The organism is Catenibacillus scindens (assembly GCF_014202115.1).
In the GTDB taxonomy this organism is placed as follows: domain Bacteria; phylum Bacillota; class Clostridia; order Lachnospirales; family Lachnospiraceae; genus Catenibacillus; species Catenibacillus scindens.
Genome location: NZ_JACHFW010000017.1, coordinates 1 through 57,671, shown reverse-complemented (window position 1 = coordinate 57,671; position 57,671 = coordinate 1). Strand labels below are relative to the sequence as shown.

General features: G+C 46.4%; 51 protein-coding genes and 2 tRNA genes (1 of these 53 running past the window's edge). 7 read left to right on the top strand and 46 right to left on the bottom strand.

The genetic code is table 11. The features are described 5' to 3' along the window. The 6 genes from HNP82_RS15650 to HNP82_RS15625 form a co-directional block, all read right to left on the bottom strand. Positions 1-1,160 carry the 5' portion of a zinc ribbon domain-containing protein gene (locus tag HNP82_RS15650; protein ID WP_183776232.1) on the bottom strand. It extends 1,042 nt beyond the left edge of the window, so the window shows 1,160 of its 2,202 coding nt (coding positions 1-1,160); it begins with the start codon at positions 1,158-1,160; its stop codon lies off the left edge, out of view. Next, positions 1,157-3,916, bottom strand: coding sequence for an NYN domain-containing protein (locus tag HNP82_RS15645; RefSeq protein ID WP_408609666.1), 2,760 nt, complete (start codon positions 3,914-3,916; stop codon positions 1,157-1,159). Before HNP82_RS15645 ends, HNP82_RS15650 begins: the two co-directional genes overlap by 4 nt. A gap of 62 nt (positions 3,917-3,978) precedes the next feature. Then, on the bottom strand, positions 3,979-5,199 hold the full coding sequence (locus tag HNP82_RS15640; RefSeq protein WP_183776229.1) for a YibE/F family protein: 1,221 nt from the start codon (positions 5,197-5,199) through the stop codon (positions 3,979-3,981). Positions 5,200-5,242: 43 nt separating this feature from the next. After that, positions 5,243-6,907 (bottom strand): alkaline phosphatase, encoded by a 1,665-nt coding sequence (locus HNP82_RS15635; protein ID WP_183776228.1) that lies wholly within the window; start codon positions 6,905-6,907, stop codon positions 5,243-5,245. Between the two features lie 129 nt (positions 6,908-7,036). Continuing rightward, a complete protein-coding gene (locus HNP82_RS15630) occupies positions 7,037-9,238 on the bottom strand; it encodes a glycoside hydrolase family 2 protein (protein ID WP_183776227.1) in 2,202 nt (733 codons plus the stop codon). 344 nt (positions 9,239-9,582) lie between these two features. Further along, entirely contained in the window at positions 9,583-9,741 is a 159-nt protein-coding gene (locus HNP82_RS15625; protein ID WP_183776226.1) for a FeoB-associated Cys-rich membrane protein, read from the bottom strand. Between the two features lie 196 nt (positions 9,742-9,937). On the opposite strand from HNP82_RS15625, the gene HNP82_RS15620 reads away from it, so the two are divergent. From HNP82_RS15620 to HNP82_RS15600, 5 genes are all read left to right on the top strand, one after another. Continuing rightward, entirely contained in the window at positions 9,938-10,318 is a 381-nt protein-coding gene (locus HNP82_RS15620; protein ID WP_183776225.1) for a metal-dependent transcriptional regulator, read from the top strand. Further along, positions 10,315-11,190, top strand: a complete 876-nt coding sequence (locus HNP82_RS15615; protein WP_183776224.1) for a methionyl aminopeptidase — start codon at positions 10,315-10,317, stop codon at positions 11,188-11,190. The genes HNP82_RS15620 and HNP82_RS15615 overlap by 4 nt, the downstream gene beginning before the upstream one ends. A gap of 361 nt (positions 11,191-11,551) precedes the next feature. Further along, a complete protein-coding gene (locus HNP82_RS15610) occupies positions 11,552-12,136 on the top strand; it encodes an AAA family ATPase (protein ID WP_183776223.1) in 585 nt (194 codons plus the stop codon). 161 nt (positions 12,137-12,297) lie between these two features. Beyond that, complete coding sequence (locus HNP82_RS15605) at positions 12,298-12,540, top strand: helix-turn-helix domain-containing protein (RefSeq protein ID WP_183776255.1); 243 nt, start codon at positions 12,298-12,300, stop codon at positions 12,538-12,540. 690 nt (positions 12,541-13,230) lie between these two features. Next, positions 13,231-13,545, top strand: a complete 315-nt coding sequence (locus HNP82_RS15600) for a DUF3784 domain-containing protein (protein WP_183776222.1) — start codon at positions 13,231-13,233, stop codon at positions 13,543-13,545. Between the two features lie 268 nt (positions 13,546-13,813). On the opposite strand, the gene HNP82_RS15595 is transcribed toward HNP82_RS15600, so the two are convergent. The 29 genes from HNP82_RS15595 to HNP82_RS15455 form a co-directional block, all read right to left on the bottom strand. Then, positions 13,814-13,885 (bottom strand) — tRNA-Gly (locus tag HNP82_RS15595). Between the two features lie 241 nt (positions 13,886-14,126). Continuing rightward, entirely contained in the window at positions 14,127-16,241 is a 2,115-nt protein-coding gene (locus HNP82_RS15590; protein WP_243164808.1) for an alpha-glycosidase, read from the bottom strand. 283 nt (positions 16,242-16,524) lie between these two features. Beyond that, entirely contained in the window at positions 16,525-18,345 is a 1,821-nt protein-coding gene (ftsH, locus tag HNP82_RS15585) for an ATP-dependent zinc metalloprotease FtsH (protein WP_183776221.1), read from the bottom strand. Between the two features lie 12 nt (positions 18,346-18,357). Next, positions 18,358-18,879 (bottom strand): hypoxanthine phosphoribosyltransferase, encoded by a 522-nt coding sequence (gene hpt, locus HNP82_RS15580; protein WP_183776219.1) that lies wholly within the window; start codon positions 18,877-18,879, stop codon positions 18,358-18,360. A 1-nt stretch (position 18,880) separates the two neighbouring features. Continuing rightward, positions 18,881-20,332 carry a tRNA lysidine(34) synthetase TilS gene (gene tilS, locus HNP82_RS15575; RefSeq protein ID WP_183776218.1) on the bottom strand — a complete coding sequence of 484 codons (1,452 nt, stop codon included), beginning with the start codon at positions 20,330-20,332 and terminating at the stop codon, positions 18,881-18,883. Between the two features lie 155 nt (positions 20,333-20,487). Further along, positions 20,488-22,791 carry a stage II sporulation protein E gene (spoIIE, locus tag HNP82_RS15570; protein ID WP_183776217.1) on the bottom strand — a complete coding sequence of 768 codons (2,304 nt, stop codon included), beginning with the start codon at positions 22,789-22,791 and terminating at the stop codon, positions 20,488-20,490. Between the two features lie 1,014 nt (positions 22,792-23,805). Further along, positions 23,806-23,879, bottom strand: a tRNA-Met gene (locus HNP82_RS15565). Between the two features lie 278 nt (positions 23,880-24,157). After that, positions 24,158-24,496 carry an FtsB family cell division protein gene (locus HNP82_RS15560; RefSeq protein WP_183776215.1) on the bottom strand — a complete coding sequence of 113 codons (339 nt, stop codon included), beginning with the start codon at positions 24,494-24,496 and terminating at the stop codon, positions 24,158-24,160. Positions 24,497-24,538: 42 nt separating this feature from the next. Then, positions 24,539-25,012 (bottom strand): spore cortex biosynthesis protein YabQ, encoded by a 474-nt coding sequence (gene yabQ, locus HNP82_RS15555; protein WP_183776213.1) that lies wholly within the window; start codon positions 25,010-25,012, stop codon positions 24,539-24,541. Continuing rightward, positions 25,013-25,297, bottom strand: coding sequence for a sporulation protein YabP (gene yabP, locus HNP82_RS15550; protein ID WP_183776212.1), 285 nt, complete (start codon positions 25,295-25,297; stop codon positions 25,013-25,015). It abuts the gene before it with no gap. Between the two features lie 76 nt (positions 25,298-25,373). Further along, complete coding sequence (locus HNP82_RS15545; protein ID WP_183776210.1) at positions 25,374-25,613, bottom strand: RNA-binding S4 domain-containing protein; 240 nt, start codon at positions 25,611-25,613, stop codon at positions 25,374-25,376. A gap of 138 nt (positions 25,614-25,751) precedes the next feature. Continuing rightward, complete coding sequence (locus tag HNP82_RS15540) at positions 25,752-26,027, bottom strand: HU family DNA-binding protein (RefSeq protein WP_183776209.1); 276 nt, start codon at positions 26,025-26,027, stop codon at positions 25,752-25,754. A gap of 56 nt (positions 26,028-26,083) precedes the next feature. Further along, the gene (mazG, locus tag HNP82_RS15535) at positions 26,084-26,860 is read right to left on the bottom strand and encodes a nucleoside triphosphate pyrophosphohydrolase (RefSeq protein WP_183776207.1); all 777 of its coding nucleotides are present in this window, start codon (positions 26,858-26,860) and stop codon (positions 26,084-26,086) included. A gap of 478 nt (positions 26,861-27,338) precedes the next feature. Then, on the bottom strand, positions 27,339-27,911 hold the full coding sequence (locus HNP82_RS15530; RefSeq protein WP_183776206.1) for a hypothetical protein: 573 nt from the start codon (positions 27,909-27,911) through the stop codon (positions 27,339-27,341). Between the two features lie 13 nt (positions 27,912-27,924). After that, positions 27,925-28,731 (bottom strand): hypothetical protein, encoded by an 807-nt coding sequence (locus HNP82_RS15525; RefSeq protein WP_183776205.1) that lies wholly within the window; start codon positions 28,729-28,731, stop codon positions 27,925-27,927. A gap of 624 nt (positions 28,732-29,355) precedes the next feature. Continuing rightward, positions 29,356-30,429, bottom strand: coding sequence for a GHKL domain-containing protein (locus tag HNP82_RS18505; RefSeq protein ID WP_183776204.1), 1,074 nt, complete (start codon positions 30,427-30,429; stop codon positions 29,356-29,358). 3 nt (positions 30,430-30,432) lie between these two features. Continuing rightward, entirely contained in the window at positions 30,433-31,161 is a 729-nt protein-coding gene (locus HNP82_RS15515; RefSeq protein WP_183776202.1) for a LytR/AlgR family response regulator transcription factor, read from the bottom strand. 340 nt (positions 31,162-31,501) lie between these two features. Further along, positions 31,502-32,050 (bottom strand): stage V sporulation protein T, encoded by a 549-nt coding sequence (spoVT, locus tag HNP82_RS15510; RefSeq protein ID WP_279288930.1) that lies wholly within the window; start codon positions 32,048-32,050, stop codon positions 31,502-31,504. Positions 32,051-32,134: 84 nt separating this feature from the next. Then, positions 32,135-32,773: a hypothetical protein gene (locus HNP82_RS15505; RefSeq protein ID WP_183776200.1), complete on the bottom strand. Its 639-nt coding sequence runs from the start codon at positions 32,771-32,773 to the stop codon at positions 32,135-32,137. A 13-nt stretch (positions 32,774-32,786) separates the two neighbouring features. Next, the gene (locus HNP82_RS15500) at positions 32,787-33,497 is read right to left on the bottom strand and encodes a toxic anion resistance protein (RefSeq protein WP_183776199.1); all 711 of its coding nucleotides are present in this window, start codon (positions 33,495-33,497) and stop codon (positions 32,787-32,789) included. An 11-nt stretch (positions 33,498-33,508) separates the two neighbouring features. Continuing rightward, positions 33,509-34,573, bottom strand: a complete 1,065-nt coding sequence (locus tag HNP82_RS15495) for a hypothetical protein (protein ID WP_183776198.1) — start codon at positions 34,571-34,573, stop codon at positions 33,509-33,511. Between the two features lie 4 nt (positions 34,574-34,577). Beyond that, positions 34,578-35,177, bottom strand: a complete 600-nt coding sequence (locus HNP82_RS15490; protein WP_183776197.1) for a 5-bromo-4-chloroindolyl phosphate hydrolysis family protein — start codon at positions 35,175-35,177, stop codon at positions 34,578-34,580. A 24-nt stretch (positions 35,178-35,201) separates the two neighbouring features. Continuing rightward, on the bottom strand, positions 35,202-36,806 hold the full coding sequence (locus HNP82_RS15485; RefSeq protein WP_183776196.1) for a substrate-binding and vWA domain-containing protein: 1,605 nt from the start codon (positions 36,804-36,806) through the stop codon (positions 35,202-35,204). Between the two features lie 123 nt (positions 36,807-36,929). Further along, a complete protein-coding gene (locus HNP82_RS15480; protein WP_183776195.1) occupies positions 36,930-37,451 on the bottom strand; it encodes a hypothetical protein in 522 nt (173 codons plus the stop codon). Between the two features lie 30 nt (positions 37,452-37,481). Then, a complete protein-coding gene (locus HNP82_RS15475) occupies positions 37,482-38,687 on the bottom strand; it encodes an ATP-grasp domain-containing protein (protein WP_183776194.1) in 1,206 nt (401 codons plus the stop codon). A 37-nt stretch (positions 38,688-38,724) separates the two neighbouring features. Continuing rightward, the gene (locus HNP82_RS15470) at positions 38,725-39,480 is read right to left on the bottom strand and encodes an esterase family protein (protein WP_183776193.1); all 756 of its coding nucleotides are present in this window, start codon (positions 39,478-39,480) and stop codon (positions 38,725-38,727) included. Continuing rightward, a complete protein-coding gene (locus HNP82_RS15465; RefSeq protein ID WP_207720649.1) occupies positions 39,470-40,246 on the bottom strand; it encodes an alpha/beta hydrolase in 777 nt (258 codons plus the stop codon). Before HNP82_RS15465 ends, HNP82_RS15470 begins: the two co-directional genes overlap by 11 nt. A gap of 23 nt (positions 40,247-40,269) precedes the next feature. After that, positions 40,270-41,307, bottom strand: a complete 1,038-nt coding sequence (locus tag HNP82_RS15460; protein ID WP_183776191.1) for an LCP family protein — start codon at positions 41,305-41,307, stop codon at positions 40,270-40,272. Between the two features lie 100 nt (positions 41,308-41,407). Then, complete coding sequence (locus HNP82_RS15455; protein ID WP_183776190.1) at positions 41,408-41,887, bottom strand: MarR family winged helix-turn-helix transcriptional regulator; 480 nt, start codon at positions 41,885-41,887, stop codon at positions 41,408-41,410. 249 nt (positions 41,888-42,136) lie between these two features. On the opposite strand from HNP82_RS15455, the gene HNP82_RS15450 reads away from it, so the two are divergent. Next, the gene (locus HNP82_RS15450; protein WP_183776189.1) at positions 42,137-42,466 is read left to right on the top strand and encodes a HEAT repeat domain-containing protein; all 330 of its coding nucleotides are present in this window, start codon (positions 42,137-42,139) and stop codon (positions 42,464-42,466) included. Between the two features lie 123 nt (positions 42,467-42,589). Here the strand turns inward: HNP82_RS15450 and HNP82_RS15445 are convergent, their stop codons facing one another. The 10 genes from HNP82_RS15445 to HNP82_RS15400 form a co-directional block, all read right to left on the bottom strand. Continuing rightward, entirely contained in the window at positions 42,590-45,751 is a 3,162-nt protein-coding gene (locus HNP82_RS15445) for a glycoside hydrolase family 2 TIM barrel-domain containing protein (protein ID WP_183776188.1), read from the bottom strand. A 23-nt stretch (positions 45,752-45,774) separates the two neighbouring features. Then, positions 45,775-47,793 carry an oxidoreductase gene (locus HNP82_RS15440; RefSeq protein ID WP_183776187.1) on the bottom strand — a complete coding sequence of 673 codons (2,019 nt, stop codon included), beginning with the start codon at positions 47,791-47,793 and terminating at the stop codon, positions 45,775-45,777. A gap of 581 nt (positions 47,794-48,374) precedes the next feature. Next, entirely contained in the window at positions 48,375-48,968 is a 594-nt protein-coding gene (locus HNP82_RS15435; RefSeq protein WP_183776185.1) for a TetR/AcrR family transcriptional regulator, read from the bottom strand. Between the two features lie 19 nt (positions 48,969-48,987). After that, positions 48,988-49,869, bottom strand: coding sequence for an aldose 1-epimerase family protein (locus tag HNP82_RS15430; protein WP_183776184.1), 882 nt, complete (start codon positions 49,867-49,869; stop codon positions 48,988-48,990). 18 nt (positions 49,870-49,887) lie between these two features. Continuing rightward, on the bottom strand, positions 49,888-50,373 hold the full coding sequence (locus HNP82_RS15425) for a deoxycytidylate deaminase (protein WP_183776183.1): 486 nt from the start codon (positions 50,371-50,373) through the stop codon (positions 49,888-49,890). Positions 50,374-50,390: 17 nt separating this feature from the next. After that, on the bottom strand, positions 50,391-50,843 hold the full coding sequence (rpiB, locus tag HNP82_RS15420) for a ribose 5-phosphate isomerase B (RefSeq protein WP_183776182.1): 453 nt from the start codon (positions 50,841-50,843) through the stop codon (positions 50,391-50,393). A gap of 32 nt (positions 50,844-50,875) precedes the next feature. Continuing rightward, entirely contained in the window at positions 50,876-51,943 is a 1,068-nt protein-coding gene (locus HNP82_RS15415) for an L-threonylcarbamoyladenylate synthase (RefSeq protein WP_183776180.1), read from the bottom strand. Between the two features lie 130 nt (positions 51,944-52,073). Then, positions 52,074-52,793 carry an N-acetylmuramoyl-L-alanine amidase CwlD gene (gene cwlD, locus HNP82_RS15410; protein ID WP_183776178.1) on the bottom strand — a complete coding sequence of 240 codons (720 nt, stop codon included), beginning with the start codon at positions 52,791-52,793 and terminating at the stop codon, positions 52,074-52,076. Positions 52,794-52,886: 93 nt separating this feature from the next. After that, on the bottom strand, positions 52,887-53,546 hold the full coding sequence (locus tag HNP82_RS15405) for an epoxyqueuosine reductase QueH (RefSeq protein ID WP_183776176.1): 660 nt from the start codon (positions 53,544-53,546) through the stop codon (positions 52,887-52,889). Between the two features lie 27 nt (positions 53,547-53,573). After that, complete coding sequence (locus HNP82_RS15400) at positions 53,574-55,361, bottom strand: glycosyl hydrolase family 18 protein (protein ID WP_183776175.1); 1,788 nt, start codon at positions 55,359-55,361, stop codon at positions 53,574-53,576. A 587-nt stretch (positions 55,362-55,948) separates the two neighbouring features. On the opposite strand from HNP82_RS15400, the gene HNP82_RS15395 reads away from it, so the two are divergent. After that, positions 55,949-56,743, top strand: a complete 795-nt coding sequence (locus HNP82_RS15395) for an adaptor protein MecA (protein ID WP_183776174.1) — start codon at positions 55,949-55,951, stop codon at positions 56,741-56,743. Between the two features lie 250 nt (positions 56,744-56,993). Here HNP82_RS15395 and HNP82_RS15390 read toward each other — a convergent pair whose 3' ends face one another. Then, positions 56,994-57,200, bottom strand: coding sequence for a DUF1858 domain-containing protein (locus HNP82_RS15390; protein WP_183776173.1), 207 nt, complete (start codon positions 57,198-57,200; stop codon positions 56,994-56,996). Positions 57,201-57,671: the final 471 nt, after the last annotated feature.

Below are 57,671 nucleotides of genomic sequence, written 5' to 3'. Positions count from 1 at the left end.
CGGATTTCTTCCATATGGCCATTGACGCCCATTCCCTGAAGCCTGTCAAACAGCGCTGTCAAATCCTGTCTTGCCTTTTGAGCCAAATCATTGTCTTCATAGGCCACACCGTCCACCACTCTTTGGCATTCCTCAAGCTTTTCAATAATCTGATCTATAGCACTGATATAATCCTTTGCCGGAATATGACTGTTTTCGCAAAATTCTCCAGTCTCTTTTTTCGCCGCTCTGAGTCCTTCAAGATCTGTGAAATCAATTTTGTCAAGCCGTTCCTCCACCGCCTGTATCTTATATGCTTCCATAAAATCTCCCAGGCCAAAATAAACGGTCATCTGGGAGAGTGACCCTTCCTTGTCCCCATAATGGTCAAACATATAGATATACAGCTCTTTATCAAAGGGATAGGTTTTCACAAGCAAGGCGGCCTGTGGCACTATGTCCTCCGGGCTGACGATCCCCTGGATAATGTTACTAAAAATAACAGGGTAATCTCTCAGCAGATCGTCATCCAGACCTTCCAAAGGCTGATCGGACTCTTCCATGAGAACACGGACAAGGCTCTGATGCATTCCCGCCACAGCGGTATATATGGCGTCCGCCAGGACATTCAGAGGCTTTTCACTGTTAAACATGGCGTTCAGGTTGGGGTACATGTCGGGAGCGATACTGTCCCCTGTGGAAACATACTCCCTGCCCGTGGACCAGTCCACAGGCATTCTCCCAACCACAGGGAGGGCAGAAAACGCGGTATCCAGCCATTTACTCCGATAGTTTTGCTGCCATTGTTTCACAGAAGCGCATAACTGTCCGTTGACAATAATAGACGTATAGGAGTTGGCAATACGGTCACAGGCATTAATCCATATTTCCATGGATAAAATCCCCCATTTTTTAATAAAACGCTGGGTATCATAATTGTAAATATGATTTTTTCCCATAAGATCTATACACCATGTGGCCGCCTGAAGTATATACCCTTCACCCATATTAAACACGTCGGCCACAACCTGATCCATACTGCGGTATTTATTTTTATATTGGCTGACAAACTGGTCTTTAAGCTCCGACGCAATTTTCTCCATCTCAAGGCGCAAACGGATATAATTCTCCTGTCCGTCGCTGACAACAATATTTTCCCCATAAAAATCAAAGGTTCTCATTGCTTATCGCTCCTTTCCTGCGAATCCGACAAACGGCTATAGCCCAGACGGACATCTTCCATCATCCTTGCCATATGTTCCGGAAGGTTTTCAAAAAGATTCTGTCCGCTCATTCCTCTCTTCTCCATGTAAATCTCCCGGATTTCTCTCTTTGCTTCCAGGATCTCCTCTAAAAGTCCCCGGGCAGACAGCCGTCTGGCGCCCTGTCCGAGAATAATAACCTGCTCTGTTCCGTCAGAGGTGGCCACAGTCACATGGTGCTTTTTCCCGATTTCATGTACAGTTTTCTCAATATACTGATCGGCGGTTTCCGCCTCTTTTGTATAAACAATATAGATATTTTTATATTGAAGGATCTCTCCGGGATGGCCTTCCACCCGGTAAGCGTCAAACACAAGAATGACTGTATTTTTCCGGCATCCCTGATAATCACATAAAATATCCGCAAGCTTTGTCCTGGCGCTGTCCATATTACCCTTGGACAGATCATTAAGGTCATCCCATGAAAAAATTATATTATACCCATCCACCAGAAGATATTCCTTTGGCTTGTCAGACATGACTTTTTCATTTTTCTTTTTCGGTGAGCCGCTCTTATCACCAAAGGTTCTGGTTTTCCCGCCACTGTTGGACATCCCCCGTGAAGTCCGGCGAATCGGCCCGTAGGTACGGACAAAAATTTCCTCCAGTTCTTTTTCATCCTCCCAGGAAATATCCGGCACATTTTTAGGGACAGGCTGCGCTTCCCTCTCTGCTTCTTTTCGCCTTTTTCCAAGGCAGCTTGGCAAATGCATATATCCGGTCACCTGATCCCAGGGCACATAAAATCCGGAGCCGTGAGAACAAAAAATCGACCCTGTAGGATTATCTGTATCCGCCTCGCTGTCATAACCTGAAGCTTCTATAACTTCCTGGGTGTTATGGCAGGATTCATAGCCTTTCACCCGGCAGGCAAGACGGCCTCTCCCTTTTGTATACACCGATACCTGAGAATGATACTCCCGCATAAGGGCTACCGGCGCCGTCCCTGTAATACGGGTCATTTCTCCCAAAGTCTCAGGCGGATCGAAACTCCCCTCCATTTTCTGTATATCCGCCAGCGCACGGCCGGTATTTTCTCCGGGTACCTCCAGGGTAAAGGCGTACACCGGCTCTAAAAGGACGCTCTGGGCACTTTTTAATCCCTGGCGGACTGCCCGGTAAGTAGCCTGACGAAAATCACCGCCCTCGGTGTGCTTTAAATGAGCCCGCCCGGACATGAGCGTGATCTTCATATCCGTGATTTCTGCACCTGTCAGCACTCCCACATGGCGTTTTTCTTCCAAGTGAGTCAGTATCAGGCGCTGCCAGTTTTTATCCAGAGTATCCTCTGAGCAGGCTGTGTCAAAGACAAGACCGCTCCCCTCCGGCATAGGTTCCAGGAGCAGATGGACTTCCGCGTAATGGCGCAGAGGCTCAAAATGGCCCACGCCCTCCGCCGGCGAGGCAATTGTTTCTTTATATACAATACTTCCTGAATCAAAATCCACCTCCACGTTATACCGCTGGCGGATCAGACTTTTTAAAATCTCAAGCTGAACCTGTCCCATGGCCTGGGCGTGGATCTCACGGGCAGACTCATTCCACACAATGTGAAGCTCAGGGATCTCTTCCTCCAGCTCCCTGAGACGGCCAAGCATTTCCGGCACGGGAACATTTTCCGGAATACGGATATGATAGGTGAGAGCCGGCTCCATGAGGGGATGGGCGTTCTCAGCCTCGATACCCAGTCCCTGTCCGGCTCTGGTGTGAACCGGACCCGCCACAGCACATATATCCCCGGCGCAGATCTGATTTTCCATTTTAAAGGACGCACCGGAATATACCCTCAGTTGATCGGCTTTTTCAGGCTCCTCGCCCCCGGTATCCATGGACATCTTCACCTTTAGCGTTCCCCCGGTGACTTTTAAATGGGTCAGCCGGGTACCTTTATCATCTCTGGAGATCTTGTAGATTCTGGCGCCAAATTCCTCCGGATAAGCGGGACACTGGGTCCATGCGCCAAGTCCCGTAATCAATTCCCTGACGCCTTCCTGTTTCAGGGCAGATCCAAAATAACATGGAAAAAGATGTCTCTGCTTTATGAGGCGAATCACATCCTCCATCTGTACCTGACCTGTCTCCAGATAGCTGTCCAACATATCCTCATCACATAAAGCCAGCACTTCCAGAAAATCCGCGCTGGAGAAGTCAGCGTCGGAAAAGTCTACACAATGGCTTCCAAACTTTTCACTGACCTGCCTGAAAAGAATGTCCCGGTCAGTACCTCTCTGATCCATTTTATTAATAAATAAAAAAGTAGGGATATGATACCGTTTCAAAAGATTCCAAAGAGTTTCATCATGTCCCCGGATGCCGTCAGCGCCGCTGATGACCAGTATGGCATAATCCAGTACCATAAGAGTGCGCTCCATCTCCGCTCCAAAGTCCTCGTGTCCCGGCGTATCCAGCAACGTCACCGCCTTGTCCTCCACATTCATTCTGGCCTGCTTGGAAAAGATAGTGATTCCCCGCTCTTTTTCCAGAGCCAGTGTATCCAAAAAGGCGTCCCCGTGGTCCACACGCCCCGCCTTGCGTATACTTCCCGTAAGATATAAAAGACTTTCAGCCAGAGTTGTCTTTCCCGCGTCCACATGGGCCAGCAGGCCAACGGTTAAATACTTCGACATTTTTTCTTTCTGTTTTTTATTTGTATGATTTTCGGACGTATTTCCCATAAAAATACCCCTTTCTGCCCTATAATCATAGCACAGAAAGGGGAATAAGTCGATAAATCATTCTAAACTTCCGTTGTCGCCACGCCTGTAGACACTTCTGTTTCTGTATCGTCAGCCTCCTGGACTTTCGACAGGATACGCCGTTTCACGTAATTTTTCCGGGTCAGCAAAATTCCTGCCACCAGAGCGGTAAAGGGGGCGACGGTTACAAGTCCGATACTTCCTACAATGGTGTCCAGAATTTCTGCTGAAACATACTTGTAATTAAGGATATGGTCAATGGGAGTTCCCTGGGCCATAAATACCATAAGCAGACTGATGTAGCCGCCGGAATAGGCCAGAAGAAGAGTTGCGGTCATAGTCCCCATGGCAGCCCGGCCCACGTTCATACCGGATCTGGCGGCTTCCTTCCATCCGATCTCCGGCTTTTTCTCAACAACCTCGTGGATCGCCGACGTGATATCCACAGAGAGATCCATCATTGCGCCGGAGGCACCGATAAAAATACTGCTCATAAAGATGGCTGTAAGATTCAGGTGCTGGAAGCCGCTGTACAATAAGGATTCAGAATCCTGCATCACAGCCCCGTTAATCTTAAACAGATCCGTAAAGATCATACCCAGGATACATGTTGTAAAAATTCCCAGCAATGCCCCAAGAGACGCAGTGACAGTCCGGCGGTCAAAACCGAACACAAAAAAGGTGATCACTGCCGTTAAAAAGACAGTAATACCAATACCGATCCAAACCGGGGAATAACCGTTTAAATAGGCCGGCACAAGGATTTTCCATATGGTCAGTATGGTAATGGCAAAAGAGAAAATGGCAAGGAAGCCGTTTTTCCCCGCTACAAGAATAAGGAGAACAGCAAAAACAACTAAAAGGATCGCTTCTTTATCCAGACGGTAATGGTCGGATATGATCACCGATGCAATCTCACCGTTGTCATGGCTGATCGCCACAAATGCTTTGTCCCCCTCCTTAAAAATCTTGTCTTTTTCCAGGGAACCGCTTAAAAAATTGACACCCTCAATTTCCTGCCCTTTAAATGTCCCATCCTGAATAAGGAGGGTACAGGACTGTTCTCCGGACTGGATCACCCCCGAACTTTTGATGGCTGAATTATCAACCGCTACAACCTCCCCAACAGCTCTTTCCATGCCCTGATAAATCAAAGCATCCTCATAGCCGGTAGGGATGGCTATGAGGATGGCGGTTAAAATCAAACCGATGGCGATAATCAGGAGCATGGATTTCTTTTTTAAGAAAGACATGCTTTTCATTTTTAAACACTCCTGAAATTTCTTTTGATCTGTGAAAGGGAAATTATTCCACTCCGGTTAAGGCTGCCAGTTTGTTGTAAATATCTGTGTTATCATAGTAACCACTGAAATTATCCTGGCCAACACCTTGAGCAAATACTTCTACAGGGAGACCTGTATGGGCGTAGGAACCAAAGTTGATACCGCTCTTATTATTGAGGATATGTGTGATGGTCACTGTCAGAGGTTCATAGCTGCCGTATTTGATATACTCATCCTGGGCAAACTCTTCTTCCTCGCCGGTACGGCTCATAGTTGTGTCATAAGCTTCTCTTAACAGATCATACTCATACTGAGTCATTTCCAGAGTTCCGTCGTTGTTGGACTCAGGATGCATATCCGCGCTGTCTTTCTGCTGAGTTGTGGAAGCGCCCTCCTCAGCCGGAGCCGCAAGGCCAAACAGCTCTGTCACATCCTGCATAACTGTTTCAAAATCTGTCTTATTTTCTTTATATCCGGAAACATAGTCGGAATCAAACTTCGCAAAGGACAGTTTCTGATTATTGAAGTTTGTCAGGAATGTGTCATAGTCTGTTCCCGCGTAACCAATAGTCAGACCGCCGGTCTCATGGTCGCCGGTTACAAGAATCAGTGTCTCATCAGGATGTTCCTCATAAAACTCCACAGCCTTTGCCACAGCGTTGTCAAAGGCGATGGTGTCAGAGATCGTTGCGGCCGCGTCATTGGCATGGCATGCCCAGTCAATCTTTCCGCCTTCAACCATCATGAAGAAACCATTGTCGTTGTCTAACATTTCAATGCCTTTTTCCACATAATCGGCAAGTCCCCACTGGCCTTCCTCAAGATCCATAGCGTAAGGCATGGAATCGCTGTCCGCGAGATGTTCTTCGATAACGATAGTCTTGCCTGTATCTGCTGTCAGAGCCTCTGCCTCTGCCTGTGTTCTCACAACAGTATATCCGGCTTCCTCAGCTAACTGATAAAGATCTGTCTGATCTTCCTCGCTGCCTGTCGGGCTTAAAAGACCGCCGCCGGCAAAATAATCAAAATTGCTCTCGATCAGCTCAAGGCCGATTTCATAGTAGCTGTTTCTGGATGCCTGATGAGCGTAAAAGGCTGCCGGTGTGGCGTGGTTGAGATTAACACTTGTCACTACGCCGATCTTGTAGTCTTTCTGTGCTTTCAGCTTTTCCGCGATGGTTTCATATTCCTGAGAAAAGTCTGTGCTTACATTAATACTTCCGCTCCATGTTTTGTAACCTGTAGCGATAGATGTGGCTGTTGACGCGGAGTCCGGAGCGAAAGAAGTGCTGTCGTATGTCTGAGCGGAACCTGCTACCGGGAACTGCATCATTGTCAGATTATTCTGACTGCTGAGTACCGTCTGATCCTCACCGTCCACATTCACGGTCTGAGCGCCGTCCTGATTGTTGGCGCTGACAAAATAGTTGGTCAACTGGATCTGCGGATAACTCATACCGTCACCGATAAATAAAAACACATATTTCGGCGTCTGCTGTCCCTCTGCAACAACCTCAGTCTCATTAGCGCTGACCTGGGCGGAAGCGTCCTGAACTGTTTCCTGTGTCTGGGCCTGTGTCTGAGCGTCTGTAGAAGCGGCGGTACTGGCCGGCGCTGAACATGCGCTTCCAAGCATACTTAATGACACAGCGGATGTAAGTAAAAGTGCTTTTGTTCTCGTTTTCATATACTCCTCCTGAAATCTTTGGATTCTGCTTCGTTGAAAGCAAAGTTAGTATAACGATTATTTTTATCCTTATCCATCGGATTTCAGTAAAGAATTTTCAAAATTGTGCAAAAAACAGTAAAAATTTTTTTACAGATGATCGTCCTTCCGTGTTCTCAAATATATCTGTGCCGGCTCCATATTTTCCGAAAAGACGGTAACTTTTACAAGTCCTTCACCGCCCAAAGAGCGAATCAACGCCCCGGCAAAACCGCCGCTCATTAAAACCATTTCCGGGCCCACAAGCCGGGCCGGTCCCCGGACTTTAATCCGCAAAGGCAGATTTACCCAGGGCATGTGTATTTCCTGGTCATCAACAGCCCAAATGCGCAGAAGCGCCATAGTATAGCCATGTCTTTCTGTCAGAGTCCGATGTGAACATTGTATCCTAAGCCGGGCTTTTTTCCCATTTTTTTCCACCAGGCTGTCCACCGGCTGCCCGTTCTTTATAAAATCAAAACGCAGCGTCTGATCTGCTTTCCGGATATCTCCCATATCATTGTAAATCTGTCTGGCATCAACGGCCACCGGCGGATGGGGAAGATGTCTAAACCGTTCCCTGTCCGGATAAAAAGCGCCCAGATCTGCGCCATTTTTATAAACCTCCACAAAATCACAGTTGGTAAACAGCCATATTTTTGACGGAAGGCCGCCTGGGTAATCTCTCAGGGACATTCCGGAAGCAATCTGAGCTACATGATATTCCCCCTGGCTGGCATAAAGCCACGCCGAAAGTTTGGGATTTCTGAAAGGGTCCATGACACCGCTGCCGCAGACAGTATCCTCTCCTCGCAAACCGCCGTCTCCTATCTCATCACACATACACCATCCAAAACTTCCGCAGATCTCATCCTTTGAAAAAGCCCCTTCCAAAACATGTCCGTGATACAGCGCCTGCTCAAGACGCACAGGCTCACAATCCCTGGTCTGGACCGGATACATATGTCCACTATGCTCTGTGACCACATAGGGATGACCAGCCGCCTCCGGAATCTTTTTAGGGGCGCGCAGCCCCGGTCCATACCCCTCAAAAGTATAGTCGGCTCTCCCGCAGACATCTGAATACCCTGTGGCAGAACTCATCTGACGTGTTGGGTCCATGCGTCGGATCAGTTGTCCGGCCCTTCTCACATCATCCACGCCGTCGCTGTCTGTTTCCCACAAAATAACTGACGGATGATTCCGGTACCTTTGGATCACCTGGGTCAACTCCGCCTTTGGAATCACAACCATAAGCCCAATCTCATCACACCGGTTCACAAACGCCTCTGATGGCACACCGTCGGGAGTGCGCACAGCATTTACAGCCAGTTCATTTTTTAAAATATCCGCGTCCGCCTGTTCCAGTGCCGGGGGTAATCCATAACCGATATAGGGATATCTTTGATGGCGGTTTAACCCGAAAATTTTTACTTTTCTGCCGTTGAGATAAAATCCATCCTGCCGAAAGCTTACATTCCGAAAACCAAAACAAGATCTTCGGCTGTCCAGAATATGCCCGGAGTCATCCCACAAAAGGGATTCCATGTAATAAAGTTCCGGCTGGTCCAGATCCCAGTAATATACATGTTCAAAAGCCATCCGCACTGTAACTGTCCAATTTTTTCCTTCCGCCGGTGAAAATTTTGACAAATCACAGAGCGCCGTCCCCAGGCAATTATCCTCTCTATCAAAAACATATGTTTCCAAATATCCTCCGCTGTAATCATATCCGAGATGATCCCTGTATTTTCCCGAAAAAGCTTTGATTGCCACTGGAGGGAGCATATAGGATACTGACAGCCTGGCTCTCCCGCCCCGACCCATTTCCCAGGATTTTTCCGGGATTTTTGTCCGTATTAATATATCTTCAATATGTACTGGATTCCTGACTTCGATATATACACTCCTGTAAATTCCCGGAGCCATCTTTTCCAAAACCCGATCCTCTCCGCCGCTCTCCAGCTTAATGGCGATTCGGTTTTCACTGCCAAAATGAATATATGGTGAAATATCTAAGGAAAATGCCCTGTCCCAGCCACAGTGGTGTCCGGCCAGGCTTCCGTTGACGAAAACCCACGCCTTGGGCCCTACTCCCTCAAAAGTCAGCCATAACTGCCTTCCGGAAAAAGATTCCGGCACTGTCAGCATATAAATATAACCGCAGCCATTTTCTCTCCCCTGACCGGCCCATTCCTCATCAACATGGGGGATACGGACTTTACGCCCCGCAAAGCCGCAGAGTGTGCGAATACATTCCGGTGTCCATAGAGGGAAGAAAATCCACCCGTCATTAATATAAATCCGTCTCACAGAATACCTCTTTTCTATAAATGCAGTCCATGATTTTGTCCATTTGTCGGCAACTCATTATGTTCAATAGTATATCGGATTCTCCGGGGAATTTCAACGGCAAAGAACCCCCATAAAGACGATCAGAAAATCTGAAATCTTTATGAGGGTTCGGTTTTATAGTTTATCCCTGCGGGCAGTGAGCCAAGCGGACGCGCTCGCGCGACCATTTGGCGGTGCTGTGTGCCAGTGGCACACGTTTAGCACCGACCGAAACGGAGTGTAGACCGCCGCAAGGGTCAAATTCCCCGCCCCTTGGGGCACTGCCCGCTTGATGCCACGTTACTTGCAGCGGGGGATTTGACTCATCGTTTATGAGAGGGCGCGCATCCGCCGCAGGAACCGCAGCTTCCGGAACATCCGCCGCAGGCGCCACCGTTCTTCCTGCTCTTGATCATATAACGGATCACCAGTAATACGACCACGATCAAAATAAGCAAAATAATTGCTGTTGCAGGAGTCATTATCATCACCCCTTTTCGCTATTGGTTAGTTTTATCTAACTATTTTTAGTTTACCACTTTTCTTTTTTGTTGTCAATATAAAAAATGAATCCGTCCACCGCTAATACCGCCAGCTCTGTCCGCGTCATATTTGAATTTTCCTCCGATTTATGATATGCTTGGAACATGAACTATGAAAAGACAGGGGGTATTATTATTGGCAATCCATGAATCTGCTGAAAATTATCTTGAAACCATACTAATGTTAAGTCAGCAAAAGTCCGAAGTCCGCTCCATTGACATTGCCAATGAGCTGAACTTTTCAAAACCCAGTGTCAGTGTTGCCATGAAAAATCTTCGCAATAGCGGCCATATTAAAATGGATGAAAATGGATTCATCACCTTGACAGAATCCGGATATCAGATTGCTTCAACAATTTACGAACGCCATACACTGATATCAAAAGCACTCATGAGCCTTGGCGTTGACGAGGAGACGGCTGTCGCCGATGCATGCCGTATTGAACATGTTATCAGCCCGGAAAGCTTTGAGGCCATAAAAAAACATTTAAAAGGAAAAGAGACGGGTAAATCATGAGCAAAAAACTAGAGAGAAACGATCCATGTTGGTGTGGAAGCGGACAGAAATACAAAAAATGCCATATGGCATTTGATGAACGTATCCAGGAATTTGCTGAACAGGGACATCTTGTGCCGGATCATTCTATGATCAAAAATCCGGCACAGATTGCCGGCATCAAGGAGAGCTGTAAAGTCAATAACGCGGTACTGGACTATGTCGCCGCCAACATCCGTCCCGGCATCACTACAGAAGATATTGACCGTATGGTCTATGAAAAGACAACCCAGCTTGGAGGCATTCCCGCCCCGCTGAATTTTGAAGGGTTTCCAAAAAGTGTGTGTACTTCTGTCAATGACCAGGTATGCCACGGAATCCCCTCCGTGGAAGATGTTCTTCAGGAGGGGGATATTATTAACGTAGATGTATCTACGATTTATAAAGGATATTTTTCAGACGCATCCCGGATGTTCTGCGTCGGTCAGGTATCGGAGGAAGCCCGGCGCCTTGTGGATGTTACCAGGGAATGTGTTGAGACAGGAATCTCCATGGTCCGCCCCTGGACATTTCTTGGCGACATGGGCGCCGCTGTTCACGCCCACGCCCTTAAAAATGGCTACAGTGTTGTGCGGGAGATCGGCGGCCATGGCGTTGGCATCCAGTTCCACGAAGAACCCTGGGTCAGCTATGTCTCCCAGCCTGGCACGGAAATGCTCATGGTTCCCGGCATGATCTTTACCATCGAGCCTATGGTTAATATGGGAGGCGAGGAAATTTTCTGCGATGAGGGCAACGGCTGGACCATCTACACAGAAGATGGAACTCTCTCCGCCCAATGGGAAGTTACTGTGCTTGTCACCGAAGATGGCTGTGAGGTTCTCGCTTGGTAAAATGAAGTGAAGGCCAAATACCCTGATGTTGGCATCAGGGTATTTGCCTTTTCCCTAGCGCACTCCTACATGGAGTGTTTTTTCATGCATAGGAAACCGAGTTTCCTACGCATGAAAAAACAGGCTTTAGTCGGCCGTGAAATTGTTAATTTTTTCTCAATAATGAAAAATCAACTGTATATTTAAACAGACCCTTTCCCTATGGTCCCCGGAAGAATTGTTAAATTTGTCCATGTATAAAATACCTGTTCCATGGTATAATATGTAAAGCGCAGCTATGGAAAAACTGGCGTTTTTGAAGGCAATCATTATAATTATTCGTTTTGTTTGTATATAAATCTACAGAAAAGAAGGCATTATCATGAAAAAATTAATTCTTGTTACTTCCCCTCCGGCCTGTGGAAAAACCTACGTGGCCAAGCAGATCGCAAAAGCATTAAATCATGTTGTTTATCTGGATAAAGACACTTTGATCGTTTTAAGCAAACAGATCTTTAAAGTGGCCAACCAGCCCTATAACCGCAGTTCCGACTTTTTTGAAAAAAATATCCGGGACTATGAATATGAAGCCATCCTGAATCTGGCTCTGGAGGCTCTGGAATACGATGATATTGTGCTGATCAACGCCCCATTTACAAGGGAAGTGCGCAATCCGGAATATATCCGTTCCCTCCGGGGAGCGCTGGCCAAAAGACATGTGCAGCTTTGCATTATCTGGGTTGTCACCGACCCCGAAGTCTGCCATCAGCGGATGATCGCCAGAAACAGCGACAGAGATACATGGAAGCTGGAACACTGGGACGAATACATCAGCAAGTGCGACTTCTCCATCCCCCAGGGCATCGGCGATCCTGCCGAGAAAAAGGATCTGATCCTTTTTTACAATTCCAACGACAAAGAATTTCAAAGTTCTTTGAAGGAAGTTGTTGAAATCCTGCAAAAATAATAAAGACATTCTGTCTGTCGTAAAATAGCTGTAAAATTACCACCCGATATCAAAGGAATTGTCCGTTTGATTTCGGGTGGTTTTCTATACTTAAATCTCTGCTTTATTATAATTTTTTACTTGCGTTATTAAAGTAATAGCAAGGAGCTGCCCACTAAGGAATTGGTGTACAACTCCTTCCTTGGACAATCAGAAAAAAATGTCAACTTACCCAAGACCAAGTTGTAGCCCAGTTAAATTTGTTAAATATTGATATAAGCAGATCATACTATTCACGATATGAAACAGGAGAATTAAATATTCCTGTTGAAACCATTGTTGCATTGCGTTCTATCTTTCACTGTTCCTATGACGAATTATTTCAAAATATACGCCCTGATATACAAAAAAATGAATATATGTAACTATTCAGCCATGCGGCTGGTTTAATAAAAATACGGCGCAAGTTTACTTGCAGAGGATTTTTTATTAAACCAGACATATGGCGTTTAGCTATAATCGAGGATTCCGCCGCGTAAGCGGCGGTAAAGCAGCGTTAGCTGCGGGAATCCTAGATGCATGGTTGAATAGTAACGAATATACAAAAAACGCACATAAAATTTCTTGAATCTCATCACTGGATGCGTTATAATGATAATAGAAAAAGGGAAAATAACCGCCCACAAAGTGGTTGACCTCACAAAAGGAAATTGATAGAAATTCCACCCTTGTACTCGGTCAAAGTTTTGGGGTGGTTTTTCTATGCTTAAAGCACTACTTGATAAACGTAAAAACGAATGTCAGCAATGCGAGAATGAACATAGCAAAGGCCATCAGGTCTTTAAAATCAAAAGACTTTTTGTCGTTCATCAGCACCACCCCCATTCTATGTAAGAATAGAGGTCAGCCACCCTGCAACACGGTTATTTCCCTTTCGTATATCTTACCATAGAGAGTTTTTTTCTTCAATTCTGATTAAAAAATTTTCATGACTTAAATCGAAATTCAAATCTATGGCTATTGAGGACGATTATACCAGTCTTATCTGAAAAGCAATCGTCCTGCCCAGTACAGCAAGTTAGGCAGCTAACAAATCCAAATTTGGGGGAATTGTTATGACGGAAACGATGGTGGCTACGATTGGAATAGGTGCATGTGCGCTTGTTTTTATATATCTTGGTTGTTTGATATGGAAAAAGGAAAAAATCACTTTGCTTCATAGTTATCATTATGACAAAGTGTCTCCAAGTGATAAAAAGATTTTTGGTAAAATATCAGGTTGGGGTGTTATCTTTATTGGAATTGGTCTTTTGGTGACTGCTATAATCATCTGTATAACAGATTCAGCATTAAGTTTTATTGCTTTTGCATTGGGATTTGTTGTGGGATTGGCGTTGCTGATTTATGCAGGAGCAAAATATAACCGCTAATAGAGAAGAAAAACTCCTGGACTGTGATGTAGAGCATTTAATGAATTTTTGACACAACAAACAATAATATAGGTCACTTCAAAATAGCCGCTTGCCCGGCCACCCCGCTACGATTCCGCCGCTGGTAATGCGCTAAGTGTTCCCTGCTTTTTCCTACAATTTTAATTTCAAAATTTTTCAAAATTTCAGTGCCATTTCAGGCCATTTTTAGAAACAAAAAAACAGCCGGAATCTTTAAGAAACCCGCTGTTTTACTGGAAAAAACAGAAGCGCGAGACGGGATTCGAACCCGCGACCTTCGCCTTGGCAAGGCGACACTCCACCACTGAGCCACTCGCGCATATTAACAAGATATTTTGTTGTTGTCCTGACGACGAAGTTTATTCTACTATAATTTTACATCCTTGTCAACTCTATTTTTCAAATTTTTTACAATATTTTTCGTAACAGGTTACTGTTCACTGGCAAGCCAGCGAACAGCAACTTTCGCGGGCTGATTTATGCTTACATAAGTATCAGCCCGCCCCATTTCTGATGAAGTGAACGCCCCATAATGAGCAACATAGGGACAATCACCGCTCTCAGGAACGGTGAACCAGGATAAATCCGCTCTCAGCCGGCAGTTCCATGTGGAGCATACCGCCGCACACCTGGCTGCTTCCCGTATTTAATCCGTAACCTCCCGCCGTTGTCTCCAGAAGGCAGTCCATGGAGGCGCCGTCGCCTACGCCAAGCTGCCACACGGGAATATCAATAATTTTTGCGTCGGTAGGGTGATTATTCAAAGCCACCAGAACCTGGGACTTGCTGTCAAAACGTCCGTAGGCCAGCACATTCCACTGGCCGCCCAAGAACTTGATCGAGCCGTATTTCAGAGCGTCCCACGACTTATGGATCTTTATAATATCTTTGTGGAACCGGATCATCTCCTGATCTTCATGTCCCCACGGATAGGTTCTGCGGCTGTCCGGATCAGTCCAGCCGCACACGCCGGCCTCGTCTCCATAATAAATCGTCGGCGCTCCGGGCCAGGTCATCTGAATCAGAACGGCAAGGCGCATTAAAGCTGTATCAATATCCTCCGAGGCCATCTGGGCCCCCACAGTGCCGATACGGCCCACTTTGTGGTTGGTCCGGGTCAGGAAACGGGAATGGTCATGGTTGGACAGTTCATTCATGGCCACAAAAAGAGACTCATAGTGAAAACGGGACATGTGGTGGCTCATAGCGCCGTAAAAGGATTCAAAGTTTCCCAGGAGGTCGCCGCAATACTCATCACTGTGCTTTTCCACACCCGCCAGAAACCATGTGACCGGCTCCATAAAAGCGTCGTAGTTCATCACTGTATCCCACTGGTCGCCCTGAAGCCACGCTGCAGGATCGCCATAATGCTCCGCCAGGATAATCGCCTGGGGATTGGCCTCTTTCACCGCTTTCCGGAACCGGCTCCAAAACTGATGATTATACTGGGAAGAATGCCCAAGGTCCGCCGCCACGTCCAGACGCCAGCCGTCCACATTATAGGGCGGCGATACCCATTTTCTGGCAATCCTAAAAATATACTCCTCAAGCTGCTGGGACTCCTCATAATTCAGCTTTGGCAGAGTATCATGTCCCCACCAGCCGTCATACTGTGTATTATAAGGCCACTGACTGTTCTCGCTAAATTTGAAAAATGTGTGATAGGGACTGTCCTGGGAAATAAACGCCCCTTTCTCATAGCCCTCCTGATTTTCATAAATACGTTCCCGATCCATCCATTTATTAAATGAACCACAGTGGTTAAACACCCCGTCCAGGATCACTTTCATCCCCCGGCGATGGATTTCCTCTACAAGACAGGCAAAAAAGGCGTTGCTGGCCTCAAGATTCTTCTTGTTGGTCACCCGGCAGATATACCGCGCCGCGCCGGTATTTTCCGTCTCCCAGTCCTCCAGGACACGGCCTTCATCCTCCACCAGCTTTCCAAAATGGGGATCAATATAGTCATAATCCTGAATATCATACTTATGATTAGATGGCGATACAAAAACAGGATTGAGATAAATGACATCAACCCCCAGATCTTGGAGATAATCCAGCTTATCCATAACGCCCTGAAGATCGCCGCCATAGAAACGCCCTACATCCATTGGCATGGGCAGACTATTCCAATCCCGAACCTGACAAACCTTCTGCTTGACATAAATATATTCATCGTTCACCACATCGTTGGATGGATCTCCGTTACAAAAACGATCCACAAAAATCTGATAAAAGACCGCGCCTTTGGCCCAGTCCGGCGTATGAAAATCCGGGACAAGATGAAAACTATAATAAGACTGAACCTCATCCATGGCGCCCCGCTTATTAAAGTAAACGGTCATATTTCCCGAAGTCACCTTGAAATAATACTCCTGTCCCCCGTTTCCGCAGGGAATAACCGCTTCATAATAATCAAACAGCTCATCCGATGAACATTTCTCCATATCAATGCTCATGCCGTCCATGATCACCTGGACAGCTTCCACATTACTTTTTCCGGTACGGAAGCGCAAAATTACCGAATATCCTTTGGATGTCTGAATAAAACTCCGGTAATTTTCTGTTCCGTCCGCAAATAAAGCATCCTTGTTGATCAGCGGATGCATATGATTTATATAAAACTGAACCTGCTGTCCATAAGGTATATCGCCTAAATTTATATTCAAGTTCATACGATCATGCTCCTTTAGTCTAAGGTTCTTCTCTGGCCTAAAGACTACTTATTATTATACCGTAAGACATATTTTTTTACCACCTTTTTTTCGCCCCAATCGGATAGTGAAGCTTCCTTGCTACTCTTCACGGGTAGCCGGAAACACTTCCTTTCCTATCCGATTATCGCGATACCCCGCTCATCTCGCGGCTTTGCCGCTCGATGATCTACGTTCCCTTCGGTCAGCGTAAAAAGTCCGGGGGATGATATTCCTCCGGACTTTTGTTTCATAATCACATAAATCACTGATCAAACAGAGCTTCAAATTCTTCCCGCGTGATCTTTTCCTTCTCCATAAGAAGGGCGGCACACCGGTGAAGCACATCAAGATTTTCATCAATAATCCGACGGGCCTCTTTGTGACAGTCATCGACGATCCGTTTAATCTCATGATCAATCACTGTCGCTACATTTTCACCGTAGCCCCTTGTATGGGCCAAATCACGGCCAATGAAAACTTCATCTTCATCGTTGCCGTAGCAGATCAGCCCAACTTCATCAGACATACCAAACTTGGTAACCATAGCTCTGGCTGTGGCTGTAGCCTGCTTAATATCCTGAGACGCCCCTGTGGTGATATCATCAAAAATAATCTCCTCAGCCACACGTCCGCCCAGGGCTACAGTAATATCCTGAAGCATCTTACCTTTTGTGTTAAAGATCTCATCCTTTTCAGGGAGAGGCATCGTATAACCGGCGGCTCCCATGCCTGTGGGAATGATGGATACGCTGTATACCGGCCCCACATCCGGCAGCACATGGAATAAAATAGCATGGCCGGATTCGTGGTAAGCTGTGATACGCTTTTCTTTCTCGGAAATAACACGGCTGTGTTTCTCTGTTCCGATGCCCACTTTCACAAAGGACTTACGGATATCATCCTGGACAATATAGGCCCGCCCCGCCTTAGCGGCGGTAATCGCAGATTCATTCATCAGATTCTCAAGGTCAGCCCCAGTAAAACCGGCAGTTGTCTGGGCGATCTGATCCAGATCTACATCATCGCCAAGGGGTTTGCCCTTTGTGTGTACATCCAGGATCTCCCTGCGCCCGCGGATATCTGGCCGTCCCACAGCGATCTTACGGTCAAAGCGGCCCGGACGCAGGATCGCCGGGTCAAGGATATCTACACGGTTAGTGGCCGCCATAACAATGATGCCCTCATTGACTCCAAAACCGTCCATCTCCACAAGAAGCTGGTTTAATGTCTGCTCCCGCTCATCATGGCCGCCGCCCATACCGGTACCTCTCCGGCGGGCAACAGCGTCAATCTCGTCAATAAAAACAATACATGGGGCGTTCTTCTTCGCGTCAGCAAATAAATCCCGGACACGGGAAGCGCCCACGCCTACAAACATTTCTACAAAGTCTGAACCGGAAATGCTGAAAAAAGGAACGCCCGCCTCCCCGGCCACCGCTTTTGCCATTAATGTCTTACCAGTTCCCGGAGGGCCCACAAGAATCACGCCCTTGGGAATCCGAGCGCCTACCTGGGTATACTTCTGAGGATTTTTAAGGAAATCTACGATCTCCGCCAGATCTTCCTTCTCTTCCTCCAGGCCGGCGACATTTTTAAAATTAATATGGTTGACCCCTTCTCTGGTCATCTTCGCCCGGCTCTTGCCGAAATTCATCATCTTATTGTTGGAACCTCCAGCACTCTGCTGGGCCGATATAAACGTAAAAAAGATGACGATAGCTACAACGCCTAAAACGATCAGGACAATGTTCTCTTCCAGCCATGTGGGCCGCTGCACATCCCGGAAGGAGTAGGCCGTAAAGCCCTGCTCATCCATCCAGTTCTGAACTTCGGTCACATCCGGCGTATAAAAGCTCCTCTGCTCGCCAGTGTCCGTCATGACATACACAACGCCGGTAGGTACTTCCTCATTCTGGGAAATCACTACCTGACTGATAGTTCCTTCTTCTGCCAGATCTGATTTAAACTGAGGATAGGAATAATTTCCCACATCGCTGGCGTTCATCTCAGACCACACTACATACAACAGCAGTATGATAATGACAGCAAAAGGCCATATACTGAATCTTCTCCTGCTATTCACTTTCTGTCCTCCTTACTGCTCCACAACTCCGATATACGGAAGATTTCTGTATTTCTGGGCATAATCCAGACCATATCCCACTACAAATTCATCGGGGATCTCAAAGCCTACGTAGTCCACATGAACGTCAGCCACGCGCCGCTGGGGCTTATCCAGAAGGGTGCAGATCTTAATACTCTCCGGCTTTCTCTTATAGAGGATCTCCACGAGATAGTGCAGAGTATTGCCGGAATCAATAATATCTTCCACGATTAATACGTTCTTTCCCTCCAGAGGTTCATCCAGATCCTTTACAATGCGCACGGCGCCGGAACTTGTGGTGCCGTTGCCGTAACTGGATACGGACATAAAATCCATAGAAACAGGCACCGAAATACGCTTCGCCAGTTCACACATAAAGAACACACCGCCTTTAAGGACACACACAAGGTGGACGCTCTTCCCCTCGTAATCTTTTGAAATCTGCTCTCCCAGCGCTCTGATTTTAGCGTCAACCTCTTCTTCTGTTAAAAGGACTCTGATCTTATCTTCCATTTTATTTTTCTCCTTTGACTTTTATCTCTAAAATCCTTTCAGTATTTTCCGTAATTTTATAAGCCTCGCTGATACGCCCGCCAATGACCCACAATACGTGGCTGCCCTGGGCGATGAGAAGTACTTTATCCCGATCCTGCCTTGGTATCTTATCATCAATAAAAAGCCTGCGCAGAAGTTTTCTGCTCCCCGAAGGGCCGGCTATGAGATAATCACCGCTTTTACGGTGCCGTAATTGCAGGCTATCTTTAATTTTATCATAATCCAGCCATTTCGTATACTGCTTTTCCTCAATTCTTTGATTTTTCTCACATTTTTTTACAGTAAATTCAAGGGTTATGGCCGGCTCCTCCAGAGAAATGGTCCATGTCTCCCCAATATGGAAGGGCACCTCAATGTCCTTCTCAAAAACAGCCAGATCAGTCGGTCTGGCCCATTGCGGCCCGGCACTATTCTCATTCTCCTCCGGCTCCGTCCGTCGGAGAAATCTGAGACGGTCATATTCCCGGATCACCGTCAGGCCGTAGGGCAGGTATGTCATCTTCCCCACGGGCTTGTCTAAAAGCTGCGCTGTCTGAAGAATATGTCCCCGTGTGATATCCTTGAGGGAACCGGTCTCTCTGTAGATTTTTTTTCGGAGAACCGCCTGCAAAATAATGTCATCCATAGCCCCAAGGGCATGGAGCATCAGTCCTCCGTCGGGCGTGCCGGCTTCTTCCAAAGCCTGATCCGCCTCCCGGTCAACGCGCTTTTCCACCGCTCCCGCCTCCCAGGCCAGATTAAAAATATGTTCCACAGCACCAGGATTAATATGTTCCAGAACATAAGGCATCAGTTCATTGCGCAGCCGGTTTCGGGTATAATCATTTTTCAGATTTGTGCTGTCTGTGCAAAAACCAATCCCCTGACACTTTAACACCTCTTCGATCTCCCGGCGCTCAAGGCAAAGAAGCGGGCGGATAATATTATCCCGAACCGGCGGGATGGACGCCATGCCAGTCAGGCCGCTCCCTCGAAAAACATTAAAAAGAAAGGTCTCCGCCACATCATTTTTATTGTGGGCTACGGCAATCCTGCCATTTTCCCATCCAAGTTCCTCCAAAATCTGATGAAAACACCGGTACCGGAAGGCACGCCCCGCTTCTTCCTCAGACATCCCCTCCGACTTTGCCATCGCCGGCACATCTCCCCGGACACACCGGTACAATATCCCCCGATCACGGCAAAAGTCCCGGACAAAAGTCTCATCCCTATCCGCTTCCGCCCCGCGGATGCCATGGTGGACATGGACGGCGCACAGGTTCAGATTCAGCTTTTCTTTCAGATTCATAAGCACAAAAAGAAGGCACATGGAATCTGCGCCTCCGGAAATCCCGGCAACAATTCCATCGTTCCGGGAGATCATGTGATTTTTTTGTATAAACGCTTCCGCCTTTTTTAAAATTCCGTCCATGTGCCACCCTCCTTCGCGCCGGTATACTCTAATGATAACATCCCACATCTGGAAATATTCACATTATAGCATACCAGCGCCGGATTTTACAAGCAGGCATGGAAGATCCTCTACTCAGCCCGCGCCATCCCTGATGCCTGAACTGTTACACCACGTTAAGATTTATACACGCCGCAGGTCAGCACTGTCATATCGTCATTGATGGCATACTTGCTCTCTGCCATGGCATATTTTAAAATGGCGTTGGCCGTCTCCTGGGGGCTGACGCCATCCAACTGGCGGATATATTCCCCTAGCGTTTCCTCCTTGTCCTCCCCCTCGATCTGATTAATGATCCCATCGGTGATCATTATAATCATATCCCCATCCTCCATATGCCTGGATGTTCCCTCATAATCCGCCTGGGTAAACGCTCCCACCGGGAGCGTTTCTGACCGTATGGCTTCAACTCCTGTCTTATGTTTTATATAGGTGGTCGAAGCCCCCGCCTTGACAAATTCGCAGATTCCGGAATAGAGATCCAATATACTGATATCTATAGTAGAGAATGCTTTTTGATCTGATCTGAGAAACATCAGAGAATTAATCAAACGCACAGCGGATTGTTTTCCAAAGCCTGTATCCAGGAGCTGTTCCAGAAGATCAATAATATATTCACTGTCTTCGCTTGCCAGCTTTCCCGAACCCATACCGTCAGATAAAGACATGATCATCTGCCCTCCGGACAAAGGCATAAACATATAGCTGTCTCCGGAAACTTCTTCCTGATTTTTCACCGCACAGGCCACACCTTCAATTGTCTTTAAATGGATACCCTCAACAAATTCATATGTGTTAAATTCTTTAGAAATCACCATACGACACCCCTTTGCCAGAATAAACTCTTTACCAAATACTTCCCTGATCAGACCGCATATCTCTTTAGCGGTCATACACCGTCCCCGGCGCATTTTTGCCACCATATAGATACTTTGCCTGTTATTGGGCTTTCTGGCTACCGTCAGGCTTTTTACATTGACTTTGCTTAAAGCCAGCCTCTGACGCAGCGCGGCGATCTCCGGACGGTCCACCACAACATCCGCATCCAGCTCCTGAGAAAAATCCTCAATAATTTCGGCCACCTCGCCCAGTTGTCCCGCAATTGCCAGCCGGCTTTCCATCATACGGTTGCGCCAGTTTAAATTTAATTTGGCCACCTCCATCACCCGGGAGGTTTCATTTAAAAACCTATCAATATTGATACATCTTTTTTTAAAGGACAAAGGCAGCTCACTTCTGGCCATGTCCCCATTTTTAGAATAATAGTCCAATATATTTGAAGCGGCATTATATGTCTCATAATATTCTTTTTCCCAGCAATAATCACACCGGCTGCACTTGCCGCACACATTCCGTGTCAGCTCATCAAAGGCGGCGTCCATTTCTTCCTGGGACAGACAGCTTCTGGGAGATACGCCCGCGTTAAACGTATCCGCCAGTTTTTTAAAGGACTCTGAAAAACCTTTCAAACGGCTTTTTGTCAACTCCTGGCCAGATGGAGCATCCGGACTTTCCACAGAGGGAAGGGCGTTTTTTCTTCTCGCGATCAGCCCCTCCGGAAGGAGCAGGAAAACAAGCACTGCGGCAATCACTCCCTGGATACTGGCAGTATCCAGAAGCCAGGGGACACCAAGATATCCTGTGAGAATTACACCGGCCATAAATGTAAGTCCGCTGGCCAGCCTTCCCTTTTCCCTGAAAGCTCCTGCCAGAATCCCGATCATAGCCATAAATCCCGGCAGACTCACATCGCTTTGCTGGTACGCCATAACGCTACCAATACATGCCCCGGCAATAGCACCACCTCCGGCGCCATAACAGTAACCGATATACAAAATCACAAACAATATGAGTGTTTCAAAAACAGAGTGGGTGTTCATGAGGAAATTACGGAAAGCGAACACACACAGGGCGATGGTTATCCCAAGACCGATCTGATCTTCATTGGACAGCAGTCGGTCATTTTTGTGAAACAAAAAGATCCTTATAGCCCGGTCAAACACAAAAACCATGGCAAAGGAGACAACTCCCTCTAATGAGGAGATAAGGGCGAGCTGCCCCACATTCGCCCGTTCCAGCCCGTTAAGCCCGACGGAATAGGCAAAACCGGCAATGGTTATGAATATTCCGCATATTAAAGCCATTTTCAGCGGCGTCAGCGCCTTCTTCCTCATTTCAAGCACTTTTACCGCAGCGGCAATCCCAAGGATCACACCAATGTATTTCAATAAAATCCCCGGCGGCATTGCTGTGGCCATACCCACCGCCGAAGCAGCCGCCACAAGAAGCCGGCCTGGCTTGTACATATACGCGCAGGCAAAATAAGCAATACCGAAAGGATTCATCATCAGTAGGACCGAACGATTGATCACCGCTCCAACAACAGCAATGACCACGTTTCTGAAATCCAATTTTCTCATTGACGAGCCTCCTGACTTTCCCTTGTTGGTGCCACCCATTATAGCGTTCCTCATTGGATTTGTCTGTCATATTCTGGCATAAAAAAATAAAAACCTTTCGGCATAATGTCTTATTCAAGGGGATTTTTTCGGTTTTTTAAGAAATTAAACCTGTTTAAGAAGCGCTTAATATTTTATAGCAACAGTTCAGCCATCCGTCATAGGGCGGGATGATTTATGCCTGCATAAAGATCAGACCGCCCTATGACGGATGTGTTGAGCGCCTGATTATGAGCAAAGGAGCGGCGTTAGCCGCGGGTCAGCGCGGCAGCGCGGCTTTGCGAATGGCGCGGGCTGAACTGTTGCTTACTTTTCCCTTCAGCCATCCGTCGCAGGGCGGGATGATTTATGCCTGCATAAAGATCAGACCGGGCCAAGCTCAACAAACAGCCATTCTAAAGTTCCAAGTTTGCGGACAATCATGGAAGATGTGGCTCTATTAGCTTTTACAAAAGATTTACAGATATAGAATGATTCTGCGCTGTTGAATTTAGATATGTGAAGATTCATCCTTCATCCCGGCATCATAGCATATGCCGTCTGAAAAAACAATATGCCGGAAATTCGCTATGGCATAATGAAAATTTTGAAATACTGGAAATTGATAAATAAGAATGCTATAATGCCTATGTTGCCTCCCCGAATCTGGTAACAGAAAGGGGGTGTTTGCAAATGGAAGCTCTTATATCTTTTATTATTGCTGTCGCGGCAGGTGTGATTAGCCATCTCATCTGCAAATGGTTGGACAACAATAAAAAGTAGGCAACCAGCCTATGGTCTAAGCCGCCAAAAAATGGAATAGAAAACCCCAGTGCTGCAACACTGGGGTTTTCGTTTGTGTTTGCAATGGATATTCTTATATCTCTTAGCCTACTGGCATTATAGCATATGTCGTCTGAAAAAACAATATGCCTGAAATTTTTTGGCCATAACTAACGCAAAAAGACGCAACCAAATGCTGCGTCTTTTTTGCAGTAGCGGAAACTGGATTTGAACCAGCGACACCACGGGTATGAACCGTGTGCTCTAGCCAACTGAGCTATTCCGCCACACCAACGAAAGTTATTATACCTGATGATCTTATAAATGTCAACAGGTAATTTTTATTTTTTTCAGTTCAGCCATCGTTACTGTTCACACAGCAGCCAGACACTTGCTGTCTGGCTGCGTAAGAACGTGATTCAGGCGTTCGCAGGCTTCTTTTGCGAAGCAAAACTTTAAATAAGCCTGCGAATGTTGCTGTTTACTGGCTTGCCAGTGAACAGTAACCAGCCATCAGTAATGGGACGGCCTGAACTGTTGCTTGCTTTCCGTTCAGCTATCTTTATCACTGCGCGCTGGTTTCGTCCTGTTTCTGGAACACGATCTCATTGTCATGGACAAGTCCGAGACGTTCCCGCGCAAGTTCTTCAATATAATCATCGGAGCGAATATACTCGCTCTCTCTTTCAAGATCCTGGGAAACTTCTTCCTGCTCACTGATCTGAGCTTCCAGATCTGCCTCCACAGCGGCATTCTCGCGGAGCTGGGATCTCAGGCCGAAGCTGCTGTAAGTGATAATAAAACACAGGACAAGGACAACTCCTGTGATCATGATCATGCCGCCTCGCGCCTTTCTGCGCGGCGCCTTTTTTTCTATCTTTTTATGGTTTGATGTTTTTGCCATTAGATCACCTATTTATTCATCGGATATTTGACTATTCCTATTCTACCCCTTTTTTACCTCTTTTTCAACTGATTTGGCTATTAATTCCTTCTTTTTTAACATTTTCCCCAGCCTTTTTAAAGGTCTTGACAGTATTTTCAATAATCGTCCGGCAAATATCAGGCATTTTTTTACTTTATCCAGGAAGAATCCCAGAATTTTCCCCGCGATCCTGGACAGCCAGCTTCCAAAAATCCATAAATAAAGGGCCATACCCAGAATCATACCAAACATCGTATAACTGCGTATGGCCCCGTCATCATATTTGAACATTAAACGGAAAATCATCAGTGCTTCCACGATCCAGAACAGAAGATCCTCCGCGGCATATAGCCACGCCGGGGTGGGCATGACTCTACGCAGAGTCCTAAGTCCATCGTAGGCCAGCGCCACGCCGGCTCCCCACACGATTGCCGTCAAAAACAGTCCAAGCTGTGTATGTACAGCCATGCTCACATAGGAATCGCCCAGAAACATCTATTTAAAAAGCCTTCCTATGATCTTTCCCGCCTGTTTTGACGCTTTGTGGGTATCGGAATAAATCAGGCTGTCCACTTTTCCTTCGACGTTGACTTCGCCGTTCTCTACGGTCAGACGGCTCATATGAAGCTGATCGCCTTTGACCATAAGCATCCCTGAAGATGTCTCCAAAAGGATCTGGGCGCTGTCAAAAGATATAACATCACTGACGCCTGTAAGCTGGATTTTTTTTCTGTTCTTCAGCACAAGAGTATGGCTTTGCGTCCCAGGACGTTCTTCCATAATAACACTCTCCTAAAGCACACCGGTTTATTTAATTATATGCCAGTTTCTCAGGAAAAATGCTACCTTGCTGCCTTTACAGATAGCGGAATAACTCTTTTGCCTCCTCCTTTTTGGAAGTCTCCGCCACCGACAAAACTTCCGCCCTGACGCTGCGGGTCCCAAAACCGATCTCAATAACATCCCCCGGTTTTACATTAGCTGACGCCTTAGCCACTTTGCCGTTGACCATGACCCGCCCTGCGTCACAAGCTTCATTAGCAATAGTCCGCCGCTTGATCAGCCGGGATACTTTTAAAAATTTATCCAGTCTCACTTTCCTTTTCCCCTTTCACAAACATCTGGCCGGGAATCTTACCGGTTTCCCATGCCCGTAAAACAGCCCATAACAAAATCGGGTGCTGGTTTCGTCGCCAGCACCCGGTATCTGTTATAATCTGATCATCAATGTTTCTTATGCGTTGATAACGTCTTTTAATGCTTTGCCCGCTTTGAATTTTGGAGCCTTGGAAGCTTTGATCTCCATAGTCTCGCCTGTCTGAGGATTTCTGCCCTCTCTTGCCGGTCTTTCAGAAACTTCAAATGTACCGAATCCAACTAACTGAATCTTTTCACCTTTTACTAATTCTTCTGTTACCACGTCGATGAATGCTTTTAACGCTTTCTCGGAATCTTTTTTGGATAACTCTGCTTTCTCAGCCATAGCTGCGATTAATTCTGCTTTGTTCATAGTATAAAATCCTCCTAAACTTATTGGTATCCGCATACGCTGCGCGATCGTCCTTTTTACAGATCCCACAAAGCCTTCATGAGCTGCGGGTTCACATTAAAAGTTGCTGAATCCTCCCTGTTTTCAAGGCTTTCAACACTTTCAAGTCTATTTATAAACTTTTCTATAACATTTGTCAAGCTATTTTCCATATTTACATCTAAAAAACGGGATAAATTGATCAGGTCAAATAGCAAACACCCCAAAACGTCCTCCGGCCGGAGATCTTCATGGCCTGCCAGCACTTCCCCAAGCCTTTTAAAATCACGATCCACCCGATCTTCCACATCTTTTTGTGAGGGAAAATTGTACCCTGCCGCGGCAGCTTTCTTCAACACTTTCTCAGCTCTGAGATTGGCCGGAAGCGCCCGGGGCACTCTGCGGATTCCCTCAACCGGGGAGGTTTCATTTTTCTCCTGCCGCTTAATAGCTTCCCAGCCGCCGGCCACCGCCTCCGGCGTCTGTACATTCCCATTTCCAAAAATATGGGGATGACGGCGAATCATCTTCCTTGTGACGCCGTCCACAACATCGGTCATATCAAACCTGCCTGCCTCGCCGGCGATCCGGGCATGCATGACCACCTGGAGCAGCACGTCCCCCAGCTCTTCTTTAAGATTATCATCGTCTTTAAGATTAATAGCCTCAACCGTTTCGTAAGCTTCCTCGATCATACATTTCCTTAAACTTTCGTGGGTCTGCTGTTTATCCCACGGGCATCCGTCCGGCCCCCGCAGGCGGGCTATCACGTTAAGAAGATCCTCATAGGTATATTTGTTTTCATGATTGTCCATTGTTTCACATCCTTTCAATACCTGAGCAGGAAACGTCATAATCAAAATTATTATGACATTTCCTATAGATTATACATCAGCCCCAGACAATTGTATAGGGTGTGAACAGATTCCCCCGGTCAGCCAAAAAACAGCACCTCCCACTGCCGCCGTCACTCCCATCTCACCGCCGAAAACAAGAATAAAATACGCCCATACCGGCAGTCCCATATCCATGCCCGGAAGGCTGGGTCTATGAGCCTTTTACATTCCCTTTCTTTGGCTTGGGAGGCCAAAATTTTATGTCGGGAATCTAGTCAAGGCTGGGCTGAAAGCCCGTTAAATTCAGCCTTGTCAGGGTTTCCATAAGTAAAATAGAATCGGTCAGCACCAAGGAAAGGGGTCGATTTTTTCATAATTCGCTTTACACTACCTGGTATCATAATGATGTAGTCAATAAGACTACTTGGTTAATAAGTTTATTATTGATTTTATTTGATCAGATGGGCATATAGAAAATCAAGACACGTACAGCGGATGCATTTTTTCCATAAGACACATATAAACGGGAATCATTACCGCACAACCATTCCTGTTGCATATTGGGATTTAAACGACTGTCTTCCGAAAATTTTTCATAATCCTGTTCTCCTCGGAAACTTTCCACTAAAGGACTTGTGGAATCTTTTTCATAAAGTTTATCATACTGCGCTGTGCAATTATAAATAAGTTCGTATGCTTTTTTATCTTCCTCCAGTGAATAGAATATCTGAGCGCCACATAAAACCATCTGTTCATCTGAAAATTCAAGAATCAACGTGGCCGGTTGGTTTCTGACAGTAACGCAGGGTTCTTTTGATTCATAATGGATAACAGTATTCCCGAGGGAGTCACTTCCCATGTCTGTACAGGAAAAATCCTGCTCGGTAATGCCAATCAATTCAAATACATCCTCGGGGCTTCCATTCCAACAGGAATCAAAAATATGATCTAACGTAATTTCTGAAGGATGGTTATTACAGGATGACATACATAAAACTATCACCGTCAGCAAAGCTACAATATATTTCATATTCTTAGCTCCTCTAAAAACCAGGTATATAATATGAATCCATATACAGTGTATTATTAATAACTATATTGGAGTCTATGCTCATTGTATGTGATGTACTAGGCGCAACTATTCTTAATAATTGTGTTGGGCCACTGGAGAAATAAGATATTCGTGAATACATATTATATTCAATGGGAGCGCTTTGGCTCAAACTTATTACATGGGCACTATTATATCCTAATCCTACAAATCCAGGATATGTTGTTACTTCTCCGATTGAAGTAAACTCAGTTGTAAAAGATTTCACAACATAAGAACCACTATTAATTCTATAATAAGTTATCAAAGAATACGGATTATAGTAGACATTAACAACATCCTTACCATTTTGGTATATATTATAAGATGCCATATTAACTAAGGTTACACCTGTCCCTGAAGGCGTCCACTGGTCACTCCCTGATGCTCTTGTACTAACTTTTTTTATAACTTCACATGGCTCGATAATACCATTTTTTTCTTGAAGATTCTGAAGAACATAAATATGCTTTTCTTGATCATTTCCAGTTGTAATAAAAAGTTTATTTTCTGAGCTGCCGAGTTGGCGAGTTTGAACCGGAGTGCTGAGTTGAATTTTTTCTATGGCTTGTGTATCAATATTTAAAGAATCTAAATATACAAGTAGGTTATCTGAAATTTCCTCACTTGAGATTTCTTCATATGTATCTGTTGTACCATCAAAATCATATGCAAAGCATTCCAGATTAAAATTAAAGAATATCATTAATACCAAAATGGAAGATAAGCACGGTGTAACTATTCGCTTTAATACTTTCATATTCAATCCTCCTAGTAGATAATGTGATAAACTATGTTTACCAAATATTACATTTAACCCGTTCTGTGATTTTTATAATAAAATTTGCCTCCACATTGGAATTCCTCCCAAAATTCTTTTAGTGTCTTTTTACTTTTGTTATCCTTAATTTTATCACAGCGTTTATATAACTTCTATTCATAAACATTCATGAATATTTTGTTAAAACTTTTACATTATCGAGGCGAGTAAAAATAACAAATGTGGTGTCTCATGATAACTTCACATATAGATCGTTTATAACAAAAGTACAAATCTTCATGAGATTTTATTCATTATATCCCTCCATTTTTAAATTACATACTTTCTGCGACAGATTAAAACATTTTCACTATAAAATAATTTTAATCAATAACCCATTGGCATCACCCCTATAATTGTCACCGTTCAGCCTATGCCATTCGCAAAGTCTCGCATACACTTTACCCGCAGCTTATGCTGCTCCTATGTTCATTGCCAGGCGCGCACTTCATCAGAGACGGAACAGAGTGATCTTCATACAGACATAAACCATTTCGCCGTCACTGATGACTGAACTACTGACAATAATTTCGAATATATACGAAAACGACTCTCTACACACTTTCAAGGTAGCACTTTCTCCTTTTCTTCCGCTTCAATGGCATTATCAATCAAATTCCCTAAAATAACACATAGATCAATGCCTCTTATTGTCGTATAATTGCCGTATTCTATGTTATCATTAAACATAATATTATGTTCCCGTGCGTATTGTCGTTTATAATCAATCAGAGCCATCCACATATTATTTTCATTCGATGATGAAAGTTCTTTAGTACCAGAAAGCATAGTTATCGTTTGGTCGATGGCACTTTTTAAAGAATCATATTCTTTTTGCTCAATTAATGTATTTAATGCGAGCAATGCATTAATTACATTATGCTTTTGCTTCTTTAAATAATCTACATTTTTTAATAATTCCCGGTAAAGATCCTTTTGATGTTCAACATACTGGTTTAAATAGTTAGCTTCCCGTATTTTATTCTTTTGCTGAATAAGCAGGGCCAAAAGTCCAAAGATAATACCATCCAGAATAAAAACAAAGAAAACTATCTTAAAGATGCTGTCAAATAAAGAAAACTGCTGGTTTTGTATTAACAGGAGTAAAAAAGCTACAAATATAACTGTTATAGTTCCCATACCAATTAAAGATATTATTTCAATATAAGAGAGTTTATTCTTTTTCAGGACTTTTTTTAATGGCCATGAGATAAACAATAAAGCGATCCATAGAATTTTACAAAAAATCAATGTCAGACAGGTATGAATATTGTTAGTTCCAATAAGTGTGGAATAGTCTTCCTTAAAACAAAGATGAGCAATCTCCAGTCCAATCATATTCGCGGCAATTAAAAGAACATTCCAAAATACAATACTGATTAAAAATAAATACCATCGAAATTTAAGAAAGATTCCGGCATATAGAAGCAAAATGATAATATCAATCAAAAACGTATATTCACTGAAAATTTTGTTATAGGTTGTTAATGCAACATTAATGGTAAGCAGTCCCCATGCCAATAATATACCTATAAAGTTTATAAATGTTTTTCGTCTGCCTTCATTGAATAAAAACATAAAAATGACTATAATAAATGATTCTATAATACTCATAATATTTTGAATAATAAAAATCACCTCCTAAGTATCCACTCTGCGAAACCAATCAAATATTCTCATTTTAACGGAATCAACATACCGTTTGCTCACTGGTAATATTTTTCCATTGGACATTTCAATTTCATGGGCTTTCTGCCCTTTAAAATGATGTAGTCTTACTATTTTTCTCATATTGATTAAATAGCGATTATGTATCCGAAGAAAATCAAAGCCACTCATCTGTTTTTCAACAGCGTCTAATTTCTGACGGACGGACTGTTCTGTCTTTCCACTCTCTAAACACAGTACTACATAATCCCGCTCACTATAAAAATAAATAATATCATTAATACAAAATGTCAGTAATTGCTTTCCGTCTTGTAAAGCAATGGTTTTCTTTTTCCGCGCATATTCTTTAAGGAAATTGTCTACAGCCTCATTAATATCTTCTTCCAAAAACGCTTTGCGGACAAATGCAACCGGTTTGACCTTCATTGTCTGTCTCAGCATATCATCATGTACACTTACAAAAATGAACTCACTGTCTTTTTGTTGCTTTAAAAAATCCGCCAACTCAATGCCATCCATTCCCGGCATTTCAATATCAAGAAAGTAGGCGTTTACATTCACATCTTCCGCTTCTATAAGATCTTTTGGATCATTATAACTTTTTATTTCGATAGAATAGCCCTTTCTCATAAAGGCCGCTTTTAACTGAAGTACCAAATCTTTTCCAAACACCGCATTATCGTCACAGATTACTATTTTCATAAACAACTCCCACTTTTAATAAATCTTCTTCTTAAAGTATAATTCATTACTTTAAAAGAGCAATATAAAAAAGTACTTTAGCCATTAAGTTTCGATTATATCAACAATTTTTTTCGTAAAATTATAATGAAAAATTAAATGAGAACAATCCAGAAGAAAAGGGAGAGAAAGGGATAAATTACTATAGTCCGCAACAACGAAAAAAATCGCTGTAACCCAGTAAATACAAGGAATACAGCGATTTTTTCTTCTATAAACTGTCGAAAAAGGGATATACATCAAACCCTGAAAATTGTATAGCGCGGAAAAAGGCAAAAACATTGGCTGCTGCAGCAGCCCATTACTGTTCCAGTTGACGTCCAAGAAAACCGGCAGCAGCCAGAGCCAGTTTCTGCTCCACCTCGCCCATCTTCACATTTTCCGTCCGGCTGGTAATAATCACCGCGCCAACCGCGTCCCCTTCGGTAATAATAGGACACACCATCTGAGCGGTAAAACTCTCCTTTTCCTGTGTGCTGATGGGAATAAAATCACGATCTCCCGCCACACAGCACCGGGTCTCCCTCTGATTAATGAGATTTTCCAGGGCAGGCCCCACCGGCTGGCCCAAAAGCTCTTTTCTCGCCGCACCGGACACTGCGATATGGTGATCCCTGTCTGTAATGCTGACAATATGGCCGCAGCTCTGGGCCAGGGCGTCAGCATACTGTTTGGCAAAAGCGCCAAGCTCTCCGATAGGCGAATATTTTTTTAAAATGATCTCGCCCTCCCTGTCGGTAAAAATTTCCAGGGGGTCGCCTTCACGGATTCTTAATGTTCGGCGGATTTCTTTAGGCACGACCACCCGGCCGAGATCGTCAATACGTCTCACAATTCCAGTTGCTTTCATATTCAAATTCCTCCATTAGACTTTTTTCAGGTTCTCATAGATGTATTATTTGTCAGATGAAGGAATTTATACTTTTAAAAATGATCATTCTTCCCACAATTCTACGCCCACCACTGTCCGGGTGTAGGGAAGATAAGAAATCCTCGCCCCATTTTTTGTCTCTGCACCGCCGCTGCTTTCCAGGGCTGTCCACTGCTCATAAACTTTGTCTCCCACATTAAATTCGTAATCCCGGCCATCATCTGCTATGCCCTTCATAGACACGTTGGTGGCATCGCTCCAGTTGTCCAGTTCCAGCTCCACCTGGGATAATTCCACAATTTCCGGGCGGTTTAAATAGGCAATATCCCCCAGAGGCGCCGCCACTGTTGTGATCAGCAAAAAAACGCCAAAGGCCAGAGCAGCCGCCCCACAGGCCAGGTAACATACCACAGAAAAGCCCCTGGGAAGGTGACGGATATGAGCCAATCCAGGAGAGCGGACAGCTTTCACGCCCTCGCCCAAAAAGAGGATACCTCCTCCGATAAGTACCGCGGACAGCCCTGCGGCTGCCGGTAAAAACAAATATACCTGGACAATACCGCCGCTCTGGGTCAGTGTATGTACAGCCAGGGCGGCAAGAACTAAAACAAAAGCCACCGCCACGTAAAGCAGCAAAAGCCACTGTCCCAGCCTTAATTTTTCTGATTTTCCATGAAGTATTTTCTCCTGTTCACTCATCATTTATCCACCTCTTTCATCTGTTTAACGCCATCTGTTTTTTCCACAGAGGCAATGTCTGATCAAGAAGTTCCCGGATCTTTTCCCACAGAAGGCGCACGCCTTCTTGAAGAAGAGATATCTGGGCTCCTGTCTGAGCAGCCATAGCTTTGCTGATTTTAAGATCATTTATGCGCCCTTCAAATTGTCCGAGAGCGCTCTCATAATCCCGGACAGCCAGGGCCGCCTGTCCGCTGCCCAGTGTCCGCGCCTCCGCTTTCAGCGCCGGAAGCAGTTTTTCTTCAATATGTTTTTCCTCCTGCTCCCCCGCCAAAATATATAATTCCAGATATTGATCGTATTCCTTATTTTTCTCGTACAGTCTTTCCAGAATGTCCAAATACTTCAACAAAGCCATACTGCTTTTTTCCAGTCCTGCTTCCATACTTTCCACCTGAGTCCTGAGCTTCTCAAAGGAACCTCTGTCTATTCCCTCCGCCGAACCTATGATCTCAAGCAGCTTTTCCATAAGTTCCCTGGAATCATCCACGGAATTTTCTTTAGTATACTTTAAAACCATATTGGACAGGTCCGCGATTTCCATTTCTACGCCGCTGCCATACAAAGAGATAGCGGACTTGTCTGTCAGATCAATTTTCTCCCGGATCTTTTCAATGCGCTCTTCCTTCCGGGAATCCAGATTTTCCTCTCTTTTTTTCATCAGATCCGCCAATGTCACATCAGCCATATATATCACCTCTAAGAAAGTGCCTCAATAATCCGCGCCATAACATCATAATCCGGCATGGACACCGCCTGGGTCACACTGCTCTGCAGTCCGTCAACATCAAACCTGGAAATATCCGCCGATGCTGACAGGATTCCTGTACGGAACCCGTGGCATTCCCAGGCAATAGCCTGAACTTCCTCGTCCATCAGTGCGTCGATTCCCAAGGCTCCCGCCTCGTCCAGGGCAATATAAGGATGGGCGGCCCATACCGTAGGCACAGGATAAAGAACAACAATCTCATCTTTTAATATTTCCCAGTCATCCGGGTTCTGGGAAGCAAATTCCAGGATCTGGCTTTCGTATCCGGCCATAATGGGCCGGGCGCCCATGCCGGTCCTTAAAAACTGGTTAAACAGATCTGAAGATGAGGACTCCATATATCCGGATTTTTCAAAAATATCCACAAGTTTTGGCAGGATCTGGTCAATATTTTCCACATCCGCCACGCCGCCCGGGGAAAGAACATTGGCCAGAAGCCCTGCAAACATATTTCCCGAATTTGACTTCACCGGATCGGTTGTCGATATGGTCATGGCGCCGTACAGGCTATCCAGGCCAATGTCTGACCACTGCTTCCCCGCAAGTATATCTTCCGCCAGGAGTTTAAGATCCACCCCCCTGGCCCCGCCTCCCAAATCTGATATATAACCGGCCTGCTCCATGGCCTGGGCCACCGGAGTGTATGTATATAAAACAATGGGCGTATTAAAGATTACCTCTGTCCGCACCGGCTCGCCCACCGTCTCCCTGTAAAGTTCCAGGGCCACAGGGCTTGACGGGAACAGATAATCCCGCCCCGTAAGATCTGCCTCCACCATTTCCAGGGACCCTGCCCGGAAATAATCTATATGTATATGATATTTGTCCTCAAGGATTTCCTGAACCTGTTCATCCTCCAAAAGTCCGGTTTTTTCTCCGCCAAGATAGCCGTTGATAGTCACCGTCTGGGGCCGTGAAGCAAAACCGAAATAATAGATACACGCAGCGGCAATGATGGCCGCCAGGATCACCAGTCCTGTTATTTTTGATTTCAAATTTTTACAGCTCCTCCATCTTTAAAGTTTTTTTAAGAAGCTCAATATCGCTCTCGATATCCATCAGATCCCCCTGGATCAGCCGGCTGTGCTGCCGCTCAAAAGCTTCATTTAGCATATTCAGGGCCTGAATGGACTTTTGTGTCAGCGCCTCCATCTCTTTTCTCGGCGCCCGGCTCTGCTGAAGTTCACAGTATTTGTTTAAAATATCCACCGCCGTATCCAGATAATAATTAAGAAACCTCCGGGCCACGGATATTTTATCCACATCTTTTTCCAGGCAGGCAATGATATTTTCCCCTGTCTGTGCCAGTTTAAAGGCTCCCTGGCGGATTTCCGGGCTCACCGCAGTCTCCGCCGACCGCCGGATATCCCTAAGATCCTTTCTGGCATCCTCAAGCTGAGCGCTGATAGCCTCGCCGCCGGACAGCAGTTCCACATCCACGCCGCCGATCTTTTTCCTCGGTCTCAAAAGCAGGGACAGAGCAAAATAAATTCCCACCGCCAGCAAAATGGCGACAAAGAGATTCCACCCCAGTCCAAGGAACAGAACGAGAAATAAAATTCCTGACAGAACCGCAGCAAGGATATCATAAAATTTCACCTTCATTTCCTCCATTCCCAGAGTTTAGTTATATCCTTTTACGGAACGGAAAGCCCCGATCAGATCCTCTCTGCCGTCAAACACCCTGGCATTGGTAAAATCGGCCAGGTCGTCAAGCTGATCCGGGTCCGCGTCCCCAAACATAATGGAAAATACCGGCACATCCATGCCGGCCTCCTCATAGGCCCGGCGAAAATCATCAAAACTTCCGTTAGACATACCGTCGGTGAGGAGAATAACCGCCGGCGTATACTGGGATAAATCATACTGGGACAGCACTTCCAGGGCTGTTTCAGCAGCTTTGTACATATTTGTTCCGCCTCCGGTTTCCTCATTGACAACATCATCATAAAGCAGTTCGATCTCCTGTCCGTTTCCTGAAGCCATATAAGTCTCCCGCACATTACTGTCAAACGGAATAAGGATATTGATCTCACCGGAGGACGCCTGGAGAAAGTTCTGGGCCGCGTTATCCTGAATAAGGATCTGTGCCATGGCCTCCTCAAGCTGATTTTCCCCCTCGCCGCTCATACTTCCGGAATAATCCAGGCAATAAACAGTGAGGGAAGGTTTTCTAAACTGGGTCTGATACAGGTTCAGACATTCAAACAGAACCTCTGATGACGGCATTCGTATGGGCGACAGCAGCCGGTCCGGCTGAATGCCCCAGTCAGAGCGAAACACATCGGCGTTTTCCTGAGATACACCCTCGTATCCGGTGCGCCGCCCGGTCTTTTGTATCTGATTCTGAACGTCATCAGACAACAGATAATCCTGAAGACTTAAAAATGCTTCCTCCTTGCGGCTGTCTCCGTTATCAATATAGCCTAATGGAGAATCAGCGATGGAAAGGCCGTCGTAGGGATAGACCACATATAAAGGCTCCTCTCCCCTGGCTTCAAGTTCCTGGTTAGCGCTGATGATCAGGCATTCATAGTTGACCATTGCGTCATAATCCCCCTCAAGGAACATATCCTTCAGCCAGTCTGAACTTCCGGAAGACCGGTCTACCCCTGAGAGAAGGCTGGTCATGGATTGTGCCAGGCCTGGATCGGCAAGCGCTTCGGAGGTGATCACATCAGGATTGCCAAGAAGAGCATACAAAAAGCCGATATAGGCGCAGCACCCGGAATTGGACTGAGTCGCTGACGTCATACAAAATTCCAGTTTCCCCCCGGACACGGCCTCCAGAATATCCGACACAGACACTTCCCTCTCTGTAAATCCCAGATCCTTAGCCAGACTTTCACGGATACCGAAAACTACAGGTGTTATAGAAACGGACTGAGCATGTTTGACCAGATGTTGGGTATCTCCCACGCTAATCCATAAACTGCTGGCCGGCCATACGGCGTCGTACCCTGCGGCTCCGTTTTCCAGTTCCCTCATAATGTCCAGGGAGCCTTTATAATCCATAACAATATTAATATCCTGTGTCCGGGCAAAATCATCCAGAATCTGTGAAAGCTCCCGGTTTTCCGATCCGGACAGGATACGCAGCGTCACATTTCCTCCATGGTCAAACACCTGGCTGTTTCCATCTGCCGTCTCGCCGGCAGCGTCCGGCCCGCATGAAGAAAATAAAAAAAGCACAGTGAAAATAATGATCCAAAGCCATCCTTTTTTCATAGGACTTTCCTCCTTAGTATCATTATTTTACTGTACTTTATTTCATCCATTGATAAATTTCTGTAAAACCAGGGTAAAATTTAGATGTAGCAGTCTCCTGGCGCAGATATCTCCCTTTTCCAATTATCCGTTGTTTTCTCCGCCATCCCCGGCAATGCTGATATCCGCAATCTTCCCGTCGCTGTCCACACTAACGATGACATTAACCTCCTGACCGGAAAACCGACAGGGTACGCTATAGGATGTGCCGCCATCTGACTGAGACACCTGGGGTTCCCCGGCTCCCTGAAACTCTCCATTGGCCTGCAACCGGGTCTGGTAAGCTTCCAGCCCGCCTGTGGATTCCAGTTGGGCGGTCATTTCATCGGTATAGCTGTATAATTCCATAAGACTTGACAGATCCCCGCTGCACAGTGTTGCCGCATAGTCCTGGGCGTTAAACTCCACAACCATTTCCCCGCCGTCCGAAGCGTTAGTTCCGTTACCGGCATCTTGTAGGCCGCTCTGGGCCTGAATGTCCTGAGATTGAACGGACTGATCCGGTGCCCCGCTCTGGGCGTCATTTCCCGAACAGGCCCCTAAAAATGCCATAAAGGCCAGAACCATAAACATCAGTCCCGCCTGTTTTAAGATTTTTCCCATCATTCATACCTCCAATGTTTAATCACCTATCTGTCAGGTATTTTCAGCCGTTTCCGGCTCAAGAAGGAATTTTAAAAATCCATCCATTGCTTCTTTTGTCTTAAACTTTCCAATATAAATCTGGTTTCCCATAGCCGCTGCTAAAACTTCCGGCATGCGCACATGCATACACAAAGAGACTTTATACTTTTCAATGATTTCCCAGTCACTGTGAGCATAGCGCCGGTCATCCCGGCGTCCCACAAAGGGACAATAAAAATGCTCACCTTTATAATTTTCTGTGACACGGTCATAAACGATCATATCTGCCCAGATTTTGTACACATCCACGCTGTTGGCATAGTTGAGCATATCGGTGGTGAAACCGCCGCTGGGACGCATATTCACTTCAAGGGCCACAATGTCCCCCTTCTTTCCAAGCCCATCCTGGTCTTTGAGGAGGCGGAAAAATTCCAGGTGGATAAAACGGCTTTTTACACCAAAACTTTTCACGCACCGACGCCCTGCGTCGCGGATGTCATCTCTGAGTTTTTTATCAATATAATAATAGCTGTCCGCCTCGTTATTGACGGTATCCATAATGGAGACCAAAGTCACATTGCCTGACTCAAACAAAGGCTCTCCCTTACTGTTAATGATCGCGTCGTAGGAGCAGATACGGCCGTCCACAAATTCTTCCATAATATACTGAACCGGACCAAGCTCCTCAAAAAACTTCTGAAGATCTTCATCACTGTGTAGTTTAAAGGTGTTGCTGGCCCCCACGCCATTGTCCGGTTTAACGATCACCGGATACCCCACCTCTTTGACAAAAGCCTTGGCTGATTCCATATCATCCACCATATGGTAACGGGCGGTAGGAATGCCCGCCTGTTCATAATACTTTTTCATTCCGGATTTATATTTGATCCGGCCCATATCTTCTGTTTTAAATCCGGTATTAATATTAAAATCCGTGCGGAGCATGGCATCCTTTTCCAGCCAGTATTCATTATTGCTCTCAAGCCAGTCGATCCTTCCATACTTGAACGTAAAAAACGCTACTGCCCGGTACACGTCATCATAATTTTCCAGGCTATCCACCTTGTAATACTCATTGAGATTTTCCTTTACATTGAGATCAAGCTCATCGTAGGGACAGTCCCCAATACCTAATACATTCACGCCATTATTTTTCAGTTCTTTGCAAAATTGCCAATAATTTACAGGAAAATTTGGAGAAATAAATATAAAGTTCATAACAGCCTCCTTAAACGCTCTTAACATTACCCTCTCTTTATATCAGCCAGGGGAGAAAATATGCCGCCTGCTTATACCACCATTCCCAGTCATGGCTCACATCATACCCCCAGTAGTCGAACCAGGCGTTAATCCCCTTTGAGCGCACAACCTGTTCCAACTGACGGGTACTGGCTTTAAGTTCATCCTCCCAGGCTCCCTGTCCCACGCAAAAAATCATCCTGCGTTCATTATACATCCTTATATATGGATGATCCCAGGGCATATTGCTCAGATAATCTATGGGCGAATTATCGTAAATCAGGGGTTCCATATAATCGCCAAAAGAGTCTCTGGCGCTGTACAGGCCGCTTAAAGACAGATTGGCATCAAACAGATCCGGCCTTCGCAGGAAAAAGTTAGCCGAATGCATAGCGCCCATGCTGCATCCAAAGGTGAGGATTCCCCTGGCCCGTTTTCCTCCGTTGCTCTGAGCATTTTTCCAGAAAATTTCCGGGACAAGTTCATCTGTCACATAATGGTACCACTGTTCATGGCGGACGATCCGGTCATGGGGATTCCCGCCTTTGGCCGACCATGTCTCCCGGTCAACAGTATCCACAGTAAACACCTGAAGCCGCCCCTCCTCAATGGGCGCGGCACACACGTCCACCATATGAAAATTTTCAAAATCAAAAAACCGGCCGTCCTGACAGGGAAAATAGAGACACGGCCGCCCGCTGTGGCCATAAACTTTAAATTCCATATCCCGGCCAAGCTGAGGGCTGAATCTTTTGTGATATTCAATATTCATCTGTCTGCCGCCTTTCAAGCTGTAAACAGCGCATAAACACAGGAATCTGACGCTCCCAGCTCGCCTCACAGTGCTGTCCGCCGGGAACAATGCGCAGGCAAAGATACACCTGCCGGTCAAGCAACGCCCCGGCAGTCTTTTTCAATTCGTCTTCGATAAGGGGATGATTTTTCATCTCCTCACTGCCATAATCCATATAAACTATAGTCTCCGGGGCAAATCCTGCCTCCCGAATCATATTGACCGCCTTTCCCGGCGCCACCCACAGGCTTGGAGAAAGGGCGGCCGCCCTGGAAAATACATGATTAAAACGGCAGACGCCGTAAAGAGCCATAAGCCCGCCCATAGAGCTTCCGCAGATATAGGTGTATTCCCGCTGGGAGCGGGTGCGGAAACGCCGGTCAACCATCGGTTTCAGTACATCGATCATCCACTCCATATAGATATCACCCCTGGCCCGGATATGACCAAGTCCCCTGGCGTTAAAGGGCCATGGGGTATATTCTTCCAGACGGCCGTTGCCTTCGTGGTTACACTCCACAGCCACGATAATGAGCGCAGGATTTTCCCTCTCCACATATTCTTTCATTCCCCAGCTCTTCCCGTAGGTGGCGTCGGAGTCATAGAAAACATTATGGCCATCGTACATATAGAGTACCGGATAGGACGCCTGTGAACTGTCATAATCCTTTGGAAGACAATAGTAGATCCGCCGCTGCCGCTCCCCTGTCAGAGACGGGATTTTGACCCATTCCTTTATGATCATTATCATCACCTTCACTTTGTTTTTTAAGGATTAATGTAAATATTTTGATAAAAATAACTGCGGTTCAGATCCAGATCCGGAATAAGAACGTCCATCGCCGTACCGTCCCTGGCAAATACCCGAACCTCATCATAGGCGTCATCGCAGGGTATCCGGTAGGTTTCCAGAGTATCAAGATCCATGGAAAGCACATTGATCCCCAGGCGAATAATCTCGCCGTTGTCCATATCCGTGGTCAGCAGCGGAAAAAGTTCATCGGCCAGGGCGATCAGCCGGGTAATACTGATGTTCTTCATCTCATCAAATACCGCTGTGAGAACCCGTCTCTGGCGGTCTGTGCGCTCAAAATCCCCGTCACCCACCTTCCGTATGCGGGCGTATTCCAGGGCTTTTTCTCCGTCCAGATGATTCATGCCCACTTTAAGATGCCATGTGGAATGCTTTTTATTTAAGTGGCTGACCTCAGCGCTGTTTAACTCAATATCCACGCCTCCCACCGCGTCAATAACCGCCTCAAAGCCATCAAAATTCACTTCGATATTGCCGTCAATATCAATAGCAAAATTTTTTTCAATTGTCTCGTCCAAAAGCTCCATCCCGCCAAATGCATAGGCAGCATTGAGACGGTTATCGCTGTATCCCGGAATCTGTACATACATATCCCTCATTAATGATGTCAGGGCTACTTTCCCTTTCTTTTTATTGACAGACACAATGATCATAGAATCGGATCTGGTGCGCTCCTCCTCATCAGAGCTGTCCTGTCCGATCAGCAGGATATTCGTCACATCTTCCCTGCTGAAAGTGTAGGCATCACTGTCCCACTCCACGTCCTCCTGAGAAATAGTGTCCAGTGACTCTTCCAGCGTCTCCCCCGTCTCAAAATATTCCTCCTCCGGCGACAGGGCGGTCTGATCCTGTGTTCTGTTAATCTTCCCCAGCTTACTTTGAATATAGCCGTACCCTGCCGCAATGGTTACCAGAAGCGCCGCCGCCACACATAGGATCACCAGCGCCCACACCGGCAGCCCCTTCTTTTTATCATTTTCTCCTTTTTTCACCTGCAATTCCTCCCCAAAAGATGTCCGGCATTCTGCTACAAGTTTTTGATGAATAGATTATATAGCATTTCCCCAAAAAGAGCAAGATATGCCCCGTTTCTCAGCGCTTAGCAGCCTCCGGGCTGACAAGCGGCGGATCAATATCTCCGGACGTCTGCAAAAACACCTCAAACATTATTTCCAGAGCTTTTCGGAATTTCTCTTTCTGCTCCTCGTCCAGTTTATCCAAAAATCCGCTGAAACTCCCCTCATTTTCAAGGAAATGATCCATATACTCCAGCCCCTCTTTTGTAAGCTGGATATTAATGACACGGCGGTCCAGCAGATCATCCGTCCTGGACACCAGACGCTGCTCCACAAGACGGTTGACAAGTTTTGTCATCTGCTGCTTTGGCATCTTTGTCTGACGGGCCAACTGGGACATAGTCATGGCGCCGCCCTGCCACCGCAGCATTTGGATACAATAATACATTTCCAGGCTCACACCCTCATCAAGAAGCTGTTTAAATGGCTTGGCAATCTGATAATTCCACATAGGCATAAGATTTAACAGCAGTTCCTGAGTTTTTGTTGATTTCATTAAACACAATCTCCCTCCATATGTAACAGTTCATCCCGCCCCTTCCTGATGGCTGAACTGTTACCTCCATATATGTTCCTGCCCCCGGAACATCTTGACAATGATATCATTTAGTAGTACAGTAATAGTAGCATAAAGTTTACAATCATATTTTATTTACTAATTGCAATATTAGCTGCCAAAACAAAGTAATCCTGGCATCATTTTATGCGATTAATTCAAAAAAAGCAAGGCAAAGGAGAGGTATCTATGAGTAAACTTGATAAAGTACAGAAAGTTGTCCATAAAGGAAAAGTTCACGAATTGGTAAAACTGACACAGGATAAAGAAGAAGAGATTCGCATGGCCGCTGTCAGCGGACTGGGAGAAGTTGGCGGGGATGACGGCTTCAACGCCCTCATCGCCCTCCTGGAATCCGAAGATGAGGAGATAAAAATTGCTGCGGTCAAGGCTCTGGCTATTGTCAACAACGATCACGCGGAGACTCATCTGCGCTATCTCATGGAACATGACAGCAATCCTAAGATCCAGGAAGCGATCCGGAAATCTCTGTCAATCTTGAGCAAATCCAGTCATTGATAAAAAACACCAGTAAAAAGGCAGATACTCTGAGTAACTCATTCTATCTCACAGTATCTGCCTTTTCTATATGTACACCATGGTCTTAACCATTGGCAGACGCCAATATTTTAAGGCCATCTGTCAAAATTCTACTTTCCACATATAACTATATTTTCCGGGGCCTATAAAATATTCAGGATGGATAGTTCTTGTCCAGCCCGTATCCCCGCCGAGCCCTGTATGTCTGGCGTCTACCGTCAGCCACGTGGCCTGGGACGCCCCAAGTTCATCCTCATAGGATGCCCCAAGATACTGCTCCATGCTGTATGGCAGAGCGCTGAAATGAAAATCCTCCCCGCCGCTGACCTTTAAGGTGTCCTGACCGTCGCTAAGTTCTACAAAACGCACGTCCTCATGGCCGCCGCACTCGCAGGGAACGATAAATGGAACATGCATCCCATCCACAGTGTCCGTGTATTTTCCTATGAGGGCACTGTCTTTGCGGTCGCAGTAATTTTCCCAGGGCCCGCGGCCGTACCATGTGACTTTGGAAAAAGATTTATCCAGCCTGAAAGTTCTTCCAATGCGTGGCAATGTACACAGACCGCTCTCGTTAATCACGATGCACTGGATTTCAATAGCCCCGCTGTGGATATAGTACCGTGTTTTTGTCCGGATCAGAGGCTTTGCCTCTTTTTCCCCGTCTTCCGGCGCGAATCCCGCCATTTCCTCAAGGATCACACCGTCCTGGGTTATGCAGGCGCGAATGTGAGTCACCTTCTTTTTCAGCCGGTCGACGCCGGCCTCAGACCAGTAGGCCTTGTAATTGCGCAGAGGCTCCGGGTCATGGGTGCCCTCGTCAATACCGGTCACCGCCCGGTAAAAAACTTCCTGTCCGCCACAAAAATATAATTTTCCATTTTTTGCAGCCCGCTCAAAAGCTCCCGACTGTTTCCCGTAGATCACTTCCAGGCCGTCCCCGGTGATCACAAAACTGTCTTCTGTCTCTTCCAGGCGGAGTTTTTCCCCGTCTTTATCCCACATTTTTTCGCCCTTTTCCGGGCAGAAAAGTTCCCGGCCTACCGGAATCTGACACCGGTAGATCTCATCCCCGGCTTTGGCAAAATCCGTATCGTTTTTGTACACCACATAATAGTTTACATAACTTTCGCCATAGGCTTTTGCCAGATCTGCCGGCATGTCCAGGATTTCCCTGGCCCCGGCCGGAGTATGATAATCGCGAAGCTGTCCCCCCTCTGTCACTTCCCCGTCGCAGACAATTTCCCACAAAATCTTCACATGGGAGAGATCAAGGGTATGGTAATCGTTCACAATATACCACCGGGAAGTGCCAAGGTATGGATCCCTTAACTGGATGACCCTGACCGGTGACTGGCCGTTTCGCACCTCGTAAGCGCCGGGTTTTAAAGAGAGATCGGGAAACACTACGCCGTTCATACACATATCCGGCGTGGGATCTGTCACCTTTTCCCCAAAAGCGCCGCCATAGACATATTTTTTATGAGAGCCGTCGGGCCGCACATGTCCGTCAGGCCCGATATCCACGTACAGAGCCTTGTCCGCCCAGTCCCAGATAAAGCCGCCCTGGAATCTGGGTAATTTATGAATATAGTCCCAAAACTCTTTAAAATTGCCGTTGCTGTTGCTCTTGGAATAAGCGTATTCGCACATAATAAATGGACGGAGATCGCTGCTATTTGCCATGGCGTCCAGCATCCACTCCATTTTGGGATACATCGGACATATAATATCTGAAATATTTTTTCCCGGATCGCCGGACTCATACTGGACATACCGGGTCTTATCGTACTCTTTGATCCAGCCGTACATAGCCGCCTGGTTTGCCCCGGCTCCCGATTCATTTCCCAGGGACCACAGGATCACCGACGGATGATTTTTATCCCGCAGTACCATCCGGGAGGCCCGTTCTACATAAGCGGCTGTCCACTCCGGCGAACCGCTGAGATTTCCCCCGTAACCGTGGGTTTCCACATTAGTCTCATCTACAAGGTAAATCCCGGCCTGATCACACAGGTCGTACCAGTCCACGCTGTCTGGATAATGGCTTGTCCGCACTGCGTTAAAGTTTAGCCGCTTCATCAGGGCGATCTCTCCGGCCATGTACTCCCTGGTCACCCGCCGTCCGCCTTCCGGGCAAAATTCATGTCGGTCAACCCCGCGCAGTACCAGCCTGCGTCCGTTGAGGGTAATGATTCCCTCATCTGTAATCTTTATCTGCCTGAACCCTACAGAGCAGCTCTCAATATCAGTCACATTTCCATCCTGATCCATCATTTCCAGGACAAGGGTGTACAGGTAAGGCGTCTCCCCGCTCCAAAGATGAGGACTGTCAATGACAGTCTCCGTGCGGGCCACATATCTGGGCGGCCACAGATAGGCGCCGTAGTCGGCAAATGGACGGCTCTGCCAGGAGGCCGCCGGATTTTTTTCGCCGTCATATAAGGTCAGTCTTACATAGTACCGGCCAAACCCGTCCACATCCATTCGGGGCCAGATCGTCACTGACAGGCGGCTTTTTGAAAAATCATCCCCGTCAAACAAAGTCTCCACCTTAAAATCGCTGATCCTCATTTTCGGCCGGGCAATGAGGCGCACATCTCTGTAAATGCCGTGAAGGTGCCAGTAATCCTGATCTTCCAGCCAGCTTCCGTCACAGTATTTCAGCACTTCCACAGCGATCACATTGTCGTCGGGACGGACCCAGGCTGTAATATCAAATTCAGCGTTTAATTTGCTGTCCTGGGAATATCCCACCAAGCTGCCGTTGATCCACAGATAGAAAGCCGCTTCAACACCTCCGAAATCCACAAAAATATCCCGCCCCATATAGTCTTCAGGGATATGGAAATGTCTCCGGTAACAGCCGGCCCTGTTGTCCCCCGGCACATAAGGGGCCTTTGGCACTTTCTGCCCCGGCGTCATCTCCACCTCAAACTTATCCTTCTCCCCGGAAGGCCCAAAAGGATAGATCACATTAGTATACACCGGCTTATCGTATCCCATCAGCTCCCAGTTGGAGGGCACGGGAATATCATCCCATGAGGTATCGTCAAAATCCCCGACGGTAAAGGCCGGATCCACATCTTCCGGAGATTTGTACATAAAAAACTTCCATGTGCCGTTTAAACTTTCCACATACTTTGAGCAGTTACGGTCACAGGTTAATGCCTGGGCCACACTTTCATAGGCTCCCGCCGGAAAATGCATAGGAACCCGGTTTTTCTCAGTGACATGAGGATTTTCCCAATCTTTTTGGAACATCTGTAAACGCCTCCTAAAATCATCTACCGGGTGCCCGCCTCCATAGCCGCCATATAACCGTCCCGCACGGCGTCGCCCAGCTTTCCGGCTTTCTTGCAGTCACCGATCCATACCACCGGGATATCCCCGGCCATCTCAAGAATTGCCGCCTTCTCATTGTCGTCGGCTCGCATACCCATAGAGTAAATACATGTATCCGCCGGGATTTTAACGGACTTGCCTTCCTGATTTACAGTCACCCCGTCCGCCTCAAATTTTTCGCAGCGGGCGTTGAGATACTGGTAAATGCCGCATTTATCCATGTTTTCCAGGAGGGCGTTGCGGTAGTAGGCAAAGGTTTCCGGCGCCATCATATCCTGCATCTCCACAACCGTCACTTCATGGCCCCTGTGAGCCAGGAAAATACCCACTTCACACCCCACCAGACCGCCGCCCACTAAAACGACACGTTTTCCTACAGCGTCCGGGTCAGCGTAAACTTCCAGGGCGTTTTTGGCCCCTTCTATTCCGGGGATCGGAGGGCAGACTATCTTCGCGCCAACAGCGGCGATGATCCGGTCCGGCGCCACATCTTCAATCAGTTCCTTTGTCACTTTAGTATTCATAAGAATCTTAGCGCCGGATTTCTTAACTTCACGGATCAGAAGATTCTTAAAGTTTCTCAGGTCTGTTTTATCATCATCAGTATCTGTAAAGTTAATCGTTCCGCCAAGGACGTCCGACCCTTCCGCCAGGACAACCTCATGGCCCCGCTGACAGGCTGTGATGGCCGCCTGCATACCGCCCACGCCGCCGCCGGCAATCAGTATCTTTTCTTTCTCAAATACCGGGGGAATAGTTTCCGGATAAAATTCCAGGCCGGACTCCGGATTAATGGCGCAGCGCCCCATAGCCGCAGGATTAAAGATCTTTAAAAATTCTTCCTGGGTGTAACCCCTCTCGGTCAGCGGTTTATCTGTGGGATGCTCGAAAGATCCGGGATAGCACTGGAAACAGCGGACACAGCGGCGGATCTCGTCCGCTTTTCCATCCCGCACCTTATTGGGGAACTGAGGGTCGGCAAAACCCTGACGTCCAAATTCCACAAAATCCGCGGCGCCGCTGGCAATGATCTCCTCGCACATATCCGGATCATTTAACCCGCCGATAACCGCCACTTTGGACAGCTTCACAGCGTCTTTAATCTTCTTCGCATACTCCACATTAATGCCGTGGATATCCAAAAAGCTGGAAAATGTCTTTGTGTGGTTTCCCCGCCATTTCAGGCCGTTGGACACATGGATAATATCCACCAGCCCGTCGATCTCCTTCATAAAGCCTACCGTATCGTCAATGGTCATGCCTCCCGGCACGCCATCCTCGGCGCTGAAACGGAACTCAAGGATCATGTCCTCGCCAATGCCCTGGCGCACAGCCTCAATAAGCCGTCTGGGGAAACGGGAACGGTTTTCAATGGAACCGCCGTACGCATCGGTGCGGGTGTTGGTCAGCGGCGAGATAAACTGCTGGGGCAAAAAGCCGTGGCCTCCGTGGAGGAGAACGCCGTCAAATCCACATTTTTTCGCATACACCGAAATATTGTAAAAATCTTTGCAGATCTTGGCCATCATCTCTTCATTGAGGGCGTGAACCTGCACGCCGTCCTCCCGGACGTAATCCACCGGTCCCCAGGGCACATAGGGATCTTTCGCCTCAGCCATAGAGCCCTCATGGCAAAATTCCAGGTATGCCAGGGCGCCGTGCCTTTTGATCCGGTCCGCGTACTCTTTTGTCAGCTCAAAATCCTCACCCTCATACTTCGTATAATCAATAGGCCGCTCTACAAAAGCCGCAATGCCTTCCTCAAAGTTTACCGGAAGTTCTCCGGTGGACACGGCGGCAAATCCTCCGGCCGCCCGCTTTTCCACCATCCGGTAAACATTTTCCCGAATTTTTGGGATAAAATAAACAGAGTGGGCAAACAGGGTTGGGGCCGCGATCATGCGGTTGCGGTACACTTTCCCGCGGATAGTCAGCGGGCTTAATAAATGTTCGTAAGACATATTCCTTTTCTCCTCAAATACGATTCCTCCTGAATCCTGCCAGAGTGAAAATTTTACAGTTTTCTTCTATTTTTACAGCCCTGGCATTTTAGGTTTATTTTATCACATATTCATCAGGTTAATGACTGCTTTTTATGAAAGCGCGCATCATAATATAAAAACCGCTTTCATAACGCGCTGCCCTAAAACCTTTTACAAAAATCTCCGTTTTTCCCGTCGGAATCTGTCAATACCTTCTTATTGACGTCGCCTTTCTTTGGATTTATGATAAAGGCACAATATCATTCAAATAATTCCATGTACAGCGGCTTTTCAACTTTATGCATGAACGGCCGTGTAATATTGTTTTTCCTAATGCACTTGAATGAATATTGCGCAGCGCGTCCAGCGCACAGCGTTTATGGTATTAAACACAGCCAGTACATACGCCAGACAGGGCAGATTGAACCGGGAATGTTTTTATCCCCAAGACAATCTGCTTTGTCTGTCCTACGGAAAGTTCTGTTAATATAGTCAAATACCCCGCTGCAAGCAACGGGGCATCACACCGTCAACGCCCCTGGAACAGGGGATTGAACCTTCTATTTTTTCCGCATTTTCTGAAGGACGATCTTTGTGTTGCGAATCAGATTGGCAACGACAGCAATCTCTTCGGCAGACAGGCTGTCATCATTTTCCAGCCAGAAATACATCAGCGACAGTGTGGCGCCTACCACATATTCCACCACATATTTGCGCAGATTATCGTTGAGCATCCCGTCTTCATCCATCATCCGGTTAATATCCACTTTCAGCCGTTTTCTCAGCTTATACTCAAAGGAAGGGTCTCCGGAAGGCCCAAGAAGAATCAGAAGATATTCCCGGTGTTCATGGCAGTATTCAAACCACTTAACGCTGCTGTCATAAGGCTTTAAGGCCGCTCTCTCAAGAATGCCCCCGGAATACTGTTCAAAATATGTGCCGAGCCCCTCCTGAAGTTCATCCTCAATAGCTTCAAGAACCGCATAAACACTGTCGTAATAAGCATAAAACGTACTGCGGGTCACTCCGGCCAGCTCAGATACCTGACGTACTGTAATTTTTTCAATAGGATTCTTTTTATATAATGTCATAAACGCGTCACGGAGCTTCTTTTTCGTGCGCTCCTGCTTTTCACGGTTAGGACCGGACTGCATGTTGATCACACCTTATTTTTTAATGGATCTTAATCATATAACTCTTCTCGAAAGTTTCTTTCGGGTCAAGCTTCTGCTCATAAGCTCTCTCCTCCAGCGTTCCCTCAAAATCCTCGGCGTCACACCGGCCGTACCAGGGCTCAATGCACACAAAGGGGGCGTTCTTTCCCGCCGGCGACCACAAGCCAAATAATGGAGCGTCAAAGGCCACTGTGATGTAAGGCTCCTTTTTGCCATTGAGCAGGCTGACCTCATGAGTCTGTCCGCCTTCCACAATGAGGGCGTCCCGATCAAAAAGATGGGCGTCAATGGGAAGAAGCCCCTTATCCAGAGAAAGCGTTTCATTGTAAATTCCCACAAGACCGTCGTGACTGATCAGATTATAGGAAAGATTCCCATCCATATGCAGATCAATAAAATAATCCGTCTGCTTTTCATCCGATTTTACCGGACACATAAAGCCTGGATGGGCTCCAATGGAAAAATACATAATATCTTCGCCGGGATTTGACACTTTCCATAAAACTTTCAATTCTCTCTCTGTCAGTTCATAGCCAATATCAAGAATAAAAGGAAATGGATATTTCTCCAGAGTTGTCTCATCAGAATGCAGCCGAAACCAGAGCTGCCCTTCCCGGCTGTCAGGGAGACACTCAAATTCCATATCCCTTGCGAAACCGTGCTGGGTCATAGGGTAGCTTGTCCCCTCATATTTGTACTGCTTATGGTTGACTATTCCCACAAATGGAAACAGCACCGGCGCCCGGCGGGGCCAGTATTTTTCATCCCCGTTCCAGAGAAGTTCCCGTTCTTTTTCTTTGTCATAGATGGATGCCAGTTCCGCACCCTTAGAAAAAATAGTCACCTTTAAACAGTCATTTTCCAGATAAAATTCTTTCATTGTATCCCCTCCAATTTTTTATACCTGAAAACGGATTTCCCGCCCGGTAGGCACATATCTGCGATACCTTACCCCAGCGGCATTTAACATCCGCTTGGAAGCGATCACAGAGGCCGTGTCCGGGTACTTGTCCACAGCGTAAATGATTTCCCGTATACCGCTCTGTATAATAGCTTTGGCACACTCATTACATGGAAACATGGACACATACAGTTTAGCCCCGTCAAGGCTGCCACCCCTGTAGTTTAAAATAGCGTTTAGCTCGCTGTGTGTCACATACACATATTTGGTATCCAGCTCCTCTCCTTCCCGCTGCCATGGAAATTCGTCGTCCGAGCAGCCGATAGGAAGGCCGTTATAGCCGATAGACAATATTTTGTTATCCTGGCTGACAATGCAGGAGCCTACCTGACTGTTGGGATCTTTGGAACGCAGCGCCGCCAGTTTGGCCACCCCCATAAAATATTCGTCCCAACTGATATAATCGTCCCTTTTTCCACTCATATTGACCACCCCAGTCTTTATTTTTTCTCAGATGCCATAGTGGCTGCCTCAATTTTTTCGATGCGGCGCATATGGCGGGGATCCCCGGAAAATTCTGTATTCAAAAAGGTATCCACAATTTTCATCGCTGTTCCCACGCCCACAACTCTCGCCCCCAAAGCCAGAATATTGGCGTCATTGTGTTCCCTGGTAGCTTCCGCCATAAAGCAGTCTGTACAGTTAGCCGCCCGGATACCCGGATAGCGGTTAGCCGCAATGGAAATGCCGATACCTGTGCCGCAGATCAAAATTCCCCGCTGGCATTCCCCCGACAGTATGGCCTTTGCTACCGCCTGGGCATAATCAGGGTAATCACAGGACTCTGTGGAATAGGTTCCGAAATCTTTATAGTCCAGCTCATGATCCTTTAAATATTTAATGATCTCCTGTTTTAATTCATAACCGCCGTGGTCACAGCCTAATGCTATCATTGCTTATCCTCCTGTTTTTTATAAAATTGTACCTATTTCGTCTGTCCGGCGCGGATCACATGGTGTCCCGCCGCTTTCAATAGCCGGTTCATCACCGCCTGTCCAAGACCGGAATCATAGTAGCTCTCTGAATAAATAACATCCGCGTGAAGCTCGTCCATCTCTCTGAGTACAGCAAAAAGATTGGATGCGATCGTCTCCTCGTCCTGTCGGGAGCCTATAGAATAAACGTGGGCGCAGGTATACAGCCCGGCACTCTCATCGGCAGCGATCACTGCGGCTGTCCTGCCTTCTTCCTCCGCCTGAAGAGTCAAGGTATTGATCGTCTCCACCACCTGCTCCTGGGTTCCCTCCACAATAGCCAGATCCCCTTTGGGAGCGTAATGCTTATATTTCATCCCCGGAGCTTTAGGATGGAAATTTTTATCGGCATTTTCCGACAAAATGGCCTGGTCTACCGCCACACTTCCCAAAACCTTTTCAAGCATCTGCCGGGTAATATACCCAGGGCGCAAAATCATCGGTTCGCTGCCGGTCAGATCTACAATCGTTGACTCAATGCCGATCCCCACTTTCCCGCCGTCGATAATCATATCAATCTTCCCGTCCAGATCTTCGATGACATGGGAAGCCATAGTGGGACTGGGACGCCCTGATGTATTGGCGCTTGGGGCAGCGATATAGGTTCCCGACGCTTCAATGAGAGCTTTGGCAATGGGATGGGACGGCATGCGCACTGCCACAGTCTCCAGCCCGCCCGTGGTGCTTAAAGGCACCCGTTCATTTTTATTTAATATAATAGTCAGCGGTCCCGGCCAGAAAGCCTCAGCCAGTATATAAGCCTCCTGGGGAATATCCCTGGCAATATCCGGCAGTGCTTCCGCAGAGGCGATATGGACAATCAAGGGGTTATCCGAAGGACGTCCCTTTGCCCCATAAATCTTCTCTGATGCTCCGGCGTCCATAGCGTCCCCGCCAAGGCCGTAGACGGTTTCCGTTGGAAATGCCACAAGCCCGCCGGAAGATATAACTTTACCGGCAGACTTGATCATCTCCATATCTATATGATCTTTATCTATTTTTAAAATTGTTGTCTTCATATACGATCCCACTTTCTCTTTTCTCAATAAGTATATCACATCCAATGCCCTGTGGGTAGCCTTTTTAAGCAACAGTTCATCCATCAGGAATAGGGCGGGATGAACTGTTGCTTACTTTTCAGTTCATCCATCAGGAATAGGCGGATAGATACTCCATAATTCCCTGGGCTATACAGCCGGCAATAGTCTTCTGATATTCCTCCGATGCCAGTCGGGCACACTCCTCCGGATTGGACAGAAAGCCGCACTCACAGATCACTGCCGGTATAGAGGAATTTTTCAAAAGATAATAGTCGCTGTTTGCTTTTGCCTGCCGGGTATTGTCAGGATCAGCCCCTTTTATAAGGTTCTCCTGAACTGCATCGGCCAGTTTTTCTCCGGAATCTGAACCTGTATAGAAAAACACCTGGGCCCCATGATACTGAGGCTGAGTAAAGCTGTTTTGATGGATGCTGATAAGAATATCCGCCCCGCTCTCCTCAATGACAGCGATGCGGTTCTTCATATCTTCTGCTTTTTTATTGCTGGCACCCGCCGAGTAAAGTCCCGTATCCTTCTCCCTTGTCATGATCACCTTGATCCCCGATTCTTCAAGCGCCTCCTTCAGATCCATGGCAATGGCCAGGTTAATGTCCTTTTCCATGACGCCGTCTTCACCAACTTTTCCCGGATCATTCCCCCCGTGTCCGGCGTCCACAGCCACAATCCACGAAGAGGAATCACCGTTCTCAAAGACTGGACTGCCAACTGCCGCCGCCCCATCTTCCGACAAAGTCTCAAGGCGGCTTAACAGGATACCGGCGCAAGCAAAAATGAGAAAAAAACATAAAAGAGATGACCAGATTTTCATAGATCCTCCCCGACAGTCTCTCCCCTAAAGAGACAAAAGAGACCGCCCGTAAAGGTCTGGTCTCTGTGTACTTTAAGGATACTCTATTTTGATCTATTCTATGCCCGGATTTTCCATCTCAGAACTTTCACAGCGATGTTCCATCTCCCGGAAGCTGTATATACAGCCGCAGTAGTTCTGGCGATAGAGGCCGTATTGGGCGGACAGCTCTACAGAACGCTTATATCCGTTTTTCTTTTTAAAATCCGAAGGCAGATGTTTAACGCCATAGCGGCGGCCTAAAGCCTCGCCGATCTCATTGATTTTTTGAGCGTTTTTTAAGGGGCTGATGGAAAGTGTGGTGGTAAAGTAATCAAAGCCCCTGGCCCTGGCCGTTTTGGCAGCCTCCTCAAGGCGCAGCTCATAACACTTAAAACACCGCTCTCCACCTTCGGGGACATGTTCCAACCCCCGGACTATATCATAAAAACGCCGGGTATCATAAGGCCCCTCCATAAATGAGATGGGATTTTTCGCCGGAAGAGTCTCAATAAAACGCTTCTGTTCCTCCACCCGCTTAACGTACTCGTCTTCAGGATAAATATTGGGATTATAATAAAAGACCGTAATTTTAAAATACTGTGACAAGTACTCTAAAGTATAGCTGCTGCATGGCGCGCAGCAGCTATGCAGAAAAAGGGTGGGGACCCGCTCCTGGCAGGCCCACCCTTCAATAATTTTTTCCAGTTCCTTCTGATAATTGATCTTATTCATCCGTACCACTCCATGTTTCCAGCGCCATTACTGACTCTGCGCTTGGGCTTCCTGCTGTCTCTCATGGGTAGGGATCGTCTCACCGTTGACATAGGCAGCGATCGGCGTCCATACGTCGGCAGATTCCTGCTGGAGCTTCCAAATGGCCACACCCGCCAAATCATACTGATCCATCAGTTCCAGCTTGGCCGCGATGGAATCTGCGTCCTCCAGCCACATACTGATCTGGCTTCCATTGAGCGGCGATGTATAATAACAATAATTATACCCCAGCTCAGAGTTCCATGTGATCACTGTGGATTCGGGGTATCTCTGAAGATAGCTCCGGGCCTCCGGCATTGTTGCTGTTGTGTTCAGCCCTGCAGGATTCACACCATCGTCCTCCCACACATTAGTATAGAAAGGAATGGCGTTGATCACCTTTGAGCTGTCCCCGCCAATGAGAGCCAGCGTATCCTCAATGCCCTGCTGAACATATGGAAGAGACGCGCCCGGTCCAGGTTCGGAGGAGAAAGCACCATACTCATCATAACCCATGATGACCAGATAGTCGGCAAAAAGAGCCTGCTCCGCCCGGTCATAATGCTGGGTATACAAAGGCACATAATTGTCGATGGAGAAGCACAGTCCGTTATTGCGGCAGGCCACAGAAAGTTCACGGATAAACTGGATATAATTGTCCGCGCCCTCCTCAAGGATCATCTCAAAATCCAGGTTAATCCCGTCAATGCCGTATTCCAGGGCATAACTGATCACTTCGCTGACCAGAGTCTCCCGCTTAAATGTGTAAGCCAGAATATTATCTGTATTTATGCCGTTCATCTCACCTCCGGGAGTGGCCTGATTCTGGAAAACCGCCCACACTTTAACTCCAACCTGATGAGCATAATTGACATAATCCGCATTTCCAATACTGCGCACATGGCCGTCAGTACCGTCAAAGGAAAACCATGTAGGCCCGATAATGTTAATAGATGATGTATTATTCAGCGCCTGGATCAGATAATTAACGCCAGACAGTTCCTCCGTGGTCATCTGATGCCATGCGTAGCAGATCGTTCCCTCTTCTTTTATATAAGTAAACTCTTCTTCCTGGAAAGGAGGAGCTTGTGTAGTCACTGTCTGGGTATCACCAAGATACCGGTTCTCAATCCAGCCAACATAGCCGTCATCTGTGACCACATTGGTCCAACTCCAGTCTTCCTCGGAAGCAACTACAGTCACCGTCTCCCCGGCAGTCACATCTTTAAGAATATCGCTCTGAAGATCCCCGGCAAGACGCAGTACCGTATCCTCACTGGCCGTCACCGCCGTCTTATCTCCCCACTGGGTGGTCAGCACCAGACGGTTAGGATCAGAAAAACTTTCAACTTCACACTGGGTATATTCCTGAATGTAATTCACCGACACATATACGGTTCCATCAATAGTCTTTACAGGCACATAGTCAAGGGAAACCGTTTCATCCCCCACATGGTAAGCCTGCTCATCAGGATATGCTTTGATCACCTGAGTTGCTGTTGTATAAATAAAAATGTGTTCGTTGCTGTCCCAGTAAAATCGGTCGTTAATACTGTCGGCAACAGCCTGGGCGCTGATATAAACGCTCCCGCCGTCCTCAATTCCCCGGTAATCCTGTATGGCATCATTTAGCACAACCACATACTGATTTTCATCAAGTTCATAAGTCTCTTCAAAATCAACAAATTCTGTGGAGCCCTTCCGATAATTATTAATAAGGCTGATTGCTGTAAAAATACCCACAACAATGATCAGCACAAGAGTAATGAGTACCGGTACAACTCTGTTTTTCATAATCCACCTGTCTTTCTTTCGTATGATGTTTTCTGTATTACTGTTCACCAGTGAACAGTAATGAGTTGACCGCAAAACAACATCCGGCGCCGGATCAAAGCACCAGTTCTTAGTATTCCTCGTTTAATCCGGGATTATGCCTGCGGCCGCGATCTCAACAATAATTACTCATCGTCGATTATACTACAATATGACAAATTCCGCAAACAATAAATCCTTTTGGAAAGAAATACGTCATTAAGAATCCCATATAGCACATATAATATGTACAGAGCGGGTGAAATCCCGAAGAAAACCCGGAGATTTCAACAATTTGACTTTACAGTTGAAGTGATAATGTATATACTATATTTATGAGTTGCCCGACAAATGGGCATGAGACACGGATTGCTCCGCACTTCGTACTCCCGCAATCCTAAAAACACCTCAAATCCGCTCATTTTTCTGCGAAAAATGGCTGCTTTTCGGTGTTTTGCGCGCCACAAAGCCATGCTTACCTGCGCAAGCGCAGCCCGCATGACCTTTTGTCGCTTGTCTCATATTTATAATGATTTGACACTGTCAGACACTAGAAAAGGAGTGATTTCATGAAAATTGAAAAACTCAATGACAACCAGATACGCTGCACGCTTAACAAACGCGATTTAATTGATAGAGAGCTGAAAATCAGTGAACTCGCCTATGGCTCCGAAAAGGCCAAGGGCCTGTTCCGCGACATGATGAACCAGGCTTTTGATGAATTTGGCTTTGAGGCTGATGACATTCCCCTGGTTATTGAAGCAATCCCCATCTCCGGCGACTGTATTGTTCTCATCGTCACAAAGGTGGAAGACCCGGAGGAGTTAGATACCCGCTTTGCCAAGTTCTCCCCCATGACCGAGGACGACAGCGACGAGGACGTCTCCGACAACGAAGATATTTCCTATTCTTCCAGTGAGGACGAATACCACAGTGCGGAAGATATCCTCAACCTGATCAAGAAGATCAGTGACGGCATATCCGGAGACAATGAAGAGCTTCAGGAACATATCGTGCCTATTTCTGAACGGGCTAAGAAGGCTCTGGAGAGGGCTCAGAAGGCTAAAGCCCAAAAATCAGTGTCTCCCAAGATCTTCTCTTTTGCCACATTAGACGAAGCGGCTCTGGCAGCACATGTGATCTATCCATCCTTTGATGGACAAAGCACTCTGTACAAAAACAGCCATGGACGCAGATATTTTCTTGTTCTGTGCAGCGACTCTGAAAATTTTACAAAAGTAGCTAACACCGTTTCTGAATTCGGGAAACGCGAAAAAGCTGCCGCCGCCACGCTGGCTTACTATAGTGAACATTATGAGGTTCTCATCCGAGATAATGCAGTTAAGATTCTTTCTGAACTTTAATACGTTTTATGTCATCGGATCAGGGATGATTTCTTCCCCAGTGCGATGACCGCCATACCCTGGGTATACCAGATTAAAATAAGCTGTGCCATTGTAAAATGACACAGCTTATTTACTATACAGACCCTAAACTGTCTGATTAAGCAACAGTTCACCCCGCGCCATTCGCAAAGGCGCGCTGACCCGCGGCTTACGCCGCTCCTTTGCTCATTTTCAGACGCCCAGCTCTGATGGCTGAACTGTTACCAGATTAATTATTCTTTGCGAGAAAGTTATTGATCTCCTGAACTAAACTCTCAGCATCAATGCCATGAACCATTGCTGCTTCTTCGATTGTCTCCATCTGTGAAGACGGGCAGCCAAGGCAATGCATACCAATTCCCATAAGGATCGGCGCTACACCGGCATCAATTTTAAGAAGATCACCGATCATCGTGTCTTTTGTCACCTGTGCCATGTTATTTCCTCCTTTATATTATGATGAAGGCGTCAAAAAAATATTTTGCCGCCCAGTGATACACCGATTGCGACCTGTTAACACACACTAACAGTATTTACGGCTACGTTGATTATAATACAAACCTTTCTGTTTTGCAATTCCAAGTTTTGCAAATGGTAACAGTTCGGGCGTTTGACAGTTGAATCAAGGAAAAACCTCTACCGTGCCTATTAATAGGCGCTTTTTTTGTCAAATTTTTTATTTTTATATGTACTAGTTTGTGATAGTATGGTATAATATAAAGAAAAGAGGTTTTTTGATCATGTATATCGCAACTACCGGTAGTAAAAATAATAAAGATGTTTATATTTACCAATCATTTCGCAAAGAAAATGGAAAATCTTCCTCTCGCATATATAAAAAACTGGGGAAGTTCAATGATCTTCTTCGTCAGTTTGATGGCGATGAAAATCGGATGATGGAATGGGC

What these genes read in the sequence shown, in the direction of transcription:
- HNP82_RS15645 (WP_408609666.1), bottom strand. Translation starts at nt 3,916, where the DNA reads ATGGGAAATACGTCCGAAAATCATACAAATAAAAAACAGAAAGAAAAA.
- HNP82_RS15640 (WP_183776229.1), bottom strand. Translation starts at nt 5,199, where the DNA reads ATGAAAAGCATGTCTTTCTTAAAAAAGAAATCCATGCTCCTGATTATC.
- HNP82_RS15635 (WP_183776228.1), bottom strand. Translation starts at nt 6,907, where the DNA reads ATGAAAACGAGAACAAAAGCACTTTTACTTACATCCGCTGTGTCATTA.
- HNP82_RS15625 (WP_183776226.1), bottom strand. Translation starts at nt 9,741, where the DNA reads ATGACTCCTGCAACAGCAATTATTTTGCTTATTTTGATCGTGGTCGTA.
- HNP82_RS15615 (WP_183776224.1), top strand. Translation starts at nt 10,315, where the DNA reads ATGAGCAAAAAACTAGAGAGAAACGATCCATGTTGGTGTGGAAGCGGA.
- HNP82_RS15610 (WP_183776223.1), top strand. Translation starts at nt 11,552, where the DNA reads ATGAAAAAATTAATTCTTGTTACTTCCCCTCCGGCCTGTGGAAAAACC.
- HNP82_RS15600 (WP_183776222.1), top strand. Translation starts at nt 13,231, where the DNA reads ATGACGGAAACGATGGTGGCTACGATTGGAATAGGTGCATGTGCGCTT.
- HNP82_RS15590 (WP_243164808.1), bottom strand. Translation starts at nt 16,241, where the DNA reads ATGAACTTGAATATAAATTTAGGCGATATACCTTATGGACAGCAGGTT.
- hpt (WP_183776219.1), bottom strand. Translation starts at nt 18,879, where the DNA reads ATGGAAGATAAGATCAGAGTCCTTTTAACAGAAGAAGAGGTTGACGCT.
- tilS (WP_183776218.1), bottom strand. Translation starts at nt 20,332, where the DNA reads ATGGACGGAATTTTAAAAAAGGCGGAAGCGTTTATACAAAAAAATCAC.
- spoIIE (WP_183776217.1), bottom strand. Translation starts at nt 22,791, where the DNA reads ATGAGAAAATTGGATTTCAGAAACGTGGTCATTGCTGTTGTTGGAGCG.
- HNP82_RS15560 (WP_183776215.1), bottom strand. Translation starts at nt 24,496, where the DNA reads ATGGCAAAAACATCAAACCATAAAAAGATAGAAAAAAAGGCGCCGCGC.
- yabQ (WP_183776213.1), bottom strand. Translation starts at nt 25,012, where the DNA reads ATGTTTCTGGGCGATTCCTATGTGAGCATGGCTGTACATACACAGCTT.
- yabP (WP_183776212.1), bottom strand. Translation starts at nt 25,297, where the DNA reads ATGGAAGAACGTCCTGGGACGCAAAGCCATACTCTTGTGCTGAAGAAC.
- HNP82_RS15540 (WP_183776209.1), bottom strand. Translation starts at nt 26,027, where the DNA reads ATGAACAAAGCAGAATTAATCGCAGCTATGGCTGAGAAAGCAGAGTTA.
- mazG (WP_183776207.1), bottom strand. Translation starts at nt 26,860, where the DNA reads ATGGACAATCATGAAAACAAATATACCTATGAGGATCTTCTTAACGTG.
- HNP82_RS15530 (WP_183776206.1), bottom strand. Translation starts at nt 27,911, where the DNA reads ATGAAATATATTGTAGCTTTGCTGACGGTGATAGTTTTATGTATGTCA.
- HNP82_RS15525 (WP_183776205.1), bottom strand. Translation starts at nt 28,731, where the DNA reads ATGAAAGTATTAAAGCGAATAGTTACACCGTGCTTATCTTCCATTTTG.
- HNP82_RS15515 (WP_183776202.1), bottom strand. Translation starts at nt 31,161, where the DNA reads ATGAAAATAGTAATCTGTGACGATAATGCGGTGTTTGGAAAAGATTTG.
- spoVT (WP_279288930.1), bottom strand. Translation starts at nt 32,050, where the DNA reads ATGAAAGCAACTGGAATTGTGAGACGTATTGACGATCTCGGCCGGGTG.
- HNP82_RS15505 (WP_183776200.1), bottom strand. Translation starts at nt 32,773, where the DNA reads ATGATGAGTGAACAGGAGAAAATACTTCATGGAAAATCAGAAAAATTA.
- HNP82_RS15500 (WP_183776199.1), bottom strand. Translation starts at nt 33,497, where the DNA reads ATGGCTGATGTGACATTGGCGGATCTGATGAAAAAAAGAGAGGAAAAT.
- HNP82_RS15485 (WP_183776196.1), bottom strand. Translation starts at nt 36,806, where the DNA reads ATGAAAAAAGGATGGCTTTGGATCATTATTTTCACTGTGCTTTTTTTA.
- HNP82_RS15480 (WP_183776195.1), bottom strand. Translation starts at nt 37,451, where the DNA reads ATGATGGGAAAAATCTTAAAACAGGCGGGACTGATGTTTATGGTTCTG.
- HNP82_RS15475 (WP_183776194.1), bottom strand. Translation starts at nt 38,687, where the DNA reads ATGAACTTTATATTTATTTCTCCAAATTTTCCTGTAAATTATTGGCAA.
- HNP82_RS15470 (WP_183776193.1), bottom strand. Translation starts at nt 39,480, where the DNA reads ATGAATATTGAATATCACAAAAGATTCAGCCCTCAGCTTGGCCGGGAT.
- HNP82_RS15465 (WP_207720649.1), bottom strand. Translation starts at nt 40,246, where the DNA reads ATGATCATAAAGGAATGGGTCAAAATCCCGTCTCTGACAGGGGAGCGG.
- HNP82_RS15455 (WP_183776190.1), bottom strand. Translation starts at nt 41,887, where the DNA reads ATGAAATCAACAAAAACTCAGGAACTGCTGTTAAATCTTATGCCTATG.
- HNP82_RS15450 (WP_183776189.1), top strand. Translation starts at nt 42,137, where the DNA reads ATGAGTAAACTTGATAAAGTACAGAAAGTTGTCCATAAAGGAAAAGTT.
- HNP82_RS15445 (WP_183776188.1), bottom strand. Translation starts at nt 45,751, where the DNA reads ATGTTCCAAAAAGATTGGGAAAATCCTCATGTCACTGAGAAAAACCGG.
- HNP82_RS15440 (WP_183776187.1), bottom strand. Translation starts at nt 47,793, where the DNA reads ATGTCTTACGAACATTTATTAAGCCCGCTGACTATCCGCGGGAAAGTG.
- HNP82_RS15435 (WP_183776185.1), bottom strand. Translation starts at nt 48,968, where the DNA reads ATGCAGTCCGGTCCTAACCGTGAAAAGCAGGAGCGCACGAAAAAGAAG.
- HNP82_RS15430 (WP_183776184.1), bottom strand. Translation starts at nt 49,869, where the DNA reads ATGAAAGAATTTTATCTGGAAAATGACTGTTTAAAGGTGACTATTTTT.
- HNP82_RS15425 (WP_183776183.1), bottom strand. Translation starts at nt 50,373, where the DNA reads ATGAGTGGAAAAAGGGACGATTATATCAGTTGGGACGAATATTTTATG.
- rpiB (WP_183776182.1), bottom strand. Translation starts at nt 50,843, where the DNA reads ATGATAGCATTAGGCTGTGACCACGGCGGTTATGAATTAAAACAGGAG.
- HNP82_RS15415 (WP_183776180.1), bottom strand. Translation starts at nt 51,943, where the DNA reads ATGAAGACAACAATTTTAAAAATAGATAAAGATCATATAGATATGGAG.
- cwlD (WP_183776178.1), bottom strand. Translation starts at nt 52,793, where the DNA reads ATGAAAATCTGGTCATCTCTTTTATGTTTTTTTCTCATTTTTGCTTGC.
- HNP82_RS15405 (WP_183776176.1), bottom strand. Translation starts at nt 53,546, where the DNA reads ATGAATAAGATCAATTATCAGAAGGAACTGGAAAAAATTATTGAAGGG.
- HNP82_RS15400 (WP_183776175.1), bottom strand. Translation starts at nt 55,361, where the DNA reads ATGAAAAACAGAGTTGTACCGGTACTCATTACTCTTGTGCTGATCATT.
- HNP82_RS15395 (WP_183776174.1), top strand. Translation starts at nt 55,949, where the DNA reads ATGAAAATTGAAAAACTCAATGACAACCAGATACGCTGCACGCTTAAC.
- HNP82_RS15390 (WP_183776173.1), bottom strand. Translation starts at nt 57,200, where the DNA reads ATGGCACAGGTGACAAAAGACACGATGATCGGTGATCTTCTTAAAATT.